The 54,803-nt window shown below is 69.8% G+C and carries 59 protein-coding genes and 1 pseudogene (2 of these 60 running past the window's edge); 45 read left to right on the top strand and 15 right to left on the bottom strand.

The window, feature by feature from the left end:
• The 17 genes from rpmD to QQM39_RS16925 form a co-directional block, all read left to right on the top strand.
• Positions 1–143: the 3' portion of a 50S ribosomal protein L30 gene (gene rpmD, locus QQM39_RS17005; protein ID WP_003974250.1), read on the top strand. 40 nt of this gene lie to the left of the window's left edge; the window shows 143 of its 183 coding nt (coding positions 41–183); its start codon lies off the left edge, out of view; its stop codon occupies positions 141–143.
• Between the two features lie 2 nt (positions 144–145).
• On the top strand, positions 146–601 hold the full coding sequence (gene rplO / locus QQM39_RS17000) for a 50S ribosomal protein L15 (protein ID WP_053846784.1): 456 nt from the start codon (positions 146–148) through the stop codon (positions 599–601).
• A 245-nt stretch (positions 602–846) separates the two neighbouring features.
• Complete coding sequence (secY, locus tag QQM39_RS16995) at positions 847–2,160, top strand: preprotein translocase subunit SecY (RefSeq protein ID WP_301997676.1); 1,314 nt, start codon at positions 847–849, stop codon at positions 2,158–2,160.
• Positions 2,160–2,822: an adenylate kinase gene (locus QQM39_RS16990; RefSeq protein WP_301997675.1), complete on the top strand. Its 663-nt coding sequence runs from the start codon at positions 2,160–2,162 to the stop codon at positions 2,820–2,822. Before secY ends, QQM39_RS16990 begins: the two co-directional genes overlap by 1 nt.
• A 158-nt stretch (positions 2,823–2,980) precedes the next feature.
• The gene (gene map / locus QQM39_RS16985; protein ID WP_301997674.1) at positions 2,981–3,817 is read left to right on the top strand and encodes a type I methionyl aminopeptidase; all 837 of its coding nucleotides are present in this window, start codon (positions 2,981–2,983) and stop codon (positions 3,815–3,817) included.
• Between the two features lie 271 nt (positions 3,818–4,088).
• Positions 4,089–4,310, top strand: a complete 222-nt coding sequence (infA, locus tag QQM39_RS16980; RefSeq protein ID WP_003948620.1) for a translation initiation factor IF-1 — start codon at positions 4,089–4,091, stop codon at positions 4,308–4,310.
• 60 nt (positions 4,311–4,370) lie between these two features.
• Positions 4,371–4,484, top strand: a complete 114-nt coding sequence (rpmJ, locus tag QQM39_RS16975) for a 50S ribosomal protein L36 (RefSeq protein ID WP_003998809.1) — start codon at positions 4,371–4,373, stop codon at positions 4,482–4,484.
• Positions 4,485–4,712: 228 nt separating this feature from the next.
• Complete coding sequence (gene rpsM, locus QQM39_RS16970; protein ID WP_128433137.1) at positions 4,713–5,093, top strand: 30S ribosomal protein S13; 381 nt, start codon at positions 4,713–4,715, stop codon at positions 5,091–5,093.
• 70 nt (positions 5,094–5,163) lie between these two features.
• Positions 5,164–5,568 (top strand): 30S ribosomal protein S11, encoded by a 405-nt coding sequence (gene rpsK / locus QQM39_RS16965; RefSeq protein ID WP_003956432.1) that lies wholly within the window; start codon positions 5,164–5,166, stop codon positions 5,566–5,568.
• Positions 5,569–5,720: 152 nt separating this feature from the next.
• Positions 5,721–6,743, top strand: coding sequence for a DNA-directed RNA polymerase subunit alpha (locus QQM39_RS16960; RefSeq protein WP_069171149.1), 1,023 nt, complete (start codon positions 5,721–5,723; stop codon positions 6,741–6,743).
• Between the two features lie 192 nt (positions 6,744–6,935).
• Complete coding sequence (rplQ, locus tag QQM39_RS16955; RefSeq protein ID WP_301997672.1) at positions 6,936–7,445, top strand: 50S ribosomal protein L17; 510 nt, start codon at positions 6,936–6,938, stop codon at positions 7,443–7,445.
• Positions 7,446–7,590: 145 nt separating this feature from the next.
• Positions 7,591–8,457, top strand: a complete 867-nt coding sequence (gene truA, locus QQM39_RS16950; protein WP_301997671.1) for a tRNA pseudouridine(38-40) synthase TruA — start codon at positions 7,591–7,593, stop codon at positions 8,455–8,457.
• 419 nt (positions 8,458–8,876) lie between these two features.
• Complete coding sequence (locus QQM39_RS16945; protein ID WP_302003613.1) at positions 8,877–10,292, top strand: glycosyltransferase family 2 protein; 1,416 nt, start codon at positions 8,877–8,879, stop codon at positions 10,290–10,292.
• Positions 10,292–11,314 carry a glycoside hydrolase family 26 protein gene (locus tag QQM39_RS16940; RefSeq protein WP_301997670.1) on the top strand — a complete coding sequence of 341 codons (1,023 nt, stop codon included), beginning with the start codon at positions 10,292–10,294 and terminating at the stop codon, positions 11,312–11,314. Before QQM39_RS16945 ends, QQM39_RS16940 begins: the two co-directional genes overlap by 1 nt.
• Complete coding sequence (locus tag QQM39_RS16935) at positions 11,314–13,176, top strand: glycosyltransferase family 39 protein (RefSeq protein WP_301997668.1); 1,863 nt, start codon at positions 11,314–11,316, stop codon at positions 13,174–13,176. The genes QQM39_RS16940 and QQM39_RS16935 overlap by 1 nt, the downstream gene beginning before the upstream one ends.
• Positions 13,177–13,214: 38 nt before the next feature.
• A complete protein-coding gene (locus QQM39_RS16930) occupies positions 13,215–14,558 on the top strand; it encodes a UDP-glucose/GDP-mannose dehydrogenase family protein (protein WP_301997667.1) in 1,344 nt (447 codons plus the stop codon).
• A complete protein-coding gene (locus tag QQM39_RS16925) occupies positions 14,555–15,319 on the top strand; it encodes a polyprenol monophosphomannose synthase (RefSeq protein ID WP_301997665.1) in 765 nt (254 codons plus the stop codon). The genes QQM39_RS16930 and QQM39_RS16925 overlap by 4 nt, the downstream gene beginning before the upstream one ends.
• Before the next feature lie 120 nt (positions 15,320–15,439).
• On the opposite strand, the gene QQM39_RS16920 is transcribed toward QQM39_RS16925, so the two are convergent.
• The gene (locus tag QQM39_RS16920; RefSeq protein ID WP_301997664.1) at positions 15,440–16,330 is read right to left on the bottom strand and encodes a hypothetical protein; all 891 of its coding nucleotides are present in this window, start codon (positions 16,328–16,330) and stop codon (positions 15,440–15,442) included.
• Between the two features lie 70 nt (positions 16,331–16,400).
• On the opposite strand from QQM39_RS16920, the pseudogene QQM39_RS16915 reads away from it, so the two are divergent.
• From QQM39_RS16915 to QQM39_RS16895, 5 genes and pseudogenes are all read left to right on the top strand, one after another.
• Positions 16,401–17,531: pseudogene (locus tag QQM39_RS16915) on the top strand (glycosyltransferase 87 family protein); the annotation flags it as partial.
• Positions 17,532–18,677: 1,146 nt separating this feature from the next.
• A complete protein-coding gene (gene rplM, locus QQM39_RS16910; protein ID WP_010036634.1) occupies positions 18,678–19,121 on the top strand; it encodes a 50S ribosomal protein L13 in 444 nt (147 codons plus the stop codon).
• A gap of 42 nt (positions 19,122–19,163) precedes the next feature.
• A complete protein-coding gene (gene rpsI / locus QQM39_RS16905) occupies positions 19,164–19,676 on the top strand; it encodes a 30S ribosomal protein S9 (protein ID WP_019754544.1) in 513 nt (170 codons plus the stop codon).
• Between the two features lie 219 nt (positions 19,677–19,895).
• Positions 19,896–21,254: a phosphoglucosamine mutase gene (glmM, locus tag QQM39_RS16900; protein ID WP_301997662.1), complete on the top strand. Its 1,359-nt coding sequence runs from the start codon at positions 19,896–19,898 to the stop codon at positions 21,252–21,254.
• A gap of 197 nt (positions 21,255–21,451) precedes the next feature.
• Positions 21,452–21,979: a hypothetical protein gene (locus QQM39_RS16895; RefSeq protein WP_301997661.1), complete on the top strand. Its 528-nt coding sequence runs from the start codon at positions 21,452–21,454 to the stop codon at positions 21,977–21,979.
• Here the strand turns inward: QQM39_RS16895 and QQM39_RS16890 are convergent.
• Positions 21,976–22,923 (bottom strand): DUF389 domain-containing protein, encoded by a 948-nt coding sequence (locus tag QQM39_RS16890; protein ID WP_301997660.1) that lies wholly within the window; start codon positions 22,921–22,923, stop codon positions 21,976–21,978. The two genes, QQM39_RS16895 and QQM39_RS16890, sit on opposite strands and share 4 nt — an antisense overlap.
• A 48-nt stretch (positions 22,924–22,971) precedes the next feature.
• On the bottom strand, positions 22,972–23,961 hold the full coding sequence (coaA, locus tag QQM39_RS16885; RefSeq protein WP_301997659.1) for a type I pantothenate kinase: 990 nt from the start codon (positions 23,959–23,961) through the stop codon (positions 22,972–22,974).
• A 190-nt stretch (positions 23,962–24,151) separates the two neighbouring features.
• Between coaA and QQM39_RS16880 the strand changes: the two genes are divergently transcribed.
• From QQM39_RS16880 to glmS, 4 genes are all read left to right on the top strand, one after another.
• On the top strand, positions 24,152–25,186 hold the full coding sequence (locus QQM39_RS16880; protein WP_301997657.1) for an ATP-binding cassette domain-containing protein: 1,035 nt from the start codon (positions 24,152–24,154) through the stop codon (positions 25,184–25,186).
• Positions 25,183–25,998, top strand: coding sequence for an ABC transporter permease (locus QQM39_RS16875; protein ID WP_301997656.1), 816 nt, complete (start codon positions 25,183–25,185; stop codon positions 25,996–25,998). Before QQM39_RS16880 ends, QQM39_RS16875 begins: the two co-directional genes overlap by 4 nt.
• Before the next feature lie 169 nt (positions 25,999–26,167).
• Positions 26,168–26,293: a hypothetical protein gene (locus QQM39_RS16870; protein WP_301997655.1), complete on the top strand. Its 126-nt coding sequence runs from the start codon at positions 26,168–26,170 to the stop codon at positions 26,291–26,293.
• Positions 26,294–26,362: 69 nt separating this feature from the next.
• A complete protein-coding gene (glmS, locus tag QQM39_RS16865; RefSeq protein WP_301997654.1) occupies positions 26,363–28,210 on the top strand; it encodes a glutamine--fructose-6-phosphate transaminase (isomerizing) in 1,848 nt (615 codons plus the stop codon).
• On the opposite strand, the gene QQM39_RS16860 is transcribed toward glmS, so the two are convergent.
• Together QQM39_RS16860 and QQM39_RS16855 are read right to left on the bottom strand one after the other, a co-directional pair.
• Positions 28,171–28,383, bottom strand: a complete 213-nt coding sequence (locus tag QQM39_RS16860) for a DUF397 domain-containing protein (RefSeq protein WP_301997653.1) — start codon at positions 28,381–28,383, stop codon at positions 28,171–28,173. The genes glmS and QQM39_RS16860 overlap by 40 nt on opposite strands.
• A gap of 8 nt (positions 28,384–28,391) precedes the next feature.
• Complete coding sequence (locus QQM39_RS16855; protein WP_301997652.1) at positions 28,392–29,228, bottom strand: helix-turn-helix transcriptional regulator; 837 nt, start codon at positions 29,226–29,228, stop codon at positions 28,392–28,394.
• Positions 29,229–29,402: 174 nt separating this feature from the next.
• Here QQM39_RS16855 and QQM39_RS16850 point away from each other — a divergent pair, with 174 nt between their 5' ends.
• On the top strand, positions 29,403–29,813 hold the full coding sequence (locus QQM39_RS16850; protein ID WP_301997651.1) for an ATP-binding protein: 411 nt from the start codon (positions 29,403–29,405) through the stop codon (positions 29,811–29,813).
• 109 nt (positions 29,814–29,922) lie between these two features.
• On the opposite strand, the gene QQM39_RS16845 is transcribed toward QQM39_RS16850, so the two are convergent.
• Positions 29,923–30,171, bottom strand: coding sequence for a hypothetical protein (locus QQM39_RS16845; protein ID WP_301997650.1), 249 nt, complete (start codon positions 30,169–30,171; stop codon positions 29,923–29,925).
• Between the two features lie 126 nt (positions 30,172–30,297).
• On the opposite strand from QQM39_RS16845, the gene QQM39_RS16840 reads away from it, so the two are divergent.
• Both QQM39_RS16840 and QQM39_RS16835 read left to right on the top strand, forming a co-directional pair.
• Entirely contained in the window at positions 30,298–30,570 is a 273-nt protein-coding gene (locus tag QQM39_RS16840) for a hypothetical protein (protein WP_301997649.1), read from the top strand.
• 3 nt (positions 30,571–30,573) lie between these two features.
• Positions 30,574–31,020 (top strand): hypothetical protein, encoded by a 447-nt coding sequence (locus QQM39_RS16835; RefSeq protein WP_301997648.1) that lies wholly within the window; start codon positions 30,574–30,576, stop codon positions 31,018–31,020.
• 127 nt (positions 31,021–31,147) lie between these two features.
• Here QQM39_RS16835 and QQM39_RS16830 read toward each other — a convergent pair whose 3' ends face one another.
• From QQM39_RS16830 to QQM39_RS16820, 3 genes are all read right to left on the bottom strand, one after another.
• Positions 31,148–31,603: an NAD(P)/FAD-dependent oxidoreductase gene (locus QQM39_RS16830; protein WP_301997646.1), complete on the bottom strand. Its 456-nt coding sequence runs from the start codon at positions 31,601–31,603 to the stop codon at positions 31,148–31,150.
• The gene (locus QQM39_RS16825) at positions 31,567–32,328 is read right to left on the bottom strand and encodes an FAD-dependent monooxygenase (protein ID WP_301997645.1); all 762 of its coding nucleotides are present in this window, start codon (positions 32,326–32,328) and stop codon (positions 31,567–31,569) included. Before QQM39_RS16825 ends, QQM39_RS16830 begins: the two co-directional genes overlap by 37 nt.
• A gap of 63 nt (positions 32,329–32,391) precedes the next feature.
• Positions 32,392–33,828: an NAD(P)H-hydrate dehydratase gene (locus tag QQM39_RS16820; RefSeq protein ID WP_301997644.1), complete on the bottom strand. Its 1,437-nt coding sequence runs from the start codon at positions 33,826–33,828 to the stop codon at positions 32,392–32,394.
• A 127-nt stretch (positions 33,829–33,955) separates the two neighbouring features.
• On the opposite strand from QQM39_RS16820, the gene QQM39_RS16815 reads away from it, so the two are divergent.
• Complete coding sequence (locus QQM39_RS16815) at positions 33,956–35,122, top strand: hypothetical protein (protein WP_301997643.1); 1,167 nt, start codon at positions 33,956–33,958, stop codon at positions 35,120–35,122.
• Between the two features lie 43 nt (positions 35,123–35,165).
• Here QQM39_RS16815 and QQM39_RS16810 read toward each other — a convergent pair whose 3' ends face one another.
• Positions 35,166–35,537 carry a holo-ACP synthase gene (locus tag QQM39_RS16810; protein WP_301997641.1) on the bottom strand — a complete coding sequence of 124 codons (372 nt, stop codon included), beginning with the start codon at positions 35,535–35,537 and terminating at the stop codon, positions 35,166–35,168.
• A gap of 176 nt (positions 35,538–35,713) precedes the next feature.
• On the opposite strand from QQM39_RS16810, the gene QQM39_RS16805 reads away from it, so the two are divergent.
• From QQM39_RS16805 to QQM39_RS16785, 5 genes are all read left to right on the top strand, one after another.
• A complete protein-coding gene (locus QQM39_RS16805; protein WP_302003612.1) occupies positions 35,714–36,694 on the top strand; it encodes a L,D-transpeptidase family protein in 981 nt (326 codons plus the stop codon).
• Between the two features lie 83 nt (positions 36,695–36,777).
• Positions 36,778–37,944, top strand: a complete 1,167-nt coding sequence (gene alr, locus QQM39_RS16800; RefSeq protein ID WP_301997640.1) for an alanine racemase — start codon at positions 36,778–36,780, stop codon at positions 37,942–37,944.
• Between the two features lie 179 nt (positions 37,945–38,123).
• Positions 38,124–39,365 carry an alpha/beta fold hydrolase gene (locus QQM39_RS16795; protein ID WP_301997639.1) on the top strand — a complete coding sequence of 414 codons (1,242 nt, stop codon included), beginning with the start codon at positions 38,124–38,126 and terminating at the stop codon, positions 39,363–39,365.
• The gene (tsaE, locus tag QQM39_RS16790) at positions 39,331–39,843 is read left to right on the top strand and encodes a tRNA (adenosine(37)-N6)-threonylcarbamoyltransferase complex ATPase subunit type 1 TsaE (RefSeq protein ID WP_062698051.1); all 513 of its coding nucleotides are present in this window, start codon (positions 39,331–39,333) and stop codon (positions 39,841–39,843) included. The genes QQM39_RS16795 and tsaE overlap by 35 nt, the downstream gene beginning before the upstream one ends.
• 138 nt (positions 39,844–39,981) lie before the next feature.
• Positions 39,982–40,170, top strand: coding sequence for a hypothetical protein (locus QQM39_RS16785; RefSeq protein ID WP_301997635.1), 189 nt, complete (start codon positions 39,982–39,984; stop codon positions 40,168–40,170).
• Positions 40,171–40,305: 135 nt separating this feature from the next.
• On the opposite strand, the gene QQM39_RS16780 is transcribed toward QQM39_RS16785, so the two are convergent.
• Positions 40,306–40,860 (bottom strand): hypothetical protein, encoded by a 555-nt coding sequence (locus QQM39_RS16780; RefSeq protein ID WP_301997633.1) that lies wholly within the window; start codon positions 40,858–40,860, stop codon positions 40,306–40,308.
• 115 nt (positions 40,861–40,975) lie between these two features.
• Here QQM39_RS16780 and tsaB point away from each other — a divergent pair, with 115 nt between their 5' ends.
• From tsaB to QQM39_RS16760, 4 genes are read left to right on the top strand one after another with little or no spacing between them, the layout of a single operon-like run.
• Positions 40,976–41,632 (top strand): tRNA (adenosine(37)-N6)-threonylcarbamoyltransferase complex dimerization subunit type 1 TsaB, encoded by a 657-nt coding sequence (gene tsaB, locus QQM39_RS16775; protein ID WP_301997631.1) that lies wholly within the window; start codon positions 40,976–40,978, stop codon positions 41,630–41,632.
• Positions 41,633–41,688: 56 nt separating this feature from the next.
• Entirely contained in the window at positions 41,689–42,186 is a 498-nt protein-coding gene (rimI, locus tag QQM39_RS16770) for a ribosomal protein S18-alanine N-acetyltransferase (RefSeq protein ID WP_302003611.1), read from the top strand.
• The gene (gene tsaD / locus QQM39_RS16765; RefSeq protein ID WP_301997629.1) at positions 42,179–43,273 is read left to right on the top strand and encodes a tRNA (adenosine(37)-N6)-threonylcarbamoyltransferase complex transferase subunit TsaD; all 1,095 of its coding nucleotides are present in this window, start codon (positions 42,179–42,181) and stop codon (positions 43,271–43,273) included. The genes rimI and tsaD overlap by 8 nt, the downstream gene beginning before the upstream one ends.
• Positions 43,270–43,527, top strand: coding sequence for a hypothetical protein (locus tag QQM39_RS16760; protein ID WP_301997628.1), 258 nt, complete (start codon positions 43,270–43,272; stop codon positions 43,525–43,527). The genes tsaD and QQM39_RS16760 overlap by 4 nt, the downstream gene beginning before the upstream one ends.
• Here QQM39_RS16760 and QQM39_RS16755 read toward each other — a convergent pair.
• Together QQM39_RS16755 and QQM39_RS16750 are read right to left on the bottom strand one after the other, a co-directional pair.
• Positions 43,478–43,981: a hypothetical protein gene (locus QQM39_RS16755; RefSeq protein ID WP_301997627.1), complete on the bottom strand. Its 504-nt coding sequence runs from the start codon at positions 43,979–43,981 to the stop codon at positions 43,478–43,480. The two genes, QQM39_RS16760 and QQM39_RS16755, sit on opposite strands and share 50 nt — an antisense overlap.
• Positions 43,982–44,035: 54 nt before the next feature.
• The gene (locus QQM39_RS16750; protein WP_301997625.1) at positions 44,036–46,354 is read right to left on the bottom strand and encodes a glycoside hydrolase family 3 N-terminal domain-containing protein; all 2,319 of its coding nucleotides are present in this window, start codon (positions 46,352–46,354) and stop codon (positions 44,036–44,038) included.
• 154 nt (positions 46,355–46,508) lie between these two features.
• On the opposite strand from QQM39_RS16750, the gene QQM39_RS16745 reads away from it, so the two are divergent.
• From QQM39_RS16745 to QQM39_RS16735, 3 genes are all read left to right on the top strand, one after another.
• On the top strand, positions 46,509–47,615 hold the full coding sequence (locus QQM39_RS16745) for a LacI family DNA-binding transcriptional regulator (protein ID WP_301997624.1): 1,107 nt from the start codon (positions 46,509–46,511) through the stop codon (positions 47,613–47,615).
• Between the two features lie 99 nt (positions 47,616–47,714).
• A complete protein-coding gene (locus QQM39_RS16740) occupies positions 47,715–49,073 on the top strand; it encodes an endo-1,4-beta-xylanase (RefSeq protein WP_301997622.1) in 1,359 nt (452 codons plus the stop codon).
• A gap of 73 nt (positions 49,074–49,146) precedes the next feature.
• Positions 49,147–50,196, top strand: coding sequence for an LCP family protein (locus QQM39_RS16735; protein WP_301997621.1), 1,050 nt, complete (start codon positions 49,147–49,149; stop codon positions 50,194–50,196).
• Positions 50,197–50,247: 51 nt separating this feature from the next.
• Here QQM39_RS16735 and QQM39_RS16730 read toward each other — a convergent pair whose 3' ends face one another.
• Complete coding sequence (locus QQM39_RS16730) at positions 50,248–50,922, bottom strand: TetR/AcrR family transcriptional regulator (protein ID WP_301997620.1); 675 nt, start codon at positions 50,920–50,922, stop codon at positions 50,248–50,250.
• A 99-nt stretch (positions 50,923–51,021) separates the two neighbouring features.
• Here QQM39_RS16730 and QQM39_RS16725 point away from each other — a divergent pair, with 99 nt between their 5' ends.
• From QQM39_RS16725 to QQM39_RS16715, 3 genes are all read left to right on the top strand, one after another.
• Positions 51,022–52,515, top strand: a complete 1,494-nt coding sequence (locus QQM39_RS16725) for an MFS transporter (protein WP_301997618.1) — start codon at positions 51,022–51,024, stop codon at positions 52,513–52,515.
• Between the two features lie 42 nt (positions 52,516–52,557).
• Positions 52,558–52,914 carry a YciI family protein gene (locus QQM39_RS16720; RefSeq protein ID WP_126394316.1) on the top strand — a complete coding sequence of 119 codons (357 nt, stop codon included), beginning with the start codon at positions 52,558–52,560 and terminating at the stop codon, positions 52,912–52,914.
• 271 nt (positions 52,915–53,185) lie between these two features.
• Complete coding sequence (locus QQM39_RS16715) at positions 53,186–54,445, top strand: RNA polymerase sigma factor (protein ID WP_301997616.1); 1,260 nt, start codon at positions 53,186–53,188, stop codon at positions 54,443–54,445.
• 36 nt (positions 54,446–54,481) lie between these two features.
• On the opposite strand, the gene QQM39_RS16710 is transcribed toward QQM39_RS16715, so the two are convergent.
• Positions 54,482–54,803 carry the final stretch of a methyltransferase domain-containing protein gene (locus QQM39_RS16710; RefSeq protein ID WP_301997615.1) on the bottom strand. Its footprint extends 848 nt past the window's final position, so the window shows 322 of its 1,170 coding nt (coding positions 849–1,170); the start codon falls outside the window, past its right edge; it ends in the stop codon at positions 54,482–54,484.

Below are 54,803 nucleotides of genomic sequence, written 5' to 3'. Positions count from 1 at the left end.
GCAGCAAGCAGAACCACCGTGACACCCTGCGTTCCCTTGGTCTCAAGGGCATCAACACGCAGGTCGTCAAGGAGGACCGCCCCGAGTTCCGCGGCATGGTGCACACCGTCCGCCACCTCGTGACGGTCGAGGAGGTCGACTGATCATGGCGGAGAACAACCCGCTCAAGATCCACAACCTCCGTCCCGCCCCGGGCGCCAAGACCGCGAAGACCCGTGTCGGTCGCGGTGAGGCGTCGAAGGGTAAGACGGCCGGTCGTGGTACCAAGGGTACGAAGGCCCGTTACCAGGTTCCGGAGCGCTTCGAGGGTGGCCAGATGCCCCTCCACATGCGTCTTCCGAAGCTGAAGGGCTTCAAGAACCCGTTCAAGACCGAGTACCAGGTCGTGAACCTCGACAAGCTGGCGTCGCTGTACCCCGAGGGTGGCGAGGTCACCGTCGAGGGTCTGGTCGCCAAGGGTGCCGTTCGCAAGAACAGCCTCGTCAAGGTGCTCGGCCAGGGCGAGATCTCCGTGGCGCTGCAGGTGACGGTGGACGCCGTCTCCGGCTCCGCCAAGGAGAAGATCACCGCCGCCGGCGGTACCGTCACCGAGCTCGTCTGAACACATCAGGCGTCTCGATGACTTGAGCGATCCCGACCGGGGATACCCCACAAATGGGGTATCCCCGGTTGGTCGTTCCAAGGGGGGCGGTCTCGCCGGTAAGGTGGCCTGCACTGCCCACTTTTACGGAGTGCTTCCTGTGGGGCACTCTGAGCGGCAGTTGACCGTTAGCTAAGTCGTTCCCATTAGTCGATCCTCAAGACCGTCACCCTTGACGCAGTAGCGCGGGGGTCGCAGGAGGCACCGTGCTCACCGCGTTCGCCCGGGCGTTCAAGACGCCCGACCTGCGCAAGAAGCTGCTCTTCACGCTCGGCATCATCGTGATCTACCGGATCGGTACACACATTCCGATCCCCGGCGTCGACTACAGGGCCGTTCAGGCCTGCATCGACCAGGCGAGCACCAACACGGGCCTGTTCGGTCTGGTCAACATGTTCAGTGGTGGCGCGCTGCTGCAGATCACGATCTTTGCGCTCGGCATCATGCCGTACATCACGGCGAGCATCATCCTGCAGCTGCTGACCGTCGTGATCCCGCGCTTGGAAGCCCTCAAGAAAGAGGGCCAGGCCGGCACCGCGAAGATCACGCAGTACACCCGCTATCTGACCGTGGCGCTCGCGATCCTGCAGGGCACCGGCCTGGTGGCCACCGCCCGCAGCGGTTCGCTGTTCCCGAACTGCCAGGTGGCCGGTCAGATCGTGCCGGACCGCTCGATCTTCACCACCATCGTGATGGTCATCACGATGACCGCCGGTACGGCCACCGTCATGTGGCTCGGTGAGCTCATCACCGACCGGGGCATCGGCAACGGCATGTCGATCCTGATGTTCATCTCGATCGCCGCGACCTTCCCGTCGGCCCTGTGGTCCATCAAGCAGCAGGGCAACCTGGCGGGCGGCTGGATCGAGTTCGGTGTCGTCATCGCCGTTGGTCTGTTCATGGTCGGCCTGGTGGTCTTCGTCGAGCAGGCCCAGCGCCGTATTCCGGTGCAGTACGCGAAGCGCATGATCGGCCGCCGGTCCTATGGCGGCACGTCGACGTACATTCCGCTGAAGGTCAACCAGGCGGGCATCATCCCTGTGATCTTTGCCTCGTCGCTGCTCTACATCCCGGCATTGATCGCGCAGTTCGCCGGTGGAAGCTCCGGCTGGAAGTCCTGGATCGAAGCGAACCTCGCGAGGACGGAGGCTCCGACGCACGTCGTCCTCTACTTCCTCCTGATCATCTTCTTCGCGTTCTTCTACGTGGCCATCTCGTTCAACCCCGAGGAAGTCGCGGACAACATGAAGAAGTATGGTGGCTTCATCCCGGGCATCCGGGCTGGCCGACCGACCGCTGAGTACCTTTCGTATGTGCTCAACCGGATCACTTGGCCGGGCTCGCTGTACTTGGGCCTGATCGCTCTCGTGCCGACGATGGCGTTGGCTGGTTTCGGGGCAAACCAGAACTTCCCGTTCGGTGGTACCAGCATCCTGATCATTGTGGGTGTCGGTCTCGAAACGGTGAAGCAGATCGAGAGCCAGCTCCAGCAGCGCAATTACGAAGGGTTCCTCCGCTGATGCGTATCGTCCTCGTCGGGCCGCCGGGTGCCGGTAAGGGAACGCAGGCCGCGTTCCTGGCCAAGAACCTGTCGATCCCGCACATCTCCACGGGCGACCTGTTCCGCGCCAACATCAGCCAGCAGACGGAGCTCGGGAAGCTCGCGAAGTCCTACATGGACGCGGGCAACCTGGTGCCGGACGAGGTCACCATCGGGATGGCCAAGGACCGCATGGAGAAGCCGGACGCCGAGGGTGGGTTCCTGCTGGATGGTTTCCCGCGCAATGTGTCCCAGGCCGAGGCGCTCGACGAGATGCTTCAGTCCGAGAGCATGAAGCTGGACGCGGTCCTGGACCTCGAGGTCCCCGAGGAAGAGGTCGTCAAGCGGATCGCCGGGCGGCGGATCTGCCGCAAAGACTCCAGCCACGTCTTCCACGTCACGTACAGCCAGCCGAAGAAGGAAGGCGTCTGCGACGTCTGCGGCGGCGAGCTGTACCAGCGGGACGACGACTCCGAGGAGACCGTCCGCAAGCGGCTGGAGGTCTACCACACGCAGACCGAACCGATCATCGACTACTACAAGGCGCAGGGGCTGGTCGTCACCATCTCCGCGCTGGGCAAGGTCGAAGAGGTCACGGCTCGCGCGATGGAGGCGCTTCAGCGCGACGAGGACAGCAAGTAGGAGCGCTCGTAGCTCGTACGTAGCTCAGGCCGCGGTTCCCTGTCGGGGGCCGCGGCTGCTGCGTGGGGTGGGCGCGCCGGCCCCGCCCTTGCGGTTCCCGCTCCGCCCTTATGGTTGAAGCAGTCCCCTTATCCGGTCCAAGAAAGGCCCCCGTCCCCATGGTGCAGATCAAGACCCCCGAGCAGATCGCCAAGATGCGTGAGGCGGGGTTGGTCGTCGCCGCGATTCACGCGGCCACCCGTGAGGCCGCGGTGCCCGGGGCCACGACGAAGGATCTGGACGAGGTCGCCCGCAAGGTGCTCGCGGAGCACGGCGCGAAGTCGAACTTCCTCGGTTACGGCGGGTTCCCGGCGACCATCTGCACCTCCGTGAACGACGTCGTCGTCCACGGCATCCCGTCCGAGGACGTCGTCCTCAAGGACGGCGACATCATCTCCATCGACTGCGGCGCGATCATCGACGGTTGGCACGGCGATGCCGCGTACACCGCCTTCGTCGGGTCCGGGCACGCCCCGGAGCTGATCGAGCTCTCCCGGGTGACCGAGGAGTCGATGTGGGCCGGCATCGCGGCCATGAAGCAGGGGAATCGTCTGGTCGACGTCTCCCGCGCCATCGAGACGTACATCCGTCGGCAGCCCAAGCCCGGTGGCGGCAAGTACGGGATCATCGAGGACTACGGCGGCCACGGCATCGGCACCGAGATGCACATGGACCCGCATCTGCTGAACTACGTCGACCGGCGGCGGGGGAAGGGGCCGAAGCTGGTCCCGGGCTTCTGCCTGGCGATCGAGCCGATGGTGTCCCTGGGCACGCCGAAGACCGAGGTCCTCTCGGACGACTGGACGGTCATCACCACGGACGGCACGTGGTCGTCGCACTGGGAGCACTCGGTCGCGCTGACCGTGGAGGGGCCGCTTGTGCTGACGGCTCCCGACGGGGGCAAGGCGAAATTGGCTGAGCACGGGATTGTTGCTGCGCCGGATCCGTTGGCCTGAGCGCCTACGGGGGAGCGGGTTGCTGCTGTCCGGCGGCTGCGGCGCCGCTGTGGTTTGTCGTGCCCACGCGGCGGAGCCGCATATCGACACAGCCCCGCGCCCCTTTGGGACGCGCTTAACGATCTGTCCTCTGGGGCAGGATCTCTCGATTCGTGTTTCCGGGAGCGCTGACGTAGACTGACTCGTCGGCTCTCGTGCACTCGCATGTCTGCATGCGCCCGTAAGGGACGCAGGGGAGTCGATCAAGGTAGTCGATTCCGAAGGGCAAAGCGTGGCCAAGAAGCAAGGTGCCATCGAGATCGAGGGCACTGTCGTCGAGTCTCTGCCGAACGCCATGTTCAAGGTCGAGCTCCAGAACGGCCACCAGGTCCTGGCACACATCAGCGGCAAGATGCGTATGCACTACATCCGCATCCTCCCTGACGACCGGGTCGTGGTGGAGCTGTCTCCGTACGACCTGACGCGTGGCCGGATCGTCTACCGGTACAAGTAGATCTTGCCCCCGCCCCGGGACCTCCCGAGGCGATGGCACTGACCCGGAGAACCTCACCTAATGAAGGTCAAGCCGAGCGTCAAGAAGATCTGCGACAAGTGCAGGGTGATCCGCCGTCACGGCCGGGTCATGGTCATCTGCGAGAACCCGCGCCACAAGCAGCGCCAGGGCTGACGCACGATCGTCCACTCCCTCTGCATCGATATCGCAGAGATTCGCGCGACGCGAGCTGAATATGTTCATACGCAGAATCCAGGCGAGCGATCGCCTGATACCCCCGGTTCGGAGGCTGGGGACCCAGTTCGTACCTAATCTTTGGCTGCTCTTTTGAACAGCGTGAAGAGGCCGGCGGCTGGGAGTCGGTTCTGCGGAAGACCTCCGAAGATCACCAGGAGCCATTGAATGGCACGCGTTTCCGGTGTTGACATCCCGCGCGACAAGCGCGTGGAGGTCGCCCTCACCTACGTGTTCGGCATCGGCCGGACCCTCTCGCAGGAGACGCTGGCAGCGACCGGCGTCAACCCGAACACCCGCGTTCGCGACCTCTCCGAGGAGCAGCTCGTCGCGATCCGCGAGTACGTGGACAACAACATCAAGACCGAGGGTGACCTCCGTCGCGAGATCCAGGCCGACATCCGCCGTAAGGTCGAGATCGGCTGTTACCAGGGTCTCCGTCACCGTCGCGGCCTGCCCGTCCGCGGTCAGCGCACCAGCACGAACGCTCGTACCCGCAAGGGCCCGCGTCGCGCCATCGCCGGCAAGAAGAAGCCGGGCAAGAAGTAGTCCTCAGCGGACAACGCTTCATCAGCGGTCTTCGCTGTAGGACCGACCACCTCCCCGTAGGAGTTACTAGATGCCCCCCAAGGGTCGTCAGGGCGCTGCCAAGAAGGTGCGCCGCAAGGAAAAGAAGAACGTCGCTCACGGCCACGCGCACATCAAGAGCACGTTCAACAACACGATCGTCTCCATCACGGACCCGTCCGGCAACGTGATCTCCTGGGCCTCCGCCGGCCACGTCGGCTTCAAGGGCTCCCGGAAGTCCACGCCGTTCGCCGCGCAGATGGCCGCCGAGTCGGCTGCCCGCCGCGCCCAGGAGCACGGCATGCGCAAGGTCGACGTGTTCGTGAAGGGTCCGGGTTCGGGTCGTGAGACCGCGATCCGTTCGCTTCAGGCGACCGGTCTCGAGGTCGGCTCCATCCAGGACGTCACCCCGACCCCGCACAACGGCTGCCGTCCGCCGAAGCGTCGTCGCGTCTGACGTACGGCCGGTAGGTCTTCGGGATTCGGGCGGTACGGCGCCGTAAAAGCGCCGTATCGCCCGTACCCTTGCAGTACCCGTCCCTTTTGCCGGGGGCGGTCCCGTCGGGCGTCAAATAGCGGGCGTCCACGAAAGAAGGATCTGATCCACACATGCTGATTGCTCAGCGTCCCTCGTTGACCGAAGAGGTCGTCGACGAGTTCCGCTCCCGGTTCGTGATCGAGCCGTTGGAGCCGGGCTTCGGTTACACCCTCGGCAACTCCCTGCGCCGTACGCTCCTGTCCTCGATCCCGGGTGCGGCGGTCACGTCCATCCGTATCGACGGTGTCCTGCACGAGTTCACCACCGTGCCGGGCGTCAAGGAGGACGTCACCGACCTGATCCTCAACATCAAGCAGCTGGTCGTGTCGTCCGAGCACGACGAGCCCGTTGTGATGTACCTGCGCAAGCAGGGCCCGGGTCTGGTCACCGCCGCCGACATCGCGCCGCCGGCCGGTGTGGAGGTGCACAACCCCGACCTCGTCCTCGCCACGCTCAACGGCAAGGGCAAGCTGGAGATGGAGCTGACGGTCGAGCGTGGCCGTGGTTACGTCTCCGCCGTGCAGAACAAGCAGCTGGGCCAGGAGATCGGTCGTATCCCGGTCGACTCGATCTACTCGCCGGTGCTGAAGGTCACGTACAAGGTCGAGGCGACGCGTGTCGAGCAGCGTACCGACTTCGACAAGCTGATCGTCGATGTCGAGACCAAGCAGGCGATGCGTCCGCGTGACGCCATGGCGTCGGCCGGTAAGACGCTGGTCGAGCTGTTCGGTCTCGCCCGTGAGCTCAACATCGACGCCGAGGGCATCGACATGGGCCCGTCCCCCACGGACGCCGCCCTCGCCGCCGACCTCGCGCTGCCGATCGAGGAGTTGGAGCTCACGGTCCGTTCGTACAACTGCCTCAAGCGTGAGGGCATCCACTCCGTGGGTGAGCTCGTCGCGCGCTCCGAGGCCGACCTGCTCGACATCCGTAACTTCGGTGCGAAGTCGATCGACGAGGTCAAGGCGAAGCTGGCCGGGATGGGCCTGGCCCTGAAGGACAGCCCGCCCGGATTCGACCCGACGGCCGCCGCCGACGCTTTTGGCGCCGACGACGACGCGGACGCCGGGTTCGTCGAGACCGAGCAGTACTAAGAGCTCGGGACCGACGGCCGGATTTTGGCTGCGGGCCGGCTGTGGCTGGTCGCGCAGTTCCCCGCGCCCCTTTGGGGCGCGGGTTCTCCGGGCGCCTTGCAAAAGGCGCCCGGATCTCCGACAGGCGACCGCCTGCTCGGATACTGACCCCGGTACCTGATACGGCCGGGGCAGACACCTAGGAGAAACACCATGCCGAAGCCCGCCAAGGGTGCCCGTCTGGGCGGCAGCGCCGCGCACGAGAAGCTGCTCCTCGCGAACCTCGCGAAGGCGCTGTTCGAGCACGGCCGTATCACCACCACCGAGGCGAAGGCCCGCCGTCTGCGGCCGTACGCCGAGCGTCTGGTCACCAAGGCGAAGAAGGGCGACCTTCACAACCGCCGCCAGGTGCTCCAGGTCATCACGGACAAGAGCGTCGTCCACACGCTCTTCACCGAGATCGGCCCGCGGTACGAGAACCGTCCGGGTGGCTACACCCGTATCACCAAGATCGGTAACCGCCGTGGCGACAACGCGCCCATGGCTGTCATCGAGCTGGTCGAGGCGCTGACGGTTGCGCAGGAGGCCACGGGTGAGGCCGAGGCGGCGACGAAGCGTGCCGCCAAGGACGCCGAGGCGCCGGCCGTCGAGGAGACCAAGGTCGACGTCACCAAGGCCGACGAGGCCGAGGAGGCTTCGGCTGAGGAGTCCAAGGACGCGTAAGCGTCTGCGGGGGCCTGTTCGTTCGGCGGCTGCGGCCTCGTCGTGGTTGCTCGCGCAGTTCCCCGCGCCCCTTTACGGGGCGCTCAGCGGGTCCGTTCCTTTCACAGGAGCGGGCCCGCTTTTGTGTACCTGAGAGGATCTGTACGTGAGTGATGAAGCAGCACCCGGTTACGTCCGTGTCCGTCTTGATCTGTCCTATGACGGGGCCGCGTTTCACGGGTGGGCCAAGCAGGCCGGTGGGAAGCGGACCGTGCAGGGGGAGATCGAGGATGCGTTGCGGACCGTCACGCGGTCGGGGGGTACGACGTACGAACTGACCGTGGCGGGGCGGACCGATGCCGGTGTGCATGCGCGGGGGCAGGTCGCGCATGTCGATCTGCCGGAGTCGGTCTGGCGGGAGCACCACGAGAAGTTGCTCAAGCGGCTCGCCGGGCGGCTGTCCAAGGATGTGCGGGTGTGGGCCCTCAGGGAGGCGCCCAGTGGGTTCAACGCGCGGTTCTCCGCCGTCTGGCGGCGGTACGCGTATCGCGTCACCGACAATCCCGGCGGTGTCGATCCGCTGCTGCGCAGTCATGTCCTCTGGCACGACTGGCCCCTCGACGTCGAGGCCATGAACGAGGCGGCGCGGCCGCTGCTCGGTGAGCATGACTTCGCTGCCTACTGCAAGAAGCGGGAGGGGGCCACCACCATCCGCACGCTGCAGGAGCTGAGTCTGGTGCGGGGGGACGACGGGATCATCACCGCGACGGTTCGGGCCGATGCCTTCTGCCACAACATGGTGCGGTCGCTCATCGGGGCGCTGCTGTTCGTGGGGGACGGGCACCGGCCCACCGACTGGCCCGGCAAGGTGCTCGCCGCCGGCGTACGGGACTCGGCCGTACATGTCGTTCGGCCCCATGGGCTGACGCTCGAAGAGGTCGGGTATCCCGCCGACGAGTTGCTCGCGGCGCGGAACAAGGAAGCGCGAAACAGGCGATCCCTGCCCGGGACGTCCGGATGCGAAACCTGTTAGTTACCCGACATTTGAGGTCGGATAGCGCTCATGTCGGGACTTACCTGGCGTAAGTCCCCTAGTTCCCTCTTACGACCTTCTTACCTCTCGTATAGCCTTTCGTCGCTCGACCGTTGGTTCGAGCTGCTCGGCCGTTGTTCGAGAAATCGACATGGGGAAGGCCGAGTAGGGGTGGGGGTCAACGGGCCGTATCCGGGCCCGGGGGTGGGTTTTGCATGAGTTCAGTTGGTCCTGCGCGGACTGGGGGGCGCCGAACCGCGCGCCAGAACAACGCCGGTGGACGACGGAAGGCGGGACGGGGTGAAGGTGCCCCGTTGGGGCTGCTGCCGCTGCCGCCGACGGACAGGGAGAAGTACTCCTACGCGCGCCGGCGTCTGTGGATCCTGACGATCAGTTCGCTGGTCAGTTTCTGCTGCCTGGTGGTGAGCCAGTTCAAGCTGGCCCAGTCGACGCCGGTGCTGTGGATCTACACACCGCTGCTCGTCTTCACGGTCATCTACTACCTGGTGTCGCTGCGGGTGAACGGGTTCACCCGGGACTTCGACATCGCGCACCACAAGCGGCTGGTGCACAACTGGCGGCCCGAGGTGTACCCGAGCGTGGATGTGTTCCTGCCGGTGTGCGGTGAGCCCATCGAGGTGCTGCACAACACCTGGCGGCATGTGCGGGAGATGGCCGACCGGTATCCGGGTGTGTGCGTGCCCTTCGTGCTCGACGACGGTGCCAGCCCCGAACTGGCCGCCATGGCCCGGGACTTCGGGTTCCGCTACGGCACCCGGGAGAACCGCGGCTGGTTCAAGAAGGCCGGCAACCTGCACTTCGGGTTCGGGCAGTCCGACGGCCAGTACATCCTGATCCTGGACGCCGACTTCACGCCGCGCGCCGACCTGCTCCAGGAGTTGCTGCCGTACATGGAGGCGGACCCGCGCATCGGGATCGTTCAGTCGCCGCAGTACTTCCGGGTGCTGGACTCGCAGAACTGGATCGAGCGCGGCGCGGGTGCGGTGCAGGAGTTGTTCTACCGGTCCGTGCAGGTGTCGCGGCAGGGCAGTGACGGCGCGATCTGTGTGGGTAGCTGTGCTGTGTATCGGCGGGCCGCCTTGGAGACCAACGGCGGTACGACGCTGATCGAGCACTCCGAGGACGTGCACACCGGGTTCGACCTGCGGGGGCTCGGCTGGGATCTGCGGTACGTGCCGGTCGCCGTGTCGACGGGGGTGTGCCCGGACACCGCGGGCGCCTTCTTCAACCAGCAGTACCGCTGGTGTTCGGGATCCATGAGCCTGCTCGGCAGCCGGAAGTTCTGGCAGGCGAAGATCAGGCTCTCCAGCCGCCTGTGCTACATGTCCGGGTTCTTCTACTACATCCACACGGCGCTGTTCACCTTCGCCGCCCCGGTCATCCCGATCGTGCTGCTGCTGATGATGCCCGAGAAGCTCATGGTCGAGCATCTGATCCTGGTGCTGCCCAGCATCATCTACACCACGATCATCTTCCCGATGTGGCACAAGGCGCCCTACCGCCTGGAGGCCTGGGCGGCCCGCATGATGTACGGCTGGGCGCACGTCTTCGCCATCTGGGACATCCTGCGCAAGAACCGCATGGGCTGGCAGCCCACCGGCTCCTCCGGCGCCAAGAAGAACAAGACCCGGCGCTTCTGGCTCGGCATGTGGGTCTGGAGCGGTGGCACCGCGCTGATCTGGGTCGTGGGAGCGGTCTACCGGACGTTCACCATGGACGCCCCGGACTTCGCCCTGATCCTGTCCTCCGGGCTCTTCTACGCCCTCGTCGTGGGCCGTGTCCTGGTCCAGCCCCGCGAGAAGGCGGTCGCCTGATGCAGCTGTTCAGCCGTACCCGTACGGCCCTGGCGGCCGGTCTGCTCAGTGGCGTGCTCGCCCTCAGCGGCTGCTCGGTCCTCGGTGAGGACTCGGGCGGCTCCTCGGGGACCAGTGAGCAGGGCAAGGCCGGGGCCGACACCTCGGCGAGCCCCGAGGCCGAGGTGCCCTACGACGTCGTACCGCTCCTGAAACCGGACAAGAAGTACTTCGGGGCCGCGGTGGACGGCGCGCCGAACTCCATGAAGGGCGTGGACACGTACACGAAGATGGTCGGCAAGCAGCCGAACCTCATCGAGTACTACGCCGCCTGGGGCGACGGCTTCGACGCCACCGGCGTGCGCAACGCCTGGCGTGAGGGCGCCATGACGCTGATGTCGTGGGAGCCCTTCGACACGCCGATCGCGGACATCGCGGCGGGCAAGTCGGACGCGTACCTCAAGGAGTACGCGACGGCGGTCCGCAGGCTGAACCTGCCCGTCGTGATCTCCTTCGCCGACGAGTTCAACGGCCACTGGGAGAAGTGGGGCACGAAGAACGTGACCTCCAAGGACTACGTGGCCGCCTGGCGGCACATCCACGAGACCTTCATCGACGCCGGCGCCTCGAACGTCATCTGGGCCTGGTCGCCCAACATCGTCAACCCGGTCAAGAGCGTCAAGCTCAAGCCGTACTACCCGGGCGACGCCTACGTCGACTGGGTCGGGCTGATCGGCTACTGGACGATCGAGGAGGACGGCGCCTTCGACAGCGTCTTCGGGCCGACCCGGGACCAGGTCCGCACCTTCACCAAGAAGCCGGTGATCCTGCTGGAGACCGCCGCGATGGCGGGTGAGCGGCGGCGCGCCGACATCCGCAATCTGTTCGCGGGCGTCGCGGCGGACGACGACATGCTCGGCTTCATCTGGTTCAACCACAAAAAGCGTGCCGACTGGCGACTGGAGGCGAGCCCGCTGGCGCTGAAGGAGTTCAAGCGTCTGGCCGCCGACGACAGCTTCGGCTTCGACGTACGGAAGCCGTGATGAACTCCAACTCCCGACACGAGCACTACACGCCTCAGCCCTACGATCCGTACGCCGAGGAAGAGTCGGCGTCCACGCGGTTCAACTCGAACGGGCGGCGCTCCCGGCAGCAGGGTCCCGCGTACGACGACGGCCAGTACGGCTACCAGCAGGAGCAGCACCGAGAGCAGGACCAGGAGCCGTACCAGGACCAGCGGTACCAGCAGGACCCGTACGCGACGCAGATCCCGCAGCAGCCGCACGGCCGGCACGAGGACCATGCCGACCAGCCGACGTACGCGCTGCGCACGGTCCAGTACCAGCAGGTGCCGGACGACGAGCCCGAGTACCACATCCCCGAAACGCCGGAAGCCGGCTGGGAGATGGCGGCGAGCAGGCGGCGGGCCTGGGTGAGCCGGGTCGTGCTGCTGTGCATCATGGTCATCCAGGCGGCGCTGTCGCTGCGTCTGTCGAACACCGCGTTCCAGGACGAGGCGCTGTACCTGGCGGCCGGCCATGCCCACCTGGACCACATGCTGGGCGGCACCGAGCTGCCTCGCGACTACGCCGCGTACTTCTCCGGCTCACCGCAGCTCTACCCCGTACTCGCCGCGATCGTGGACGCGGAGTTCGGGCTCGCCGGGGCGCGGACCCTGAGCCTGTTCTTCATGCTCTGCACCACGGGGCTGCTGTATTCGTTCACCCGGCGACTGTTCAACGAGCGGGCCGCGCTGGCCGCCGCCGCGCTGTTCGCGGTGCTCCAGTCGACCGTCGTCATGGGCTACTTCGCCACCTATGACGCGGCCGCGGTCTTCCTGCTGGCCCTGACCACCTGGATCGTCGTACGCACCGACCGGGCGCCCGTGATCGCCGTACTGCTGGCCGCACCCTTCGGGGTGCTGGCGGTCGGGGTGAAGTACGCGTCCGCGCTGTACCTGCCGACCATCGTCGTGCTGGCGCTGCTCACCGCGTGGCCGCACAAGGGCCGCCGTGCCTTCGTGCGGATGGTGGTGCTCGCCCTCGGCATCGGCGGTCTGCTGGCGGCGGGGATGTACACCACCGACCTCATGGCCGGTGTGCGGCAGACCACCACCGACCGTGCCCATGGCACGGACACCGTCGAGTTCCTGTTGGAGCAGACCGCCAAGTGGGGCGGGCTGATGTTCCTCACCGCCGTCGGCGGCGCCATCTCGTACGTGCGGCGCAGCCGTATGAACGAGTCGCCGCTGGCGCTGCGGCTCGGTAACCCCGGCTGGCGCTGGCGGGCCCTGCTCGGGCTGGTGCTGTGCGGTACGGCCGTGCTGGCACCGGCGTACCAGGTTCATCTGGGGACCGTGGTCTCGCTGTTCAAGCACGTCGGCTTCGGTCTGCTCTTCGCCGCTCCGATGGCCGGTGTGGGAGTCAGCCGCCTGATGGGCGCGCACTTCCGCTATCCCCAGCTCGGCATCATGCTCTGGACCGCCGTGCTGTGCCTGGGCATCCAGCAGGCGGACTGGCGTTTCGACATCTGGCCGGACTCCACGAAGATGATCAACGCCATCGAGTCCCATGTGGACTCCAAGGGCGAATACCTCGCCTCGACGCCCGAGGTGCCCGTCTACTACCTGTACGACAAGTCCAGCCACCATCAGTGGCACAGCCTCTTCGGCATGGAGTACAAGGACGCGAAGGGCAAGTACTACGGCGGCGACGAGGCCTACACGGCGGCGGTGAAGGCCGGCAAGTTCGACCTGATCGTCCTCGACGGGCTCACCAACCCGAGGGTCGACGACATCGTCGCCGCCGCTGCCAAGGGCAACTCGCACTACCGGCTGCTGGCCGAGATCCCGTTCCGCAACGCGAACGGCACGAGCGAGTACCGCATCTGGATCAAGACCTCCTGAGCGCGCGCGTTCGCGTTGAAGCAAGAAAGGCCGTACTCATGCGGCTCACCGTCATCGGCACCGGCTACCTCGGTGCCACCCACGCCGCCTGCATGGCGGAGCTCGGCCACGAGGTCCTCGGTGTCGATGTGGACCCCGAGAAGGTCGCCGCGCTGCGGGCCGGGCGCGTGCCGTTCCACGAGCCCGGGCTGCCCGAGCTCATCGCGAAGCACACGGCGAGCGGGCGGCTTCGGTTCACGGGCGACTACGCGGAGGCCGGGGCCTTCGGCGACGTGCACTTCGTGTGTGTCGGGACGCCTCAGCTCAAGGGGTCCGAGGGCGCCGATCTGACGTACGTCGACTCCGCCTTCGCGGCCGTCGCCGCGCACGCCCGGCCGGGCGCGCTGCTGGTCGGCAAGTCCACCGTGCCGGTGGGGACGGCGGGGCGGCTCGCGGAGACGTACGCCGGTGTCGAGGTCGCCTGGAACCCGGAGTTCCTGCGCGAGGGCTTCGCCGTCGAGGACACGCTGCGGCCGGACCGGCTGGTGTTCGGGGTGCGGTCGAAGGGGGCCGAAACGATTCTGCGGGACGTGTACGCCCCCGTCCTCGCCGCCGGGATCCCGCTCGTCACCGCCGACTTCCCGACCGCCGAGCTGGTCAAGACGGCCGCCAACGCCTTCCTCGCCACCAAGATCTCCTTCATCAACGCGATGGCCGAGGTCTGCGAGGCCGCGGGCGGCGACGTCGGCGTGCTCGCCGAGGCGATCGGGTACGACGACCGGATCGGGAAGAAGTTCCTGCGCGCCGGCGTCGGCTTCGGCGGGGGCTGCCTGCCCAAGGACATCCGTGCCTTCGCGCACCGCGCCGACGAGCTGGGGGTCTCGCTGGCGTTCCTGCGCGAGGTGGACGCGATCAACATGCGGCGGCGCGACAAGGTGGTCGAGGTGGCGCGGGAGTGGTGCGGGGGAACGGTGCTGGGCGCCCGTATCGCCGTACTCGGTGCCGCCTTCAAGCCCGACTCCGACGACATCCGTGACTCGCCGGCGCTCAACGTGGCGGCGCGGCTGCGCCTCGACGGCGCCGACGTCACGGTCTACGACCCCGAGGCGATGGACAGCGCCCGCAAGGCCTTCCCGCTCCTCGGGTACGCGCTGTCGGCCGAGGAGGCGCTGCAACGCGCCGATCTCGTGCTGCATCTGACCGAGTGGCCGCAGTTCCGGGAGATCGACCCGGCGCGGGCCCGGTCGCTGGTTTCCCGTCCGCTGATCGTGGACGGGCGGGGGGTGCTCGACGCGGACCGCTGGACCGCGGCGGGCTGGCGGTTCCGGGCGCTGGGAAGGCCCGCGCCCGTTGGGGAGGGGCCTCGGCAGGGGCTCCTGGGGGAGGGAAAGAGAAAGCCATGACGGGACGTGACAACCACGACAGACACCCGGGCGTACCGGTCACCGTGGTCATGCCGACGTACAACGAGGCCGCGAACCTGCCGCGGATGGCCGAGCTGGTGCTCGGGCTGCCGGTCGACGGGCTGCACCTGAAGATCGTCGACGACTCCAGCCCGGACGGCACCGGGCGGATCGCCGAGGAGCTGGCCGAGAAGTACAACTGGGACGGCCGGCGCCGGATGAGCGTGCTGCACCGCACCGAGAAGGACGGTCTGGGGCGGGCGTACGTCGCGGGCATGAGCGCCGCGCTGGAGGAGGGCGCCGCGTACGTCGTCCAGATGGACGCCGACGGGAGCCACCCGGCGGAGGCGGTGCCGCGGATGCTGGGGACGGCCGTGGCCTCGGGGGTGGGCCTGGTCGTCGGCAGCCGGTACGTGGAGGGCGGCTCGCTCGACGAGGACTGGGGCATCCACCGCGTCCTGCTGTCCCGGTTCGCCAACCGCTACGCCCGTACCGTGCTCGGCACCAAGATCCGGGACATCACGGCCGGCTTCAACCTGTGGTCGGCGGCGACCCTGCGCGACCTCGACCTGGCCACCCTGGACAGCGCGGGCTACAGCTTCCAGGTCGAGCTGAAGTACAAGGCCGTGCGGGCCGGGCACAGCGCCGTGGAGATCCCGATCCGCTTCGAGGAGCGGACGGAAGGTGTGTCGAAGATGACGCTGAAGACGCAGCTGGAGTCGGCGGTCGTGCCGATTCGGCTGCGCCTGAAGCACAGGTGAGCTCTCGGCGGCGGCCGGTTGTCCGTCGGCCGCCGCTGTCCGTTGGGGCTCGCTGTGCGTTGGGCCTCGCTGTCCGTCGGGCGTCGCTACTCGTCCGGCGTCGCTACTCGTCCGGCGTCGCTACTCGTTGGCCGCCGCCGACGCCTGCGTCTCGCCCCGCTTGCGGATCTGACTGAACGTGAAGCTTTCCAGGTTGTCACTGACCTGGTAGGCGTCCGTGTCCTTCTCCGTCATGTCCTTGCCGCTGGTGAAGCCGGTGATGGTGAAGTAGGCGTAACGGCCGTAGGAGTTGGAGGTCGAGAGGCAGACGGCGGCGGTGCAGAAGTCCTTGATGCCCTTGCCGGAGAGCGACCTGATGATGTCGTCGTCGGTGTCGACCTGGCTCTTGACCTTGGTGGCCTGCGCCGCGGTGTCGAAGACGGCCACGCCGATCGTCGTCGCGATGCCGTCCTTGGTGTACGAGACGCGCAGGAAGCGGGTGCAGTCGTTGGCGGTGAGGATCTTCGGGAGTCCTCCCCTGGTGACCGCGGAGCAGCTCTTCGTGTCGTCGGTCGCGCCCTTTTTGTACACCGTGTTGTCGGCCACGGTCAGCTGCGTGCCCGGGAAGAGGATCTGAGCACCGAGCGGGGCGGTGTCCTTGCTCTTGCTGGAGACGAAGTCCCTCGGATCCAGCGGCGGCGGAGCGCTCGTCGACTCGAACGACGGGGCCGGGCCGGTCGTCTCGCCCGGTACGTTCCCGGTCGCGGGATTGCCGGAAGCCGGGTTGTTCGCGGCCGAGTTGCTGTCGTTCGCCGACACCACGGCCACGGCGACGGCGGCACCGATCGCGACGGTGGCCAGTGCGCCGCCGCCGATGAACAGCAGCCGACGCCGCTTGTTGCGGGTCTCGGACGCCTCTGCGAGTGCGGCCCAGTCCGGGGTCTCGTCGGCGCCGCTGGTCCACGGCTGCTGGGAATGCGGTTTCCAGGGATCCCACTGGGACTGGGGTCCCCCCTGCTGCCCGAAGCTCATGGGGCGCATCTTAGACGGGACGAGGGCGTGCCGGTCTGCCTCAAGAGGCCCATGCGCACCTAGCGTTCACATGGTGAGTGAGTACAAAAGCGACATCTCCGGGTGGTTGGTGCGGCGGGCGAGCTGGCATCTGTGGGTGGTGCTCGGGGCCGTCCTGGGCGCTCTCGCGGCGCGTACGGCGCGTGTGACCTCGGACGGAGGGATGGACAACGCCATCGTCGTGCGGGCGGCGCGGGTCTGGCTGGCCGGGGGGTCGCCGTATGACGACCCCCACTTCCTCTATTTGCCGAGCGCGGTGCTGGCGGCGGCTCCTCAGGTGCTGGTTCCGCGGGATGTGCTGGCCGTGCTGGTGCCGGTGGTGGTGACCGGGTGCCTGGTGGGTGGGTGGGGGTGCGCGCTGCGGCTGTACGGCGTCGGGCTGCGCAGTCGCTTCGCCGTCCTCGGTCTGGTCGGCCTCGCGGTCGGGTTCGCGCCGTTCGCGCACCTTGTTCTGCTGGGGAACTGGACGGCGACGGCGGTGCTTGCCCTGCCGTTGGGGTTGTTGCTGGCGGGGCGGGGGCGGTGGGTGGCTGCGGGGGTGGTGATCGGAGCGGCGGTCGCGTTGAAGCCGTTGCTGGCGCCGGTGGGGTTGTTGTTCGTGTTCGCGGGGCGGTGGCGGGGGCTGGTGGTGATGGTCGGGGTGCCGGTGGTGGCGTCCGTGGGGGCGGCGCTGTTGCTGCCGGATCCTGTGGGGTTCCTCACTCGTACGTTGCCGTTTCTGCTGCGGGGCGACGACGGCTTTGTACGGCTGTATGAGGCGTCGCTGGTTGCTGTGCTGCCGAGGGTGGGGGTGCCGGGGGCGGTGGCCGGGGGGATCGGGCTGGGGGCTGCGGGGGTGGGGGTTTGGTGTGCGTGGCGGCGGTGGCGGCGGTGTGGTGAGGGGGGCGGAGTGGGTGGTCCGCTGTGTCTTGCGGAGACCGCGGCGATGTTGATGCTTTCGGCGTTTCTGGTCTCCAGGCCGTCGTACGACCACTATCTGCTCGTTGTCGTGCCGGTGCTGTTGGCGGGGTTGCCGTATGAGGGGGCGGTTGGGCGGGGGGTGTGGTTCTGGATGGCGCTGGTGCCGCAGCTGCCTGGGGTGACCTGGCCTTATCTGGAGGCGGTTCAGCGGCGGGCGTTCCGGGATGCGGTGACGTTGTGTGGGCTGGCGGTGACGTTGGCTGTTCGCTGTTTCGGGAGTGGCCGGGTTTTCTCGCCCCCGCCGCCCCTACCCGTCCCGTCCTCCAGGGGTGCTGCCCCTTCGACCCCGCCAGGGGCTCCGCCCCTGGACCCCGCTGGGGGCTCCGCCCCCAGACCCCGGGGGGTTGCCCACCCACCCACCCGACTCGGTCGGCCAAGAGGCGGGCGTCGGGGGCGTCGGGGGTGCCCGGGGTGGGGGAGTGAGCGTCGGTGCCGGGCCTGGTGCTCGAGGGGCGCTGCCCGGGGTGGGCGCGGGTTTCTGCCGGGGTTGCCTTCCTGCGTGGGGTCGCTGTCCGGGGTTGGGTGCAGGCCTCGGCCGGGGTCGCTTTCCTGCGTGGGGTTGCTGTCCTCGGCTGGGTGTTGGTTTCTGCTGGGGGCGCTTTCCTGCGTGGGGTCGTTTTCCTGGGTTGGGTGCAGGCCTCGGCCGGGGTCGCTTTCCTGCGTGGGGTCGCTGTACGGGGTGGGGTGCTGATCTCTGTCGGGGTCGCTTTCCTGCGTGGGGTCGCTGTCCTCGGCTGGATGTTGGTTTCTGCCCGGGGCGCTTTCCTGCGCAGGGTCGTTTTCCGGGGCTGGGCGCGTGCCTCCGCCGGGCCGCTTTCCTGCGTGTGGTCGCCGCCCTGCCTGGGTCGGCCTTCGGTGATCCGCGATGCCGGGCCGCTGATCGTCGCTTCCCGGCAGGGGTGGCCGCTTCCCGGCGCCAGGTGGCGTCCTCGTCGGAGGGGCGGTCCAGGCGGTCCCAGGCCGTTCGGCGTCGGTGAATCGCCGGGCCCCCTCTGGCTCCGGCCCGCACCATTCAGCCCGTCCGGCGTTTGAGGACGAGGCCCCTTCAGGGCCGAAGCGGGGGGCGGGGGCGGCAGCCCCCGGGCGGGGCGTCTACGCTGGGGTGCCGGACAGCGACGGCCTGCCGCAGCCAAGCCATTTTGACCGGGCCCGGGCGCCGCAGGTATCCTGCATGTTCGTTGTGTATTGGCTTGCTCATTCTCACGGGACGGGCCCTTACACCGGTCCACCGGGCCGATGACCAGCGACCCCACGTACGCGGTATGCGTCGCCGCCGTGCGGTCCAGGCTGTCGTGATCGTTTCGGTGACCTGTTCAGGACCATTCACTCGAAGCGAAGGCTACGAACCGTGCGTACGTACAGCCCCAAGCCCGGCGATGTGACGCGCCAGTGGCACGTCATCGACGCTCAGGACGTTGTCCTGGGCCGTCTCGCCACCACTGCCGCGACGCTCCTCCGGGGCAAGCACAAGCCGATCTACGCGCCGCACGTCGACGCTGGTGACTTCGTCATCATCATCAACGCCGACAAGGTGCACCTGTCCGGCAACAAGCGGACCCAGAAGATGGCGTACCGCCACTCCGGCTACCCGGGTGGTCTGCGCTCCGTCCGCTACGACGAGCTCCTCGACAAGAATCCCGAGAAGGCCATCGAGAAGGCCGTCAAGGGCATGCTCCCCAAGAACACTCTGGGCCGTCAGATGCTCTCGAAGCTGAAGGTCTACAAGGGTGACCAGCACCCGCACGGCGCGCAGCAGCCGCAGCCGTACGAGATCACCCAGGTCGCGCAGTAAGTCCGGCCACCCCCTAAGACTGAAGAGAATCTGAGGAGAATCGTGGCCGAGACCACTGCCGAGCAGCCGCTCGAAGAGCTTGACATCGACAGCTACACCACCGAGTCCGAGGTTCCGGTGGAGGGCGAGTACACCTCCGAGTCCCTCGCCTCGCGCTTCGGTGAGCCCCAGCCCGCCGCCGGCCTGGGTCGTCGTAAGAACGCCATTGCTCGTGTTCGGATCGTTCCGGGCACCGGCAAGTGGAAGATCAACGGGCGGACGCTCGAGGACTACTTCCCGAACAAGGTGCACCAGCAGGAGGTCAACGAGCCGTTCAAGGTTCTTGAGCTCGAAGGTCGTTACGACGTCGTCGCCCGCATCGCCGGTGGCGGTGTCTCCGGCCAGGCCGGTGCGCTGCGTCTCGGTGTCGCCCGTGCGCTGAACGAGGCCGACGTCGACAACAACCGCGGCCCGCTGAAGAAGGCCGGCTTCCTCAAGCGCGACGACCGTGCGGTCGAGCGCAAGAAGGCCGGTCTGAAGAAGGCCCGCAAGGCCCCGCAGTACAGCAAGCGCTAAGCTTCGCTGCCTGTACGTCCGAACGCCCCGGCGGCACGCCACAGTGCCGCCGGGGCGTTCGTTTTCTCACAGGCTTGGGCGTATAACGGCACAAGGTGTTCAAAGGCTGATGTGCTCGTGTGCTCGTGTGCTCGTGTGCTCGTGTGCCTGTGGGCTCGTGTGATCGGGCGATGGGATGATCGGACGATCTCCGAAACTGACGCTTCCTCAGGAGGACAAGTGGGACGACTCTTCGGCACGGACGGCGTGCGCGGCGTCGCCAACGCGGATCTGACGGCCGAGATGGCGCTCGGTCTGTCCGTGGCGGCGGCGCACGTACTGGCCGAGGCGGGCACCTTCGAGGGCCACCGGCCGAAAGCGGTGGTCGGGCGGGACCCGCGTGCGTCCGGGGAGTTCCTGGAGGCCGCCGTGGTGGCCGGTCTGGCGAGTGCGGGTGTCGATGTGCTGCGCGTTGGGGTGCTGCCGACGCCGGCGGTGGCTTTTCTGACGGGATCGCTCGGCGCCGACCTCGGCGTGATGCTCTCCGCCAGCCACAACGCCATGCCCGACAACGGCATCAAGTTCTTCGCCCGCGGTGGCCACAAGCTCGCCGATGAGTTGGAAGACCGTATTGAGTCCGTTTACGACGAGCATCGGCACGGTGAGCCCTGGGAGCGGCCCACGGGTGCGGCTGTCGGGCGCGTGCGGTCGTATGACCAGGGGTTCGAGGAGTACGTCGCCCACCTCCTCGGGGCGCTGCCCAACCGGCTGGACGGGCTGAAGATCGTTCTCGACGAGGCGCACGGTGCCGCGGCGGTTGTCTCGCCGGAGGCCTTCTCGCGGGCCGGGGCCGAGGTCGTCACCATCGGTGCCGAGCCGGACGGGCTCAACATCAACGACGGGTGCGGGTCCACGCATCTGGACAAGCTGAAGGCCGCCGTCGTCGAGCAGGGTGCGGATCTTGGTATCGCGCACGACGGTGACGCCGACCGTTGCCTCGCCGTGGATCACACGGGCGAGGAGGTGGACGGCGACCAGATCCTCGCCGTGCTGGCGCTGGCGATGCGGGAGCGGTCCGCCCTGCGGTCCGACACCGTGGTGGCGACCGTCATGTCCAACCTCGGCTTCAAGCTGGCGATGGAGCGCGAGGGGATCCAGCTCGTCCAGACCGCGGTCGGTGACCGGTATGTGCTGGAGGAGATGAAGGAGAAGGACTTCGCGCTGGGTGGCGAGCAGTCCGGGCACGTCATCGTGCTGGACCACGCCACGACCGGTGACGGCACGCTGACCGGGCTGATGCTGGCCGCGCGGGTCGCCGAGACCGGGCGTACGCTGCGGGATCTCGCGGCGGTGATGGAACGGCTGCCGCAGGTGCTGATCAATGTGCCGGATGTGGACAGGGCGCGGGTGAAGACCTCGGCCGACCTCGCCGCCGCTGTCGCCGAGGCGGAGCGGGAGCTGGGGGAGACCGGGCGGGTGCTGCTTCGGCCTTCGGGGACCGAGCCGTTGGTGCGCGTGATGGTCGAGGCCGCCGACATCGACCAGGCACGGTCGGTCGCCGGGCAGCTCGCCGATGCCGTGAAGTCGGCGCTGGGGTAGCGCTGCGGGACGCCGTCCGGGGCGGGTTCGCAGGTCCGCGTTCTGCCCCGGATGCCCTATGCCACTGCGGTGCGATGTGCGTCACTCCGTGGCCGTAACAAAGAGTGCCGGGTTGATCGCTGGTTGTTTCACTGGCGTCGAGGCCGCCCCTACGCGGCGAGCCCCTCGACGGAAGTGAGAAACGCAGCATGAAGACAGTGAGCAGCACCCTGAAACGCGCGGCCGTGCCGGCCCTGGCCGCCGGTCTCCTCGTCACCGCGCTCGCCACCCCGGCCGCTGCGCAGACCCCCGGCTCCACTGCGTTCCGTGTTTTCGGCAACGTCGGGCTCAGCGCGCGTGCCGGATTCGTGAACAACGTGACGGCCACCGTCGTCGGCGCCAGTCTGAGACTCACGGACAGCTCGGGCGTCGCGGCGGGACCGGGTTGCCGTCAGGTGGACTTCAACACTGTCGACTGCCCCCTCCCGGTCAGCCGGCTCTCGGTCGGGCTGGGTGACCAAGGCGACAGTTTCGACGGGACGAGCATTGTCGTCCGCACTGTCGTCGATGCCGGACCGGGCGCGGACACCGTGGCGACCGGCGGCGCCAACGACATGATCGGCGTGGACGACGACACGCCCAACAACGACACCGTGACTACCTGCGGCCTCGGTTCCGACGCGGTGTTCGCCAACTCCGGTGACCAGATCGGCACGGGCTGCGAAGCGCGTTACATCTCTTCCTAGGCGCTGCCCGCCTTCGCCGTACGTGCGCGCTGCCTGGCCCAGAGCCACTTCTGGGCCAGCAGCGTGAGCGTGCCGGCGAGGATGATGCCCAGCAGGTTCAGGAGCAGCTGGCCCGTCGAGAACCAGGTCTGTTTGGCGTCGTCGTAGATCAGGGCCACGGCCGCGTTGGCGGCGGCCGGGACCGTCGTCACCGAGATGGCGACCCCGACCAGGGCGCCGGACTTCGACGACGTCAGCGAGAGGGTGCCGGCGGCGCCGGCGAGGACCGCCACGACGAAGGAGAACCAGTCGGGGGCGTAGATGAAGCCCGTGTTGGGGCGCTCGGCCTCCAGTCTGGCCTCGGTGAACAGGCCGACGGCGTCCATGAAGTAGCTGAAACCCACCGTCACCGCCATCGCCACGGCGAAGCCGACCAGCAGGGCGATCAGTGAGCGCAGCGCCAGGCGCGGCGCCCGCTGCACCACGGCCGTGCAGATGCCCGCCAGCGGTCCGAACTCCGGGCCGACCGCCATCGCGCCCACGATCAGGATCGCGTTGTCGAGCACGACACCGCAGGCCGCGATCATCGTGGCGAGCGTGATGAAGGCGAGGTAGGTGATGGAGAGGGTGGACTCCTCGTGCGTCGCGTCCGTGAGGTGCTCCCACAGCACCGCGTCCGCGCCCTCGCCGGGGGCCTCCGCCTCGGCCTTGTCGGCGCGCTTGGACAGCGACAGGTCGATGTTCTCGACGGCGATGGAGCCGTGCTTGTCGAGGTCCAATCCCTGCAGCCTGCTCAGGAGTTCGTCACCCGCCTCGCGCGCCACGTCGCACAGCACGACATCGCCGGCGGGGTTGCGGGCGGCGCCCGGCAGCACGACGAGGTGTGTGGTGCCGACCGTCTTCTCGATCAGGCGGACCACGGCGTCGGTCTTGTCGGCCGGGGTGATCAGGCGCAGATGCAGCATGACGTCTTTCTAACAGGCCCGTGTTACGGCCCTCACGGCCCTACGGTCTTACAGCTTGCGCAGGCTCAGGCGCTGGACCTTGTGGTCCGGGCCCTTGCGGACGACGAGGGCGGCGCGGCCCCGGGTGGGGGCGATGTTCTCCACGAGGTTGGGCTTGTTGATGGTGCGCCACATCGTGCGGGCGTAGTCGAGGGCCTCTTCCTCGGATACCTGGGTGTACTTGCGGAAGTACGAGGAGGGGTTCTGGAAGGCGGTCTCGCGCAGGCGCTTGAAGCGGTTGAGGTACCAGTGCTCGATGTCCTCGGTGCGGGCGTCGACGTACACGCTGAAGTCGAAGTAGTCCGCGAGGCCGACCCGGGTGCGGCCGTCCTTGCCGGGGAGGGCGGGCTGGAGGACGTTCAGGCCCTCGACGATCAGGATGTCGGGCCGGCGGACCGTGAGCCGCTGGTCGGGGACGATGTCGTAGATCAGGTGGGAGTAGACGGGGGCCGTGACCTCGTCCTTGCCCGCCTTGATGTCGGCGACGAAACGGGTCAGGGCGCGGCGGTCGTAGGACTCGGGGAAACCTTTCCGCGACATCAGGCCGCGGGCCTGGAGTTCCTTGGTGGGCAGCAGGAAGCCGTCCGTCGTGACCAGTTCGACGCGCGGGTGCTCGGGCCAGCGGGAGAGCAGGGCCTGCAGGAGGCGGGCGACCGTGGACTTTCCTACGGCGACCGAGCCGGCGACTCCTATGACGAACGGGGTTCCGGACTGGGAGCCCTGTTCGCCGAGGAAGGTGTTCAGGGCGCCGCGCAGGCCGTCGGTGGCGCCTACGTAGAGATTGAGGAGCCGGGAGAGCGGGAGGTAGATGTCACGCACCTCGTCGAGGTCGATGACGTCGCCCAGGCCGCGCAGCTTCTCGACCTCCTCCGCCGTGAGCGGCAGCGGGGTCTTGTCGCGCAGCGCGCTCCACTCCGAGCGGGTGAGGTCGACGTAGGGAGTCGCCTCCGGCCGTTGCCGGTGGGCGCTCCGGGGTATCGAGGAGACCGGAGAGATCACAGTCCATTGTTACGGCAGTACGAACAGACGGTGAGGTGGGATCCGTCACGCGGGTCCCTGTCTCGGTCATTTTCGTGAGGAAGCGGGAGGGAGCGGGACAAGGAGGGGAATGTCAGTGGCGTGGGTCACAGTTGTGGGAGAGGTGGGCCCGGGCCGGGGTCCGCTGAACCGAACCCCCGAGGGGTGACCCATGACGTATGCGATAGAGGCGGAAGGTCTGGTCAAACGGTTCAAGGAGACCGAGGCGCTGGCCGGTGTCGATCTCGGGGCCCGCAAGGGCTCGGTGCTCGGGCTGCTGGGTCCCAACGGAGCGGGGAAGACGACGGCGGTGCGGATCTTCGCGACGCTGCTGAGGCCCGATGGGGGCAGGGCGCGGGTGGCCGGGCACGACGTGGTCCGGGAGGCCGGGGTCGTACGCGCCATGGTGGGGCTGACCGGGCAGTACGCGGCGGTGGACGAGAACCTGACCGGCACGGAGAACCTGCTGCTCATCGGCCGGCTGCTCGGTCTGCCGAGGCGGGCGGCCCGGGCGCGGGCGGCTGAGCTGCTGGAGCGGTTTCAGCTGACGGACGCGGCCGGGCGGGCCGTGAAGACCTTCTCCGGCGGCATGCGCAGGCGGCTGGATCTCGCGGCCAGTCTCGTCGGCCGGCCCAGCATCCTCTTCCTCGACGAGCCGACCACCGGCCTCGATCCGCACAGCCGCGGTGAGCTGTGGGACCTGCTGCGGGGCCTGGTCGCGGACGGTGCGACGGCCCTGCTGACCACGCAGTATCTGAACGAGGCCGATGTACTCGCCGACGACATCGTGGTGATCGACAAGGGCCGGGTGATCGCCGAGGGCACCCCGGATCAGCTGAAGTCGCAGGTCGGGGGCCAGGTGCTGGAGCTGCGGCCGGTGGCGGGGCAGGACCTCGCGCGGGCGCATGCGCTGGTGGCCGGGGCCGCCGGACCGGAGGCGCGGATCGAGGGCGAGACGATCACCGCCCCGGTGAAGGATCCCGAGCTGATGCCGGCCGTCGTACGCACGCTCGACCGCGAGGGGATAGCGGTGGGCGAGCTCGCCCTGCGCCGCTCGTCGCTCGACGAGGTCTTCCTCGCCCTGACCGGCCACCGCGCCGAACCCGGCGCGCCCGAGGGCAACGGTGGCGCGGCCGTCCGGGACGAGGGCGAGGACGCCGAGCTTCATACGGCGGCGAAGGCGGCGAAGGCGGTGATGCGGCCATGACCGCCACCACCACGACCATCACCGCCCCGGTCACCAAGTCGGGCCGGGTGCGGCCGCTCGACGGGTTGCGGCAGACCTTCACGATGGCCTGGCGGAGCCTGGTCGCGGTCAAGCACAACCCGCTGGAGCTGGTCGACTACAGCATCACGCCCATCATGTTCGTCTTCCTCTTCACGTATGTGCTGGGCGGACAGATGGCCGGAACGCCCGAGGCGTATCTGAAGTACGCGCTGCCCGGGATCATCGTGCAGAACACCCTGTTCATGACGATGTACACGGCGATGGCGCTCAACACCGACCTCACCAAGGGTGTCTTCGACCGGCTGCGCAGCCTGCCGATAGCCCGCTCCGCCCCGCTCATCGGCCGGATCACCGCGGATCTCGCCAAGCACGTGTGGGCGCTGCTGTTGATGATCGGCCTCGGGCTGCTGCTCGGTTTCCGGGTCACGGGCGGGCTCGACGGGTTCCTGCTGGGCACGCTGCTGGTGGTGGTGTTCGCCGCGGCCGTGTCCTGGAGCGCGGTGCTGATCGGGATGCTGGCGGGGGATGCGGAGAAGGTGCAGGCCTTCGCCTTCACGATCATCTTCCCGATCACCTTCACCAGCAGCGCGTTCGTCATGGTGGACACCATGCCGGGGTGGCTGCAGGCGTGGAGTGACGTCAATCCGGTGACGCATCTGTCCGACGCGTTCCGTGGGCTGCTGCTGGGCGGGCCGGTCGCGGAGCCGGTGTTGTGGTCGTTGGTGTGGGCCGCGGGGATCGCGCTGGTGTTCTGTCCGTTGGCCATGCGGGCTTATCGGGCCAAGACGTGAGGCTGCGGCGGCCGGGGGCGGGGGGCTGTCGTCACCGGAGGCTGTCGTCACCGGAGGCTGCCGTCCTGGGTGCCGCGGATGAGCGCGTGCCCGAGTGCCGTCGTGACATGCAGGGCCCGCCCCGACTGCCGGACTGTGACGAGCAGTCCGGCAGTCGCGCAGCTTCGCGGTGTGCCGGCTGACGGCGGGCGTGGAGACCGCCGGGCTCCTTCAGAGGCACGACGTCGACGACCAGGACATGTGTGACGTCGCCGCGGACTTCGCGGCGGACGTGGCGACCGCCGTGCCGAAGTGAGGCGGGAATTTCCGAAATCGGGCACGCTACGGCCGTTTCCGAGCGGAGTTCGGTCGTAGGCTGCCGCGCATGTGCGGAATCGTGGGATACGTGGGGTCGCAGTCGGCGCTCGAGATCGTGATGGCCGGACTGAAGCGGCTGGAGTACCGGGGATACGACTCGGCGGGCGTCGCCGTGCTGGCGGACGGCGGGCTGGCGGCCGCGAAGAAGGCCGGCAAGCTCGTCAATCTCGAGAAGGAGCTGACCGAGCGGCCGTTGCCGACGGGAAGCACGGGGATCGGGCATACCCGGTGGGCCACACATGGCGGGCCCACGGATGCCAACGCGCATCCGCACCTCGACAACGCCGGGCGCGTGGCCGTCGTGCACAACGGGATCATCGAGAACTTCGCCTGTCTGCGGGCCGAGTTGGAGGAGCGGGGGCATGAGCTGGGGTCCGAGACGGACACCGAGGTCGTGGCTCACCTGCTCGCCGAGGAGTTCTCGGTGACCGCCGACCTCGCCGAGGCCATGCGGCTCGTGTGCCGGCGGTTGGAGGGGGCCTTCACGCTGGTCGCGGTGCATGCCGACGAGCCTGACGTGGTCGTCGGCGCGCGACGGAACTCGCCACTCGTGGTGGGCGTTGGGGAGGGTGAGGCCTTTCTCGCCTCGGACGTCGCCGCGTTCATCGCCCATACGCGGTCGGCGATCGAGCTGGGTCAGGACCAGGTGGTGGAGCTGCGGCGGGACGGGGTGACCGTCACCGGGTTCGACGGGCGGCCGGCGGATGTGCGGTCGTATCGCGTCGACTGGGATGCCGCCGCCGCGGAAAAGGGGGGCTATGACTACTTCATGCTCAAGGAGATCGCCGAGCAGCCCAAGGCGGTCGCCGATACGTTACTGGGGCGCATCGACGCCGCCGGCTCACTGACGCTGGACGAGGTCCGGATCAGCGCCTCCGAGCTGCGGGAAGTCGACAAGGTCGTCATCGTCGCCTGCGGTACGGCCTTCCACGCCGGGCTGATCGCCAAGTACGCCATCGAGCACTGGACGCGGATTCCGTGCGAGGTGGAGCTGGCCAGTGAGTTCCGGTACCGGGATCCGATCCTCGACCAGCAGACGCTCGTCATCGCCATCTCCCAGTCCGGCGAGACCATGGACACGCTCATGGCGCTGCGGCATGCCCGTGAGCAGGGGGCCCGGGTGCTGGCGATCTGCAACACCAACGGGTCGACGATTCCGCGTGAGTCGGACGCGGTGCTGTACACGCATGCCGGGCCGGAGGTCGCGGTCGCTTCGACGAAGGCGTTTCTCACGCAGCTGGTGGCGTGCTACCTGGTCGCCCTGTATCTGGGGCAGGTGCGGGGCACCAAGTGGGGGGACGAGATCCACGCGGTGATCCGGGACCTGTCGCAGATCTCCGGTGTGGTCGAGCGGGTGCTGGAGACCATGGAACCGGTGCGGGCGCTGGCGCGAAGCCTTGCCCACAAGAACACGGTGCTGTTCCTCGGCCGGCACGTGGGGTATCCGGTGGCGCTGGAAGGCGCGCTCAAGCTGAAGGAACTCGCCTATATGCACGCCGAGGGGTTTGCGGCGGGGGAGTTGAAGCACGGGCCGATCGCCTTGATCGAGGACGATCTGCCGGTGGTCGTGGTCGTGCCCTCGCCCCGGGGACGGTCAGTCCTGCACGACAAGATCGTGTCCAACATCCAGGAGATCCGGGCCCGGGGTGCGCGGACGATCGTGATCGCGGAGGAGGGGGACGAGGCGGTGGTGCCGTACGCGGATCACCTGATCTGGATTCCGGCGACTCCGACCCTGCTTCAGCCGCTCGTGGCCACGGTGCCGTTGCAGGTGTTCGCGTGTGAGCTGGCCACCGCCCGGGGCAACGAGGTGGATCAGCCTCGGAACCTGGCGAAGTCGGTGACGGTGGAGTGAGCCGACTTTAGGGCCTCGATGAAGGGGGTGAAGGCTCCGGTCGGGAAAGTGAGGATGCGGTCGGCCGGGGCCTTGGAGTCGCGTACGGCTACGTGGGTGGGGGAGTTGGCTATTTCCACACATTCGTTGCCGTCGCCCTCGCCGGAGTAGGACGACTTCCGCCAGTTGTCCATGGGGTGCCTCACAGCTCTGTTGCCAGCCGGTGGATGAAGTCACGGGACTGGTCCGATTCGAGTGATACGGCCTCCACCATACGGAAGCGCGTTCGATAGGTGTTGAGCTGGGCCTCGGCATCGATGAGGATCGAGCCATGGGGCGCGTCCCGCACCACTGTGTCCAGCTTGGGCAGGGGCCCACCCACGTACGTCATCGTGCTTGAGGCTGTGGCGAAGCCGTCCAGGTTGAAGGGGATGACGCGCAAAGTAATGTGGTCCGCTTCTGAGAGCTCAAGGAGCCGGGCGAGCTGGGCCTTCGAGGTGGCACGGTCGCTGACCCTGATGCGAAGCGCCGCCTCGTGGATCACTGCCTTGTACGGGATGGTGATCTCCTGGCGTGCCTTTCGGTGTTGGATGCGCAACTCAAGCTCTTCGTCGGTGAGTTCGGGCAGCCTCGACGAGAAGACGGCACGGGCGTAGTCCTCCGTCTGCAGGAGGCCCGGCACGTACAGGATGGCCACGTGGTGTTGGAACCGGGCGTGGTGCTCCAACTCGGACAAGTCCAGGAAGGACTTGGGCAACAGGCCCCGGTACTCTTCCCACCAGCCGCGGGTCCGATCGGTGGTCATCGCGGCCAAGGCGTCGATGAACTCCTTGTCCGTACAGGCGTAGTGGGATGCGAGGCGGCGTACTCGCTCCTCGCTCACGCCCACGAGTCCGGATTCGATCTGGCTCATCTGGACGCGATTCACCCCGAGTTGTGCTGCTGCTTCGATGGCGGTGAGTCCCGCCGCCTGGCGGAGCCTGCGCAGTTCGGTCGCCAGGCGCATCTGACGTGCTGTTGGTCCGCGCCGCTGGGACATCGATAGCTCCTCGTTCGGGGTCGAATTACGCGATCGGCTTGCTAGGAGTTACATGTTACGCCTACCGTCGGTGACGCGGCGCGCACTCTGCGGAAGTGCACCGCTCCGTCCTGCCATGACGAACGCGGCACCGCCACCGCAACCAACTCCCCCTCATCCGAACGGAGCTCACGCATGCCCGAAACCGAACCCTGGGAGTACACGCTCTACATCCCGAACGATGTCCGAGCCGTCACCGTCTCCCGCCGCACCCTCCGCCTGATCCTCACCATGCACGGCCTCATCGGCCTGGTGGGCACCGCCGAACTCCTCGCGACCGAGCTGGTCGCCAACGCCGTACGTCACACCAAGGGGCCCGCGGCCCTGCGTGTGCGCTGGTCGGCCGGTGTGCTGCGGATCGGGGCGTGGGGCGCGGATCCGGAACCGCCGGAGCCGCCCCGGGAGTTGGCCCAGCTTGGGGAGGCGGAGGAGGGGCGGGGGTTGGCGATGGTCCGGGCCTGTTCGGATCTGTGGGGGTGGCAGCCGCTGACCAGACACGGCAACCGGGGCAAGTACGTGTGGTGCGAACTGACTTCGGCGGCGTGAGGAGGTGGCTGCGCATCGGGCCGTCCGATGGCGAGGACTTTCTGCTTGCCGTCGAGGCGCAGTCGGGCAAGGTCGAGGGCAAGGAGTGGAGTTGGGCGTACTACATCGGCTACCTCCAGGCGAAGTACGCGCTGCCCGTACTGCTGCTCGTCGTCTGCCAGGACAGGGCCACGGCCAAGTGGGCGGCCGGCCCCTTCGACTGCGGAGTGCGCGGCTGGACGGCTCTACGGACGTATCCGCTGGTCGCCGGGCCGGACAACCTGCCGGTGATCACCGACGCCAGGACCGCGGCGAAGAACCTCCCACTGGCCGTGCTCTCCGCCCTGGCACACGCCCGTAGCCGCGACGGCGACGCCATCTGGAGGCCATCAGCAGCGCCCTTCAGGAACTCCTGGAAACCGATCCTGCCACCGCCAAGTACTTCTTCGACTTCCTCGAAGTCACCCTGGGCAAGACTCCAGCCGGAGAGAAATGGAAGGCAATCATGTCGACGTTCGTCAGCTACTTCCCCGGTCGGGGGACGGTCCGTGAGACGGCATACCTGGAAGGCAAGGCCGACGGCGAGGCCAAGGGAATCCTGTTCGTGCTGGAGGCTCGGGGCATCCCCGTACCGGACAGCGTGCGTGAGCGCATCACCACCTGCACCGACCTTGATCGCATGGATGCCTGGCTGGAGCGTTCCCGTACGGTCGAGCGGGCCGAGGATCTGTTCGCCGAGGACCCGGACCTTCCGGGTGCTGGTTCTGGAGAGGCCTGAGCGATGGGCGACCAGCAAGACAGCCAACAGGACGAGCCGCCGGAGCTGATCGACCTGCTCCGATTCACGACGACCTGCCTCGGGTTGGGCATTCCCGCACCGAAGGTGGCGGGTGATTTCCGGTTCGGGTTGGAGGATCTCAGGCAGCGCGGCATCCTTCCCCTTGAGGAGGTGGCCCGGATTCGTGCCGTCACGGCGGGGGAGGCCACGGACCGTCCTGAGGAGTGGGCGGCGGGCTTCGCCGAGGGGTATCGCTCGGCCTGGGCGGCAGCCGTCCTGAGCGTTCTGGACACGCGCGGGGTCGTGTTCGACAAACATCTCCATCGGGGCCTCAACCTGTGCCTCGATACGGACAAGCTGACGCGGTTCCTCGATCGCGCGGTCACTGCGACACACGAGGCTGATCTGGTCGCCGGGGAGCCGAGCCAGCGGTCGCCGGACGGATCGTAGAACGCCCGGGAGAGCTCAGCAGGTGAGCCTCGACGCCCATCGCCTCGGTCGGCATGCCGGTTCCCGACGTTGGGATACAGGGCTGCCGGATCGGGGTGGTCGGCCACGACTGACGATCATGCGCTGCTCATGGCTCCGGCTTCTCCTTCAACACGTTCGTCCTCCACGCCGTCGCCTGGGGCATGAACCTGTGCTCGGCCGCGTGTGCAGCCATGCGGGCGTTCCGTGCCTGCGCCCCCGCCCCGTCCGGCAGGTGGAAGTCCCTGCCCGCGAGGGCCGAAGCGGCCTGCATGCCCGTGGCGCCCGCCACGCGTCGGCGGACGTAGCGGTCCAGTGAGTCGGGTACGTCGGCCGTCGTTGCGCCCCTGAGGACGTCGCCCAGTACGGCCGCGTCCAGGATCGCCTGAGCCGCCCCCTGGGCCTGGAACGGCACCATCGCGTGGGCGCTGTCGCCGAGGAGGGTCACCCGGCCGATGTTCCAGCGAGTGAGCGGAGTGCGGGTGTGGATGCCGTAGCGGTACACCTGGCCCGCGCGTTCGAGGACGCTCAGCACTCGGGGGTCCCAGCCGGCGAACTCGCGCAATTGCTCGCCGGGTTCCGCCCGAGCGGTCCACGACTCCTGGGCCAACTCGCTCGTGCTGAACACGGCCACCACGTTGAGTAGTTCACCGCGCCGCACCCAGTAGTGGACGAAGTGGTGGTCCGGGCCGAGCCAGACGGCGAGTGGGGGAGGCCTAAGCCGGCCACTTCCTCGGCCGGCAGCAGGGCCCGGTACGCGACCGTTCCCGAGAAGACCGTCTCGTCCTTGCCGAAGAGCCACTGGCGGGCGGCGGACCGGATGCCGTCCGCCGCCACCACGAGGTCCGCGGTCAGGCGCTCGCCTGTCGCCGTCATCACCTGGGCGTGATCGTCGTCCTGGCCGATCGCGACGACCGTCGTGTTCAGGCGTACCGACTCCCGTGGCACCGCGGCGGCCATGGCGCCGTGCAGGTCCGCCCGGTGCACCACCAGATACGGCGCCCCGAACTCCTCCTCCGCCTCGCGGCCCAGCGCGTAGCGGCAGATCTCCGACCCGTCCGACCAGGTGCGGAAGCTCACGTGGGCAGGGCGGGCGGCCTGGTCGGCGACTGCGTCCAGCACGTCGAGCCGGCGCAGCTCCCGCGTGGCGTTGGGGGCGAGTTGGATGCCGGCGCCCACCTCCGTGAAGCGCGCCGTCTGCTCGACCAGCGTCACTTCGACGCCCGCACGGCGCAGGCTCAGTGTCGCGGCCAGTCCTCCGATGCCCGCTCCCACGACGATCGCCCTCATACGGCCACCTCGCCGGGACGCCGACACAGCAACGCGGGCCGTCGTCGTCCTGTCGCGCTCTCCTCAGCCCCGTACATCCCGCCAAGCCCCCGGAATCCCCTCGGCCACGTCATGCGCCCCCACCGGCGCCCCGTCCGCCGCGAACCTCGCCGAGAGGCCATGGAGATACGCGGCCACGCTCGCAGCGTCCACCGCCGTGAGCCCCGCCGCCAGCAGCGATCCCGCCAATCCGGACAGCACGTCACCGCTGCCTGCCGTGGCCAGCCAGCCGGTTCCCGTCGGGTTCACCCGTACCGCCCCGGTGCCGCCCGCCTCCGCCACCAGCGTCGTCGAACCCTTCAACAGCACCGTCGCCGCATACCGCCCCGCCAACTCCCGTACCGAAGCCAGCCGAGCCCCCTCGACCTCCTCCCGTGCCACCCCGAGCAGCGCCGCCGCCTCCCCGGCGTGCGGGGTCATCAGGGTCGGTGCCGTACGGCCCCGTACCGCCTCCGCGTCCGCCAGCCGCAGCCCGTCCGCGTCGATCAGTACCGGGACGTCCGTCGCCAGCACCTCCGCCACCGTCGCCGCGTCGTCCCCGGCGCCGGGGCCGACGACCCAGGCCTGCACGCGCCCGGCCTTCTTCGGCCCCCGGTCCGACACCAGCGTCTCGGGGAACCGCGCGATCACCGCGTCCCCGGCCGGACCGACGTACCGCACGGCCCCGGCCCCGCCGCGCAACGCCCCCGCCACGGCCAGTACGGCCGCGCCCGGATACCTCCCGGATCCCGCCGCGATGCCTACGACCCCTCGCCGGTACTTGTCCGTCTCCGCCGCCGGCAGCGGCAACAGCCGTGCCACGTCCGCGTGTTGGAGCGCCTCCAGCTCCACCGCGTCGTTCGGCAGCGCCAGACCGATGTCCACCAGCCGCACCACCCCGGCGTACTCCCGCGCCGGATCGATCAGCAGCCCCGGCTTGTGCGTGCCGAAGGTGACGGTGAGGTCGGCCCGCAGTGCCGTGCCGCGTACCTCGCCCGTGTCGACGTCCACGCCGCTCGGCAGGTCCACGGCGACCACGGCCGCCCTCGACCGAGCCACCGCGTCGGCCAACGGTGCCGCCTCCGGACGGAGCCCGCCCTTGCCGCCGATCCCGACGATCCCGTCGACGACCAGATGCGCGCGCTCGATCAACTCCTCGGCGGCATCGACACCGGTCGTCCTTCCGCCTGCCCGGCGCAGCGCCTCCAGCCCTCCGGCATGCGCCCGCCCGGGCTTCAGCAGGACCGCCGTAACTCCCGCCCCGCGCCTGGCCAGTCGGGCGCCGGCGTACAGGGCGTCGCCGCCGTTGTCGCCGCTGCCGACCAGCAGGACGATCCGGCTGCCGTACACCCGGCCCAGCAGATCCGCGCAGGCGGCGGCGAGTCCGGCCGCCGCACGCTGCATCAGTGCCCCGTCCGGAAGCCGTGCCATCAGCTCCCGTTCGGCCGCCCTTACCGTCTCCACGCTGTACGCACTCCGCATGCGACCGAGTGTCCCGTACCCGGCGAGGCTCGTCGCATCCATTGACGCTTTGCCGTGCCTTTGCCAAACTCACCGGCCCCCACAGGATGAATCGATTCAGTCGAATTGGTTCGACGAGAGGACCCCCATGGGACGCAGAGCCGCATTCACAGGCCGCCGAGCCGCCCTCCTCATCGCCGCCGGTGCCACCGCCCTCCTCACCGCCATCGGCACCCTCACCGCCCCCACCCCCGCCGCGGCCGCCGCCTGCGGCGAAGGCTCCTACCAGGCCGAGGCCGTCCTCAGCGGCAGCACCTGGACCGCGCGGCGCGGCGGCAGCACCGTCTATACGGGCGGTGACATGCGGGCCGCCGTCCAGGCGGCCGTGAACAGCCTGACCGCCGGGCGCTCCGCCAAGGAGCGGGTGGTGGTGCGGGGTTCGGGAGCCATGTCCGCCGGGTCGCGCATCTCCCTGCCCAGCTACACCGTGCTCGACGTCTGCGGCACCATCAACGTCACCGGCAGCGGTTCCGGCGACCAGGCGCCCGTCTACTCGCGCGGCACCCGGGACGTCGAGGTCCAGCACCTGAACCTCACCGGCAGCCCGCTGTACGGGATCTTCCTGCGGAACGTGCAGAACGTCGTCCTCGGGCAGATCGACATGCGGCTGTCCGCCGGTCTGGGCGTGCGGATCGACAACCGCGGGGACACCAGCCAGTGGACGCGCAACGTCCGGATCGACAACGTCTACGTCTCCGGGGCCTCCAGCCACGCCGTGGAGACGTACGGCGTCGACGGCATCACCATCGGGACGGTGACCGCGCGCAACGTGGGCGAGTCGGGGCTGCTGCTCAACCAGACCATCAACGCCACCGTCACCAAGGTCGACGCCGAGAACGCGGGGACGGGCACCGGGTACGCCGCCTTCCGCATGGCCAACCGGAACGGGCGGGTGGGGAGTTCGTACCCGGCCAACATCCGGGTGGGCGAGGTCATCGCGCGTGGCGGCGGGCGCGGGGTGTTCTGCGTGTCCGAGAGCGGCGGGGCCGTCATCGACCGGGTCACCCTCTCCAACACCGGCAACAACTCCGTGCTGATCGAGAACTGCTACAACGTCAGCCTGGCCGCGCAGAGCGGCACCATCACCGGCGGCGGAGAGCTGCGGCTGGCGGCGCGGTCGGAGTTCGCGAACAACAGGGACATCACCGTGCAGAACCTGACCGTGACCAACTCGGCGATCAGGGAGAGCCCTTGCGGTGAGAACACCACGTTCCGGAACATCACCCGCGTGAACACCAGCCAGTCGATCTGCTGACCGCCGAGTGCCTGGTGGCGGAGCCTCGGCCCGTGCCCGGGGCTCAGCCCTCCGCCACCACCACCGCCGACGCCACTCCGGCGTCATGGCTCAGCGACAGGTGCCAGGACCGCACGCCCAGGTCGGCCGCCCGCGCCGCCACCGTTCCCGTCACCCGCAGGCGCGGCCGGCCGCTGTCCTCGACGAAGACCTCGGCGTCCGTCCAGAGCAGGCCCGAGGGCGCGCCCAGTGCCTTGGCGAGGGCTTCCTTCGCGGCGAAGCGGGCGGCGAGCGAGGCGATGCCCCGGCGTTCGCCGCTGGGCAGCATCAACTCGCTCTCCAGGAACAGCCGATCGGCCAGCCCGGGCGTGCGTTGCAGCGCCGCCTCGAATCTGTCGATCTCGGCCACGTCGATACCGACCCCGATGATGCTCATGCCGAGCACCCTACGGTCGGCCTCCCGTGCACCGACGCCGGGTTCCCGCTCCTCGTTGCCGGGTTGCCGCTCCTCGTTAGGGTGACGCCGCCGCGCGGCACCTGCCGCCCGGCAGGACCTCACGCTTCCCTGTGCGCATGATCAGCGGACGTATCGCATGTCGGAGCATGGCCGTAGTGCTCGCCGCGGCCACCCTGCTGCCCGTCGGCAGCGCCTCGGCCGACCCCGTCCCCCCGGCCTCCGGACCGCAGGCCGAACTCGTGCCGCAGGCTTCCGAGCCGCAGGCCGGCCCTGTCTCCCCGGATTCCGGGCCGCGGGCCGAGCTGGTGCCCCCGCATTCCGGACCGCAGGCCGACCCCGTCCCCCCGGACTCCGGACCGCAGGCCGAACTCGTGCCCGGAATTCCCTTGGGCCTGCCTCCGCTCTGGCAGACGGACACGCCTGACCAGGCGCTGGCGCCGGAGGTGTACACGCCCACCGCCGAGGAGGACGCCGTCGAGCCGGAGGACGCGCCGCGGGAGGCGTACGACAGCGTGGAGTACGTCGATCCCATCGACGCTCTCGGGGGCGTGAAGTGCAGCGAGGAGACGGGCCCGCGGCAGCGGCAGGTCGAGCGGTGGCTGAAGCTGCCGGTGGACGGGGAGCAGTCGGCCGCCGACTGCCGGGCCATCCGCGCCTTCCAGAAAAAGCACGGCATCAAGCCCGCCATCGGCTTCGCCGGGCCTCTGACCTGGTCCACCATGCAGCTCGTCGACGCCCGGAAGAACCCGAACGCCGCCAAGAAGTGCCCGGTGCGGGCGTACCGGGTCGCCTGTGTCGACCTCGACCGGCAGCTGACCTGGGTGCAGCACGGCAAGAAGGTCGTGTTCGGGCCCGCGCCCATCCGGAGCGGACGGGAGGGGTACGGGACGCGCACCGGGTGGCACGCGGTCTACTGGCGGCACAAGAACCACGTGTCGTCGCTGTACAAGAGCCGTATGCCCTACTCCCAGTTCTTTAGCGGGGGCCAGGCCTTCCACGGCGTCTACGGCAACATCTTCAGCCCCGTCGGCTCGATGGGCTGCGTCAACATGCGCCTCGACGAGGCCCGGCAGCTGTGGGGCGTGCTGAAGCGGAACGACCGGGTGTACGTGTGGGGGCACCGGCCGGAGGCGTGAGTCCGGTGGCCGGGCCCGGGGGCCACGGGTGGGGGTCCCGGCTCGGCGGTGTTGTCGGACCCCTCTGAGACACTGGGGGCGCGATGACAGAAACAGCAGCCCTGCGGACCGCGCCCCTGCGTGCCCGCGCCGAGATCGATCTGGCCGCCCTGCGGGCCAATGTGCGGACCCTGCGCGCCCACGCGCCGGGCGCGGCCCTCATGGCCGTCGTGAAGTCGGACGCGTACGGCCACGGGGCGGTGCCGTGTGCCCGCGCGGCCGTCGAGGCGGGCGCCGGCTGGCTGGGCACGGCCACGCCCGAGGAGGCCCTCGTGCTGCGGGCCGCCGGGCTGGACGGCGTACGGATCATGTGCTGGCTGTGGACGCCGGGCGGGCCCTGGCGGGAGGCCATCGAGGCCGACCTCGACGTCTCCGTGAGCGGGATGTGGGCCCTGCGGGAGGTCACCGACGCCGCCCGGCAGGCCGGCGCCCCCGCGCGCGTGCAGCTCAAGGCCGACACCGGGCTCGGGCGCAACGGCTGCCAGCCGGGTGACGACTGGGCCGAGCTGGTGCGCGAGGCCCTGGGGGCCGAGGCCGACGGGCTGGTCCGGATCACCGGGCTGTGGTCGCACTTCGCCTGCGCCGACGAGCCGGGCCATCCGTCCATCGACGCCCAGCTCTCCCTCTTCCGCGAGATGGTCGCGTACGCCGAGGAGCGGGGCGTGTGCCCCGAGGTCCGGCACATCGCCAACTCGCCCGCCACGCTCACCGTTCCCGACAGCCACTTCGACCTGGTGCGCACCGGGATCGCGACCTACGGCATCTCGCCCAGCCCCGAGCTCGGCAGCCCCGCCGACTTCGGGCTGCGGCCCGTGATGACCCTCTCGGCGTCCCTCGCGCTGGTGAAGCACGTGCCGGGGGGCCACGGCGTCAGCTACGGGCATCACTACACCACCCCGGGCGAGACCACCCTCGGCCTCGTCCCGCTCGGCTACGCCGACGGCATCCCACGGCACGCCTCGGGCGCCGGGCCCGTTCTGGTGGGCGGCAAATGGCGGACGGTCGCCGGACGCATCGCGATGGACCAGTTCGTCGTCGATCTGGGCGGGGACGAGCCCGAGCCGGGCGCGCAGGCCGTGCTGTTCGGGCCCGGTGACCGCGGTGAGCCCACCGCCGAGGACTGGGCGCAGGCCGCGGGAACCATCGCCTACGAAATCGTCACCCGGATCGGAACGCGCGTTCCACGCGTCTATAGAAATGCGTCCACGTGATGCGTCCACGTGATGCGTCCACGTGATGCGGCCACGTGATGCGTCTATCCGAATGCATCTAGGTGAATGAGGAACAAGACGGGTAACCCCGTAGCGGAACACCCCATCGAAGAACACCTGCACCATCCACCACCTACGTCACACCCGGCACCACCCGACCCAGCGAAGAGGAGCGGTACGTGAGCGAGAGCAGTGCGGAGGCCGTCGCGGCCGTCGCCTCCGCCACGGGGGCGGCCGCGAACTGGCGTAGGGCCACAGGCATCGCCGGTGCGGCGATAGGCGTGATCGCGGCGGGCGCGGCCGCGGGCGTCGCCATAGAGCGGATGACCGTGGGCCGGGGCATGCGGCAGAAGGCCCGCCTCGCCCTCGACTCGGCGGGGCCGTACGGCTCGCTGCGCGGCATGCCCGGCAAGGCGCAGGCCGAGGACGGCACCGAGCTGTACTACGAGGTCGACGACCTCGACCCCGAGGCCGCCCCCGCCCTCACCCCACGCCGGCGACGGCTCTTCGGACGCAAGTCACCCGCCCCCGTCACCGTCGTCTTCAGCCATGGCTACTGCCTCAGCCAGGACTCCTGGCACTTCCAGCGCGCCGCGCTCAGGGGCGTCGTCCGCACCGTGCACTGGGACCAGCGCAGCCACGGCCGGTCCGGGCGGGGTGTGGCCCAGGTCGAGGACGGGGTGCCGGTCGACATCGAGCAGCTCGGGCGCGACCTGAAGGCCGTCATCGACGCCGCCGTCCCCGAGGGGCCGATCGTGCTGGTCGGGCACTCCATGGGCGGGATGACGGTGATGGCGCTGGCCGACCAGTACCCGGAGCTGATCCGCGACCGGGTCGTCGCCACCGCCTTCGTCGGTACGTCGTCCGGACGGCTCGGCGAGGTCAACTTCGGGCTGCCCGTCGCCGGTGTGAATGCGGTGCGGCGGGTGTTGCCGGGCGTGCTCAAGGCGCTGGGTCAGCGGGCCGAGCTGGTGGAGAAGGGGCGCCGGGCCACCGCCGACCTGTTCGCGGGGATCATCAAGCGGTACTCGTTCTCGTCGCGGGACGTCGACCCGGCCGTCGCCCGGTTCGCCGAGCGGATGATCGAGGGGACGCCGATCGACGTGGTCGCGGAGTTCTACCCGGCCTTCACCGACCACGACAAGACCGAGGCGCTCGCCCTCTTCACCGAGATGCCCGTGCTCGTCCTCGCCGGTGTGGGCGACCTCGTCACGCCCAGTGAGCACAGCGAGGCGATCGCCGACCTACTGCCGGAGGCCGAGCTGGTCCTGGTGCCGGACGCCGGGCACCTGGTGATGCTGGAGCACCCGGAGGTGGTCACCGACCGCCTGGCCGACCTGCTCACCCGCTCGGGCGCCGTGCCCGCAGGGGCTACCGTAAGTGGCTATGGAAGCACCAGCAGCACCGCACAACGCGGGTGACCTCGAGCTGACCGTCACTTCTCCCGACCAGATGCGGGAACTGGGCCGCCGCCTCGCCAAGCTGCTGCGCGCCGGCGACCTCCTGATGCTCAGCGGGGAGCTCGGCGCGGGCAAGACGACGCTGACCCGGGGGCTCGGCGAGGGGATGGGGGTGAGGGGCGCGGTCACGTCCCCGACCTTCGTGATCGCCCGCGTGCACCCCTCCCTCGGCGACGGCCCGCCGCTCGTCCACGTCGACGCCTACCGGCTGTCCGGCGGCCTCGACGAGATGGAGGACCTCGACCTCGACGTCTCGCTGCCCGAGTCGGTGATCGTCGTGGAGTGGGGCGAGGGCAAGGTCGAGGAGCTGACCGAGGAACGGCTGCAGGTCGTGATCCACCGGGCCGTCGGGGACACGACCGACGAGGTGCGGCACGTCACCGTGACCGGGCTCGGGGAGCGCTGGGCGGCGGTGGATCTGAGCGTGCTGTCCGCGTGAGCGGGTGGTGGGCCGGATGAACATTCCGACAAGACGTCGGCAAGATATTGCGTTCGCGGTCTTGCGCGTGGTCACATGGTATCCAGTCCGTAGTTAGGTCTACCTAACTACGTCCGCCCCCGGCCCCAGGAGGCGTCCATGTCGGCATCCGAGAGCAAGGCGCAGAGCGAGAGGCGGCCACGGCCGTACGTGCCGGTGGCCGGGGTGTCCATGCGTGATCTGCTGGCAGCCGGTGCCGCTGCGAACGTGATCTCGACCCCGCCGCGTCTTCCTGATCCGGAGACGAACCGGCGGGCCGCCGATCACGGGCATCGCGAAGCGGCGTAGCTCCGCTGGTTGAGCCGTGGGGAGAGTGCCGCGCTGGGTCGTCGGTCGTGTGCTGCGTCGTTGTGGCTGGTCGCGCAGTTCCCCGCGCCCCTGAAGGGCGCTCCCGCGCCTTCAGGGCGCTTCGCTCGCCCTGCGTCAGTGGATCACTGCCACCGTTCGGCCGATTGTCGCGAACTCCCACATCGCGGCTCCGTCCGCGCGGGACTCGCGGATGCCGCCTGTTTTCACGGTCGGGTTGGGCTGGGGTGTCGAGCCGTCGACGGCCGCGCTGAAGCCGATGGTGACGCCCTCGACTTCGCTGAAGCGGACGACGTGCTCGATGGCGGTGCCGTCGGTGCCGGTGATCGCGTTGGAGCGGGACGTGACCGAGTAGACGCCCGGCGCCGGGTCGACCGATCCGGCGGTGACGCGGAACGTGCGCTTGACCGTGTCGCCCTCGCCGACCAGCCACACCCGGTCGTCGTCCAGCGAGTACACGACCCGCACACCCGTACCGGACCCGGCGGGCAGCGCGCCGGGTTCCTTGCCGTCGCGGGGCCCCTTGACGGCACTCACTTCGGGTGAGCTGCTCGCCCCGGGCCTGGCCAGGTCGGCCGGGACGCTCGCCGAGGCCTGGTAGGCGAGGAAGCCGACGGTCGCGAGGGCAGCCGCGGTGAGCCCCGCCACGAATCCGGAGCTGCTGCTTGCCACCGTCGCCCACCTCGGTCGTTCGCGCCGTACGTCATGATCCAGCCCGACCGTAGCAGCCGTCGGGCGTGCCGCCGGGGCGGCGCTTCCTGGGGCCTGAGCGCCGTAGGCTGTTTGCGTGCTCTTGCTCGCTCTGGATACCGCCACCCCCGCCGTCACCGTCGCGCTGCACGACGGTACGGACGTCATCGCCTCGTCGAGCCAGGTGGACGCGCGCCGGCACGGCGAGCTGCTGCTGCCGGCCGTCGACCGCGTCCTCACCGAGGCCGGCGTGCGGCTCGACGCCGTCACCGGCATCGTCGTAGGCATCGGCCCCGGCCCGTACACCGGGCTGCGCGTCGGCCTGATGACCGCCGACACCTTCGGGATCGCCCTCGGCGTCCCCGTGCACGGCGTGTGCACGCTCGACGGTCTCGCGTACGCCGCCGACATCGAGAAGGGCCCCTTCGTCGTGGCGACCGACGCCCGGCGCAAGGAGGTCTACTGGGCGCGCTACGCCGACTCCCGTACGCGGCTGACCGACCCGGCCGTCGACCGGCCCGCCGACATCGCCGACCAGGTCGCCGGGCTGCCGGCCGTCGGCGCGGGCGCGCTGCTGTACCCCGACACCTTCCCCAGCGCCCACGAGCCCGAGCACGTGTCGGCGGCGGCTCTCGCGGGGCTGGCCGCCGAGAAGCTGGCGGCGGGCGAGGAACTTCCCGCGCCCCGGCCGCTGTATCTGCGCCGGCCCGACGCCCAGGTTCCCAAGAACTACAAGGTGGTCACCCCCAAGTGACAGGACAGCCGACCGGACCGCAGGCCGGGCCGCCCGTGACCCCTGTGCTGCGCGAGATGCGCTGGTGGGACATCGACCTGGTGCTGGGCCTGGAGAAGGACCTCTTCCCCGAGGACGCCTGGTCCCGTGGCATGTTCTGGTCCGAGCTGGCCCACTCGCGCGGGCCCGAGGCGACGCGGCACTACGTCGTCGCCGAGGACGGCGGACGGCTCGTGGGATACGCCGGACTCGCGTCCGCCGGGGACCTGGCCGACGTCCAGACCATCGCCGTCGCCCGGGACTACTGGGGGACGGGCCTCGGCGGCCGTCTCCTGACCGAGCTGCTGCGGGCCGCCACCGCCTTCGAGTGCGCCGAAGTGATGCTGGAGTGCCGCGTGGACAACGTCCGCGCGCAGAAGCTCTACGAGCGCTTCGGCTTCGAGGCCATCGGCTTCCGGCGCGGCTACTACCAGCCGGGGAACGTGGACGCCCTGGTGATGCGACTGACCACGAAATCCAACAGCGGCTCCGCCGCGGGTTCAACTGCCGTACAAGGAACCGAGATCAATGACTGACTCACGCGACGAGCCGCTCGTACTCGGCATCGAGACCTCCTGCGACGAGACCGGCGTCGGCATCGTCCGCGGCACCACCCTGCTCGCCGACGCCATCGCCTCCAGCGTCGACGAGCACGCCCGCTTCGGCGGCGTCGTGCCGGAGGTCGCCTCCCGGGCGCACCTGGAGGCGATGGTCCCGACGATCGACCGCGCGCTGAAGGAAGCGGGGGTCAGCGCGAGGGATCTGGACGGTATCGCCGTCACCGCCGGCCCGGGTCTCGCGGGCGCGTTGCTGGTGGGCGTCTCGGCGGCGAAGGCGTACGCCTACGCGCTGGGCAAGCCGCTCTACGGCGTCAACCACCTCGCCTCCCACATCTGCGTGGACCAGCTGGAGCACGGCGCGCTGCCGGAGCCGACGATGGCGCTGCTGGTGTCCGGCGGGCACAGCTCTCTGCTGCTGTCCTCGGACATCACCTCCGACGTCCGCCCGATGGGCGCGACCATCGACGACGCGGCGGGCGAGGCCTTCGACAAGATCGCCCGCGTGCTGAACCTGGGTTTCCCGGGCGGGCCGGTCATCGACCGGTACGCACGCGAGGGCGACCCGGCGGCGATCGCCTTCCCGCGCGGTCTGACCGGGCCGCGCGATCCGGCGTACGACTTCTCCTTCTCCGGCCTCAAGACGGCGGTCGCCCGTTGGATCGAGGCCAAGCGGGCCGCGGGCGAGGAGGTGCCGGTGCGGGATGTCGCGGCCTCATTCCAGGAGGCGGTCGTGGACGTGCTGACCCGCAAGGCCGTCCGTGCCTGCAAGGACGAGGGCGTCGACCACCTGATGATCGGCGGCGGCGTGGCGGCCAACTCCCGGCTGCGGGCGCTGGCCCAGGAGCGGTGCGAGGCGGCCGGGATCCGGCTGCGGGTGCCCCGGCCGAAGCTGTGCACGGACAACGGGGCGATGGTGGCGGCGCTGGGCGCGGAGATGGTGGCGCGCAACCGGCCCGCGTCCAGCTGGGATCTGTCGGCGGACTCTTCGCTGCCGGTGACGGATCCTCATGTGCCCGGGCACGACCATGTGCACGAGGTCAGCAAGGAGAACCTCTACTCGTGACGGTCGCGCTGATGTGGGAGGCGCGGGCGGTGCCCGGGCGGGGGGAGGAACTGCTTGCCTGGGCGCGGGCGCAGGAGCTCGACGCCGAGCCCCTGCGCCGTGAGACCTTCCGCGCTCCCCAGGACCGGGTGCTGGTGATCACGTGGTGGGACGCGGCCTACGACGCCGGGCTCCCCGAACTGCCCGAGCCGGACGCGGACTTGGTCACGCGGCCTGTGCACCGGTGGCGGTTCGAGTCGGTGGGCGTGAGCTGACCGAGAGCTCCCACGGCCTGCTCTCGACGTGGCCTCGCCACACGACCCTGCCGTGCCCGCGCTCCCAGTGGACGGCCACCGCGGCCTGTCCCAGCCAGTCCAGGGCCGACCCCAGCGGCAACAGGACGATCCACGGCTCCCACAACACGGACGCGGGCAGCGTGAGGATCAGGTACAGCACGAAGAGCCTCACGCTGAACGGCTGGTCGCGCAGGAAGCCGTTGGTGGGCAGGACCACGTCGGTGTCGTCGAGGGGGACAGCGGCCTCGAAGTGCCGCACGTCGCTGAACCCCTTGAGCCTGGTCGCCTTCAAGAGCGTCGACACCAGCAAGAGGGCGAACAGGATCGCGCCGAAGCGCAGCCCGTCGGTCTTCGGCGGCGAGAACCCGCGGACGAACCCCGCCACGGTCGCGGCGACGGCGCCGGCGGCGAGGATCGAAACGACGGCCCGCAACTGGTGGTGAACGTACCTGTCGATGGGATCCCCCTGGTGCTCTCGGCGCGGGGGTCACGCCACCCCGGACACCTCCGTTCCGCACCGCAGCAGCCGGTCGGGGCCGAGGACCCGGACAGGGCCCGTGAGGTTCAGCCGTGCCGTGTGGCGTACGTCCGCGCTGGACGCGGCCAAACGTAGTTCGAGGGCGCCCGGCTCGACCACCCTCCGGCCTGAACGGTCGGTGAACGCCGACAGATCCGTGTGGAAGCGGAAGGTCACCCGCGCTGCCTCGCCGGGCGCCAACTCCACCCGCTGGTAGCCGATCAGCCGCACGTCCGGCCGGGTCACGGAGGCCACCGGGTCGTGCAGGTACAGCTGGACCACCTCCGCGCCCGCGCGCTCGCCCGTGTTGCGGACGGTCACGGACACGTCGTACGACCCGTCCGTGCCGATCTCCGTCTCTCCCGAATCCACGGACTCCCAGGCGAACGACGTGTACGACCGCCCGTGCCCGAACGCGTACAGCGGCGTCGGATCCAGGTTGCTGGCCCCGCCCGCCAGCCCCAGCGGCGGCTGGAGATACGTCCACGGCTGGCCCCCGGGCACCCGCGGCACGCTCACCGGCAGCCGCCCCGACGGGTTGACCCGGCCCGACAGCACTCCCGCCACCGCCGGGCCGCCCTCCTCGCCCGGGAAGAACGCCTGGACCACCGCGGCCAGCCGCCCGTGCCAGCGGCCCAGCGCGTACGGGCGGCCGGTGAGCAGGACCAGCACCACCGGGACGCCGGTGGCCACGAGCGCGTCCAGCAGATCTCCCTGCACACCCGGCAGCCGGAGGTCCGTCACATCGCAGCCCTCGCCCGAGGTGCCCCGCCCGAAGAGCCCCGCCCGGTCGCCGAGCACCGCCAGGCACACGTCCGCCTCCGAGGCCCGTGCCACCGCCTCCTCGAAGCCCGCCGGGTCGGGGTCCGAGACGCCGCAGCCCTGCGCGAACGTCACCTTGGCGTCGGGGAGTTCGGCGCGCAGGGCCTCCAGGACCGTCGGGATCTCGATGCCCATCGGCACCTCGGGGTGGTGCGTGAGGACGTGGGACGGGAAGGAGTAGCAGCCCAGCATCGCCAGGGCGTCCGCCGCGCGCGGGCCCACGACCGCGATACGGGCGTCGGGGGGAAGGGGGAGGATGCCGTCGGGATTGTCCAGCAGGACCACCGACTCCTCGGCCACTCGGCGGGCCAGGGCGCGGTTCGCGGGGGAGTCCAGGTCGAGGGGTGCCGTTGCCGGCTCCGGGGTCCAGTCCTCGTCCAGGAGGCCCAGCTCGCACTTCTGGAGCAGGACCCGGCGGGCCGCGCGGTCCACCAGTTCCTCCGGGACCTCGCCCGCCCGGACGGCGTCCACCAGCGGTTTCCCGTAGCACTTCAGGGTCGGCAGTTCCACGTCGATGCCGGCCGCCAGCGCCGTGTGCGCCGCCTCGGCCGGTGAGCCCGCCACGCGGTGCAGGGTCTCCAGGAACGCGATGCCGAAGTAGTCGGCGACCACGGTGCCCGTGAAACCCCATTGCTCGCGCAGGAGTTCGGTCAGCAGCGCCGGGTCGGCGGAGGCCGGTACCCCGTCCGTCTCGTTGTACGCCGCCATCACCGAGCGCGCGCCCCCCTCGCGCAGCGCCATCTCGAACGGCGGCAGGGTGACGTCCGCGAACTCGCGGACGCCCGCGCGTACGGGCGCGAGGTTGCGGGCGCCCGCCGAGGACGCGTACCCGGCGAAGTGCTTGAGCGTCGCGACGACCCCGGCCGACTCCAGGCCCCGCACGTACGCCGCGCCGACCGTGCCGACCAGGTACGGGTCCTCGCCGACGGTCTCCTCCACCCGGCCCCAGCGCGGATCGCGTACGACGTCCAGGACGGGCGCCAGACCCTGGTGGACGCCGACCGAGCGCAGGTCCTCGCCGATGCGCCGGGCCATCTCCTCGATGAGCGGCGGGTCGAAGGAGGCCCCCCACGCCAGCGGCACCGGGTAGGCGGTGGCCTGCCAGGCCGTGAAGCCGGCCAGGCACTCCTCGTGGGCGACCGCGGGGATGCCGAAGCGGCCGGCGGCGGCGATACGGCGCTGGGCGCGGGCCAGTGCTCGCGCGCCCAGCGCCGGGTCCACGGGGGCGGTGCCGAAGGAGCGGGTGAGCTGGCCGAGGCCGAGGGTGATCAGCTCGGCCCATTCCTCGTCGGAGGAGCCGGCGGTCATGTCGTGCTGGTGCGGGGCGACTCCGTCACCGTCCGTGGCGGCGCCCACCCACACGCCGTACAGCTGGGCGGTCTTCTCCTGAAGGGTCATCCGGGAGAGGAGGTCGTCGACGCGGGCGGCGGCGGGCAGGGCGGGGTCGCGCCAGGGGGCGGTGGTCATGAAACTCCTGTCCGGGCGATGGCTGGAAACTCCTGTCGGGGCGGTGACGGGACGGCCTCTCGCGAATGTTTCGTTGTTCCCATCGAATGTTCCGGGAACCTAGGGGCGGTGAGAAGGGTTCGTCAAGAGGGCGCGCAGGGATACGATCGCCGCCATGAAGCCCCCGGAGCCCGCTGAAAGCCGGACGCCACCTGGTGAAAACCGGGAGACGCAGAGTGAAACCCGGACGACCTCCCCGTCGGCCGGGCGGTCCACGCAGACCGCGACGCTCGCCGAGATCGCCCGCGAGGCCGGCGTGTCCGCGCCGACTGTTTCGAAGGTCCTCAACGGACGAGCCGATGTCGCACCGGCCACCCGCAGCCGGGTCGAGGAACTGCTGCGCGCCCACGGCTACCGGCGGCGGCGGGCCGAGGCGAGCCGTTCACCCCTGATCGACCTGGTCTTCCACGAGCTGGAGAGCGCGTGGGCGATGGAGGTCATCCGGGGCGTGGAGAACGTCGCCCGGGACGCCGGGCTGAGCGTCGTGCTGAGCGAGAGCGCCGGCCGGCTCACCCCCGGCCGCACCTGGGCCGACCAGGTCGCCGCCCGGCGCCCGCACGGCGTGATCCTCGTGCTGTCCGGCCTCGACGAGTCCCAGCGCGCCCTGCTCACCAGCCGGTCGATCCCGTTCGTGGTGATGGACCCGGCGGGCGACCCGGGCGCCGACGTGCCGTCCATCGGGGCGACCAACTGGCAGGGCGGACTCGCCGCCACCCGGCACCTGGTCGAGCTGGGCCACCGCAGGATCGGCGCGATCACCGGACCGTCCCGGATGATGTGCAGCCGCGCCCGCATCGACGGCTACCGGGCCGCCCTGGAGACGGCCGGGCTCCCGGTCGGCCAGGACCTGGTCCGGCCCGGCGACTTCCACCACGAGACCGGCTACCGGCAGGGCCTTGAGCTGCTGCGCCGCCCGGACCGGCCGACCGCCGTCTTCGCCGGCAACGACCTCCAGGCGCTCGGGCTGTACGAGGCCGCGCGCGAGCTGGGGCTGCGGATTCCGGAGGATCTGAGCGTGGTCGGCTTCGACGATCTGCCGATCGCACGCTGGGTCGGGCCGCCGCTGACGACCGTACGGCAGCCGCTGACGGAGATGGCGGAGGCGGCGGCGAAGCTGGTCCTCGACCTCGCGCGGCAGGAGGGGACACCGGCCGCGACGCGGGTGGAGCTGGCGACGAGCCTGGTGGTGCGGAGCAGCACGGGGGCACCTCCGGCGGTTTAGCGGGAGAGGCGTGTTGCTGTATTGACGGGTGTTCCGTGGCGCCCCACACTGCACCGAAGCCAGTCGGTTCTTCAACCGAAACTTTCGGAGGCACCCGCCATGAGATCTCTGAGAACAGGCTTATCCCTCGGTTCCCTTCTCACCGGCATCGCGACTGTCGGAGCCCTTCTGCTCACGGCGCCCGCGGCGCACGCTGCCGACACCCCGCTGCGCGACCTCGCCGCCGCCAAGGGCAAGGTCATGGGTACGGCCGTCACCGGCTCCAAGCTCACCGGCACCTACGGCGACATCGCGGGCCGGGAGTTCAACGCGCTGACCCCCGGCAACGCCATGAAGTGGGGCTCGGTCGAGCCGACGCGCGGCAACTTCAACTGGGCCGAGGCCGACCAGATCGTCGCCTTCGCCGAGGCGCACGGACAGCAGGTGCGCGGCCACACCCTGGTCTGGCACAGCCAGAACCCGAGCTGGCTGACGAACGGCAGCTGGACGTCGGCCGAACTGAGCCAGCTGATGAACGACCACATCGCGCTGGAAGTCGGCCGCTACAAGGGCAGGCTCGCGACCTGGGACGTAGTGAACGAGCCGTTCAACGAGGACGGCACCTACCGGCAGACCCTCTGGTACAACGGCCTCGGCGCCGACTACATCGCCCAGGCCCTGACCGCGGCCCGCGCCGCCGACCCGAGCGCCAAGCTGTACATCAACGACTACAACGTCGAGGGCGTCAACGCGAAGAGCACCGCCCTGTACAACCTGGTCAAGTCGTTGAAGGAGCGCGGCGTCCCGATCGACGGCGTCGGTCTCCAGGCCCACCTGATCCTCGGCCAGGTGCCGTCCACCATGCAGCAGAACATCCAGCGGTTCGCCGACCTCGGCGTCGACGTGGCGATCACCGAGCTGGACATCCGAATGCAACTGCCCGCGGACAGCGCCGAGCTGACGCAGCAGGCCGCCGACTACAAGGCCGTCATGAACGCCTGCCTCGCGGTGTCCCGGTGCCACGGCGTCACCGTCTGGGGCTTCACCGACTCCGACTCCTGGATCCCGAGCACCTTCCCGGGGCAGGGCGCGGCGACGCCGTACGACGAGAACTACGCGCCGAAACCGGCGTACTACGCGATCGCCGAGTCGCTGGGCGGCGGCACGACCACGCCACCTCCCACGGACGCCTGCACGGCGACCTACAGCGTGCCCAGCCAGTGGAACACCGGCTTCACCGGGCAGGTCAGGATCGCCTGCTCGGGGGCGGCGCTGTCGTCCTGGAAGGTGAGCTGGACATTCGGCGCGGGGCAACGGCTCACGCAGGCCTGGAACGCGAGCTGTACACAGTCGGGGGCGACGGTCACCTGTTCCAACGCCTCGTACAACGGGACGGTTCCCGACGGCGGTTCGGTGACCTTCGGGTTCAACGGATCGTGGAGCGGGAGCAATCCGGTGCCGACGGTGACGCTGGGCTGAGAAGTCTGAGATTTTCCGAAGAAACCCGGTCTGACGTTCCTGGCCGTAATAATTCGGACTTACGTTCCTCCCTGTGAGTGGACGAGACGTGAACGGGGGCGACGGCAGACGCGCGGGCCGGCGGTCGAGGGTGCTGAAGACCGCCGGCCTCGTCCTCGCGGGCGCCCTGGTGCTGGGCGCGGGCTGCGCGGGCTGGGCCTACTGGCACCTGAACGGCAACATCAAGAGCGTCGACATCAACAACGCCCTCGGCGACAACCGCCCGGCGAAGTCGGTGACGACGCCGTCGGCCTCCGCCTCGGCGCCCGAGCTGCCGACCGAGGCGCTGAACATCCTGGTCCTGGGCTCGGACTCGCGCAGCGGCGACGAGAACCAGGCGTTGGGCGGCGGCAGCAGCACCGGCGCCCGCTCGGACACCGCGATGGTGGTGCACGTCGACGCGGGCCGGACCTCGGCCACGGTGGTGAGCATTCCGCGCGACACGCTGGTCACACGACCGTCCTGCCCGCTGTCGTCGGGCGGTTCGACGGAGGTGGCGTACAGCGTGATGTTCAACAGCGCGTACGCGGTGGGCGGGCCGGTGTGCGCGGTCAAGACGGTCGAGTCGCTCACGGACGTCCGCATGGACCACTACGTCGAGATCGACTTCTCGGGCTTCGCGAAGCTGGTGGACGCCCTCGGTGGCGTGACGGTGACGACGGACGAGGACATCGACGACGAGGACAGCCACCTGACGCTGGAAGCGGGCACCCACCACCTCGACGGCAAGACAGCCCTGGCCCTGGCGCGCACCCGGCACGGCATAGGCGACGGCAGCGACCTCGGCCGCATAGGCCTGCAGCAGAAGCTGGTGAAGGCGCTGCTGGAACAGATCTCCTCGACCGACCTCCTCACCGACCCCGCCAAGCTCTACAAGGTCGCCGACGCGGTGACGGGCAGCCTGACGACCGACACCGGCCTGGACTCGCTGAGCGAGCTGATGTCCCTCGGCGAGAGCCTGCGGGGCTTGTCGGCGGGCGAGGTGAGGACGGTGACGATGCCGGTGGTCACGGCGGCGTCGGACGCGAACCGGGTGGTGGCGGAGGAGCCGGAGGCGAGCGAGTTGTGGGAGTCGTTGCGGTAGGCGTCCATGACCTGTGAAGCAGGTCGGCCGGGGTGGGTCGGCTGAAGCGGGTCAGCGCCCCTTCCGCAGCAGCCCGTCCACCACGGCCTCCAGCTGCTCGGCGATGTCGTAACGCCCCTTGATCTCCTCCCAGTTCGCCGCCATCTCGGCCATACGCGGCAGCGCCACCGCGTCCTCCTCCGTGAGCAAGGCGGGGAAGAACGGCCGGCGTTCGGGGTCGGCGGCGCGGCGGACGTCGGCTCGCCGGAAGACCAGGGCGCCGTAGACGACGTACCAGATGGTGCGGTAGGCGTGCAGGGCCTGGGTGGGGGTCAGGCCGCAGGCGATGGCCGAGTCGATGATCTCCTCGGGCATCCACAGCGCGTCCTTGTCGGTGAGGTCGCCGAGGCTCAGTACGTCGATGACCCAGACCACCTCGCTGAGAATCGCGTGCATGTGGACGGCGGTCGTGAGGATGCGCTCGCGGGGGTCGGCGGGGAGTGGCGGGCGCGGGAACGTCGCCGCCATGCCCCGCAGGGTGAGCAGGAGCAACTCGTCCTTGTCGCGTACGTGGTTGTAGAGCGCCATCGGTGTGGCGCCGACCTCCTTCGCCACCCGGCGCATGCTGACCGCCTCGACGCCCTCCTCCTGGAGGAGCCGCCGGGCCGCGTCGACGATCTGCTCCGCCGCGATGCGGGGCGGACGGCCGCGTTTACGGCTCTGCGAGTTCGCTGTCTCTGCTGCCACGGGGGGCATTGTCTCGCGGGGGTGTCGGTCGATGGGCCGGAGTCGGGAGGCTCGCTGCGGCCCTGGCTAATTTATGTACGCGTATATTAATCTGCTGGCATGGTGGATACCGTCAACTCTCTGAAGCCGGGCGCCCGTTGGTTACTGCCGGTGCTGCTCACCGTGCAGTTCCTCGTCTCCCTCGACATGTCCGTCGTCAACGTCGCCCTCCCGGCCATCGGCACCGGCCTCGGCTTCGACGCCGGGGCGCTGGCCTGGGTCGTCAACGCCTACGCGCTCACCTTCGGCGGGCTGCTCATGCTCGGCGGGCGGCTCGCCGACGTCGCCGGCCGGCGGCGGGTGCTCGTGGTCGGCTTCGTCGTCTTCGGGCTCGCGAGCCTCGTCGGCGGACTCGCCCAGGCGCCGGGGCAGTTGGTCGCGGCCCGGGCGGTGCAGGGGGTGGGCGCGGCCCTGCTGTCGCCGGTCGCGCTCGCCCTGATCACCGTGAACTTCCCGGCGGGGGCGGCCCGTTCACGGGCGCTGGGGCTGTGGGGCGCCGCCGGTGCGGCCGGCGGGGCCGTCGGGGTGCTCGCCGGCGGGCTGCTCACCGACTGGTTCGGCTGGCGGGCGGTCATGCTGGTCAACGTGCCCGTCGTGGTCGCCGTACTGGCCGTCGTACGGCCCGGTGTGCCCGCCGATGACCGGCGGGCGAGCGGGAGCCGGCCGCGCCTCGACGCCCTCGGCGCGCTCCTCGTCACCGCCGGAACCTCGCTGCTCGTCCTCGGGCTCGTGCGGACCGAGACCCACGGCTGGACGGCCTGGCAGACCGGCGGGGTGCTGGGCGCCGGCGTCGTCCTGCTGGCGGTCTTCGCCCTGGTGGAGACCCGCGTACGGCAGCCGCTGCTCAGGCTCGGGCTCCTGACCCGGGGGCCGGTGCTCGCGGCGAACGTCTTCGCGCTGCTGATGTCGGCAGGCCAGTTCGCCGCCTTCTACTTCACCTCCCTCTACATGCAGCAGGTGCTGGGGTACGGCCCCACCGCCGCCGGGAGCGCCTTCCTGCCGTTCTGCGTCGGGGTCGTGGCCGGGTCGGTGATCGCCGCGCGCACGGTCGGGCGGGTCGGGGCCGGGGTGCTGCTGCTGGTCGGCGGGCTGCTCGGGGCGGCCGGGATCGCGTGGTTCGCGATGGCGGTGGCGGTGGACGGCGGGTTCCTGCTCTCCGTCCTCGGACCGTCGGCGGTCGCCTCGGTCGGCATCGGCATGTGCTTCGTACCGCTGGGCACGGCCGCCACGGAAGGGGTCGCGCCGGAGGAGACCGGGATGGCGTCCGGGCTGCTCAACAGCGCGCGGCAGGTCGGCGGGGCGGTGGGGCTCGGGGTGCTGGTGACGGTGGCGGCGAGTGCCGGCGGGGACGGGGCGGAGGGGGCCGAGGGGCTCGTCGACGGGTACGCGGCGGCGTACTGGGTGGCGGCGGGGCTGCTCGCCGTGGCCGCCCTGGCCGCCGGTGCGCTGCACGGGGTGGGGGCTCGGCCTGCGGAAACGCCCGCCGGAGAAAAAGATTCGAAGAATTCCGGCGAGCGTGTCGATCCGGATGTCTCCCGTTCGACGCAGGGGTGAGAGGCCGGGAATGAACCGGTCACCGAACCCTGAGGAGTCACCATGCCGCGTTACCTGTCCCTCGTCCGGATCGACGAGTCCACCGCGCCCGCCGAGGGCCCCAGCCCTGAGCTGATGCAGCGCATGGGGGAGCTGCTGGAGGAGATCACCAAGGCCGGCGTGATGCTCGACACGGCAGGGCTCACCCCGTCGGCGCAGGGCACCCGCGTGCACTGGGACGGCGCGAAGACGTCCGTCACCGACGGGCCCTTCACCGAGTCCAAGGAGGTCATCGGCGGCTACGCGATCATGCAGTGCAAGGACAAGGCCGAGGCGCTGGAGTGGGCCTCGCGGTTCCTGAAGGTCCACGGGGAGGAATGGCAGGTCACCTGCGAGGTGCGGGAGATCGCCGAGGGCTGACCTGCCCTCCTTGGATCCCTGGCCCCAGGCCCTGTCGTCAAATTCCCGCCTGCCCGGCGGCGTCTGGCACGCACTCCCCCACTCTCGACTTCGCTCGAGCGGGGGGACCCCCATGCCGCGTTGCCGAACCGCCCACGTGGCTCCTCCCCCACGCTCGAACCGAGCTTCGCTCGGCTCGCGCGGGGGCACCCCCATCGCCGCCGCCGGGCCCGCCCTTCGGGCGGGCGACGGGAATTTGACGACAGGGCCGACGGGTGTTGCATGGTGGGCTGTGACCCCGCAGCCCACCGCCGACCCGCGCGGCACCGTCGAAACCGTCTTCCGCATCGAGTCCCCGCGCATCATCGCCGGCGTCGCCCGCATCGTCCGCGACGTCGGCATCGCCGAGGAACTCGCCCAGGACGCACTCGTCGCCGCCCTGGAGCAGTGGCCCCGCGACGGCGTCCCCGACAACCCGGGCGCCTGGCTCATGGCCACCGCGCGGCACCGCGCCGTGGACCTGATCCGCCGCCGCGAGAGCTACGCCCGCAAGCTGGCGGAGATCGGGCGGGACCTGGAGACGACGGCCCCGCCCGAGGAGCCGGCCGACCCCGACGACATCGACGACGACCTGCTGAGGCTCGTCTTCACCGCCTGCCACCCGGTGCTGTCTCCCGAGGCCCGCATCGCCCTCACTCTCCGCCTCCTCGGCGGCCTGACGACGCCGGAGATCGCCCGGGCGTTCCTGGTCCCGGAGCCGACGATCGCCCAGCGCATCGTCCGCGCCAAGCGCACGCTCGCCACGAAGAACGTCGCCTTCGAGGTCCCGTACGGCCCCGACCGCGAGGCCCGCCTGGGCTCGGTCCTCGACGTCATCTACCTGGTCTTCAACGAGGGCTACGCCGCCACGGCCGGCGACGACTGGCTGCGCCCGGCCCTGTGCGAGGACGCGTTGCGGCTGGCCCGCGTGCTGTCGGGACTGATGCCGAAGGAGCCGGAGGTGCACGGTCTGACCGCCCTCCTGGAATTCCAGACGTCCCGCGCGGCAGCCCGCACAGGCCCGTCCGGCGAACCGATCCTCCTCAAGGACCAGAACCGCCGCCGCTGGAACCGCATGCTCATCGCGCGCGGCGTCCATGCGCTGGGCCGCGCCGATGCCGCCGCCACGGGTGCGCCGGGCCCGTACGCCCTCCAGGCCGCGATCGCCGCCTGCCACGCGCACGCGTACACGTACGAGGAGACGGACTGGAAGACCATCGCCACCCTGTACGGCCTGCTGTCCGCCCGGTCCCCTTCCCCCGTGGTCGAGTTGAACCGCGCGGTCGCCGTGTCGATGGCGGACGGCCCGGAACCCGCCCTGGAGATCGTCGACGCGATCGCCACCGAACCCGCCCTGCGGGACTACCACTTGCTGCCGAGCGTGCGCGGCGACCTGCTGCTGCGTCTCGGCCGTACGGCGGAGGCACGGGCGGAGTTCGAGCGGGCGGCGGGGCTCACGCGGAACGAGCGGGAGCGGGAGATGCTGCTGCGCCGGGCGAGCGAGGTCTCGTAGGGCGAACGGGAGCCCCGCCGTTCACGCACGACGCGGCTAGGCCGGCCGCCCGACCAGCATCGTCGGCGCCCCCGCCACCCGCGTCAGAAACACGGTCGCCGAGTGGGGCCCCTGAGGCTTGACCTTCTTCCGCAGCTCCTCCGGCTCGACGGCCGACCCGCGCTTCTTCACGGTCAGTGTGCCGACCTCCCGCTCGCGCAGCAGGGCCTTCAACTTCTTGACGTTGAAGGGGAGTTGGTCGGTGATCTCGTACGCCGTGGCATACGGCGTCGCGTGCAGCTCGTCCCCCGTGACGTACGCGATGGTCGCGTCGACCAGCCCGCCGTTCAGTTGGTCCGCCACCTCGGCGACCAGGTGC

This window comes from Streptomyces sp. DT2A-34 (assembly GCF_030499515.1).
GTDB lineage: Bacteria > Actinomycetota > Actinomycetes > Streptomycetales > Streptomycetaceae > Streptomyces.
Note: the sequence above shows the minus strand (reverse complement) of the source record. Positions and strands in the feature narration are given on the sequence as shown.

Bases quoted from the DNA above. Each gene is read 5' to 3' on its own strand.
- rplO (WP_053846784.1), top strand. From the start codon at position 146: ATGGCGGAGAACAACCCGCTCAAGATCCACAACCTCCGTCCCGCCCCG.
- QQM39_RS16990 (WP_301997675.1), top strand. From the start codon at position 2,160: ATGCGTATCGTCCTCGTCGGGCCGCCGGGTGCCGGTAAGGGAACGCAG.
- map (WP_301997674.1), top strand. From the start codon at position 2,981: ATGGTGCAGATCAAGACCCCCGAGCAGATCGCCAAGATGCGTGAGGCG.
- rpmJ (WP_003998809.1), top strand. From the start codon at position 4,371: ATGAAGGTCAAGCCGAGCGTCAAGAAGATCTGCGACAAGTGCAGGGTG.
- rpsM (WP_128433137.1), top strand. From the start codon at position 4,713: ATGGCACGCGTTTCCGGTGTTGACATCCCGCGCGACAAGCGCGTGGAG.
- rpsK (WP_003956432.1), top strand. From the start codon at position 5,164: ATGCCCCCCAAGGGTCGTCAGGGCGCTGCCAAGAAGGTGCGCCGCAAG.
- QQM39_RS16960 (WP_069171149.1), top strand. From the start codon at position 5,721: ATGCTGATTGCTCAGCGTCCCTCGTTGACCGAAGAGGTCGTCGACGAG.
- rplQ (WP_301997672.1), top strand. From the start codon at position 6,936: ATGCCGAAGCCCGCCAAGGGTGCCCGTCTGGGCGGCAGCGCCGCGCAC.
- QQM39_RS16940 (WP_301997670.1), top strand. From the start codon at position 10,292: ATGCAGCTGTTCAGCCGTACCCGTACGGCCCTGGCGGCCGGTCTGCTC.
- QQM39_RS16935 (WP_301997668.1), top strand. From the start codon at position 11,314: ATGAACTCCAACTCCCGACACGAGCACTACACGCCTCAGCCCTACGAT.
- QQM39_RS16930 (WP_301997667.1), top strand. From the start codon at position 13,215: ATGCGGCTCACCGTCATCGGCACCGGCTACCTCGGTGCCACCCACGCC.
- QQM39_RS16925 (WP_301997665.1), top strand. From the start codon at position 14,555: ATGACGGGACGTGACAACCACGACAGACACCCGGGCGTACCGGTCACC.
- QQM39_RS16920 (WP_301997664.1), bottom strand. From the start codon at position 16,330: ATGAGCTTCGGGCAGCAGGGGGGACCCCAGTCCCAGTGGGATCCCTGG.
- QQM39_RS16890 (WP_301997660.1), bottom strand. From the start codon at position 22,923: ATGCTGCATCTGCGCCTGATCACCCCGGCCGACAAGACCGACGCCGTG.
- QQM39_RS16880 (WP_301997657.1), top strand. From the start codon at position 24,152: ATGACGTATGCGATAGAGGCGGAAGGTCTGGTCAAACGGTTCAAGGAG.
- QQM39_RS16875 (WP_301997656.1), top strand. From the start codon at position 25,183: ATGACCGCCACCACCACGACCATCACCGCCCCGGTCACCAAGTCGGGC.
- glmS (WP_301997654.1), top strand. From the start codon at position 26,363: ATGTGCGGAATCGTGGGATACGTGGGGTCGCAGTCGGCGCTCGAGATC.
- QQM39_RS16860 (WP_301997653.1), bottom strand. From the start codon at position 28,383: ATGGACAACTGGCGGAAGTCGTCCTACTCCGGCGAGGGCGACGGCAAC.
- QQM39_RS16855 (WP_301997652.1), bottom strand. From the start codon at position 29,228: ATGTCCCAGCGGCGCGGACCAACAGCACGTCAGATGCGCCTGGCGACC.
- QQM39_RS16850 (WP_301997651.1), top strand. From the start codon at position 29,403: ATGCCCGAAACCGAACCCTGGGAGTACACGCTCTACATCCCGAACGAT.
- QQM39_RS16845 (WP_301997650.1), bottom strand. From the start codon at position 30,171: ATGGCGTCGCCGTCGCGGCTACGGGCGTGTGCCAGGGCGGAGAGCACG.
- QQM39_RS16840 (WP_301997649.1), top strand. From the start codon at position 30,298: ATGTCGACGTTCGTCAGCTACTTCCCCGGTCGGGGGACGGTCCGTGAG.
- QQM39_RS16835 (WP_301997648.1), top strand. From the start codon at position 30,574: ATGGGCGACCAGCAAGACAGCCAACAGGACGAGCCGCCGGAGCTGATC.
- QQM39_RS16825 (WP_301997645.1), bottom strand. From the start codon at position 32,328: ATGAGGGCGATCGTCGTGGGAGCGGGCATCGGAGGACTGGCCGCGACA.
- QQM39_RS16820 (WP_301997644.1), bottom strand. From the start codon at position 33,828: ATGCGGAGTGCGTACAGCGTGGAGACGGTAAGGGCGGCCGAACGGGAG.
- QQM39_RS16815 (WP_301997643.1), top strand. From the start codon at position 33,956: ATGGGACGCAGAGCCGCATTCACAGGCCGCCGAGCCGCCCTCCTCATC.
- QQM39_RS16810 (WP_301997641.1), bottom strand. From the start codon at position 35,537: ATGAGCATCATCGGGGTCGGTATCGACGTGGCCGAGATCGACAGATTC.
- alr (WP_301997640.1), top strand. From the start codon at position 36,778: ATGACAGAAACAGCAGCCCTGCGGACCGCGCCCCTGCGTGCCCGCGCC.
- tsaE (WP_062698051.1), top strand. From the start codon at position 39,331: ATGGAAGCACCAGCAGCACCGCACAACGCGGGTGACCTCGAGCTGACC.
- QQM39_RS16785 (WP_301997635.1), top strand. From the start codon at position 39,982: ATGTCGGCATCCGAGAGCAAGGCGCAGAGCGAGAGGCGGCCACGGCCG.
- rimI (WP_302003611.1), top strand. From the start codon at position 41,689: ATGCGCTGGTGGGACATCGACCTGGTGCTGGGCCTGGAGAAGGACCTC.
- tsaD (WP_301997629.1), top strand. From the start codon at position 42,179: ATGACTGACTCACGCGACGAGCCGCTCGTACTCGGCATCGAGACCTCC.
- QQM39_RS16750 (WP_301997625.1), bottom strand. From the start codon at position 46,354: ATGACCACCGCCCCCTGGCGCGACCCCGCCCTGCCCGCCGCCGCCCGC.
- QQM39_RS16745 (WP_301997624.1), top strand. From the start codon at position 46,509: ATGAAGCCCCCGGAGCCCGCTGAAAGCCGGACGCCACCTGGTGAAAAC.
- QQM39_RS16740 (WP_301997622.1), top strand. From the start codon at position 47,715: ATGAGATCTCTGAGAACAGGCTTATCCCTCGGTTCCCTTCTCACCGGC.
- QQM39_RS16725 (WP_301997618.1), top strand. From the start codon at position 51,022: ATGGTGGATACCGTCAACTCTCTGAAGCCGGGCGCCCGTTGGTTACTG.
- QQM39_RS16720 (WP_126394316.1), top strand. From the start codon at position 52,558: ATGCCGCGTTACCTGTCCCTCGTCCGGATCGACGAGTCCACCGCGCCC.